This is a genomic window from Roseobacter sp. MH60115 (assembly GCF_015644665.1).
Lineage (GTDB): Bacteria > Pseudomonadota > Alphaproteobacteria > Rhodobacterales > Rhodobacteraceae > Roseobacter.
This window is the reverse complement of sequence record NZ_JADOBQ010000001.1, coordinates 114,843-170,635: the sequence shown is the minus strand read 5'-3', so window position 1 is coordinate 170,635 and position 55,793 is coordinate 114,843. Positions and strand designations below refer to the sequence as shown.

Here is a 55,793-nt window from a genome sequence, read left to right as displayed (position 1 = left end):
TGACCGCGTCGGAGGTACAGGCGCTGGGTGCCCGGAATGGGCGTTTCCGGCCGCAAGACGAAAACAAGTCCGCGAAACTGACAGGACACACCGGATCCTTGGCGCAGGCGTCACCGCATACGGATGTGGAATTGCCCGGCGACGTGCATCACCGGGTCTTGCGCAGCCAGGCGCCCAATGGCGATTTTGTGGTCATCCAGATGAACACGACCGAACTGGTCCGGCAACGGCGCGATGCTGAAGCCCTGAAGGAGCGTTTTCTGGCCGCGATCAGCGCTTATCCCGCCCCGTTCTGCATCTACGATTCAGACTTGAAACTGGTCGCCTGGAATGAAAGCTATGCCGCTGCGCTGACCGATACGCCGCAAGAGATGCACGAAGGCATGTGCCTCGAAGAAGCGATGCGCATCGGCTTGCGAAATAGTCGTTTTATCGATGCCACCGGGCGGGAGGAGGCTTGGTTGCAGGAGACGCTGAAGGCGGCCGAAAATCTGATCCCGGTCGAAGATATTGAAATCGCCGGGGACATGCACCACCGGCTGCTGCGCTCGAAATCTCGCAATGGCGATCTGGTGGTCGTGCGTCTCGACACCACTGAGCTGGTGCGACAGCGGCGGGCTCTCGAAGAATCCCAGGATCGCTTGATCTCCGCCATCAACGCTTTTCCCGACCCTTTTTCCATCTACGACAAGGACCTCAATCTGCTGATCTGGAACCCCGCGTTTACCGCATCCCTGACGACCGACCCCGACGACATCTACGTTGGCATGAACGTTGCAGAGGTCTTGAATGTAGCCGCGCGAAACGGCCATGTCCCTGCGGCCAAGGGACGGGAAAGCGAATGGGTGGATGAATATATCACCTCCGAGACCGTGCATGTCGAAGCGGAAGATTTCGAGTTCTCAGGGGACAAGCACTACCGCATCGTCCGCTCGCGTTCGGAAAACGGCGAGACCCTGGTGCTGCGGCTGAACATGACCGAAACGGTACGCCAGCGCCGCGCGTTGGAAAACTATGCCCACCAGTTGGAAGAAGCCAACCAACAGATCACCTTCAAGGCGTTGCATGACCAGCTGACCGGGTTGGGAAATCGGCGCTACCTATCCGAAAAATTCAGTGAATTGTCGCGGTTGCGGCGCACATCCGGCGGCGAACTTGCTGCACTTCACATCGATCTGGATCGGTTCAAGCAGATCAACGACACGATTGGTCACGCAGCCGGGGATCACGTGTTGATCGACGTGGCCAACCGCATTCGCGGCAATGTCCGGGAGGCAGATGTGGTTGCGCGGATTGGCGGCGATGAATTTGTGATCCTGCTCAGTGTTCCCGAGGACAGTGACCGTCCGGAGCGCCTGGCCGAGGCGCTCCTCGTCGATCTGGTCAAGCCGACGGTGTTCGAAGGTCGCGAGTGTCGTTTTGGCGCGTCCATCGGGATCGCGCGGACACCTTTGGCCGACGAAAAGGACCTGCTGACGAATTCCGATGTGGCCCTTTACAAGGCCAAACGCGCCGGGCGCGGACAGCTTGCGATATTCGACCGGTCAGATATCGAGGAGATGCGCCGGACCAAAAAACTGGCGGATGACATCATGCGCGCGCTGGAAGAACGCGAATTCGTGCCACACTATCAGCCACAAGTAGATGCGCAGTCGGGCCGCATTGTGGGTGTCGAGGCCCTTGCACGATGGCACCACCCCAAAGAGGGTGTGCTGGCGCCTGACAAATTTCTGCCGGTCGCGACGGATTTGAACGTCGTGGCGGATATCGACCAGATGATTTTCGAAAAAGCGATCAGGGAATGCGAGGATGCGTTTCACGGGATGGAACGGCTGCCCAACCTATCCTTCAACGTCAGTGCCAATCGCATCCAATTTGAAGAGATTGCCGAAATTGGACGGCTGGCCAATACATATTCGGGCGAGATTGCCTTTGAATTGCTGGAGACGATTTTCCTTGAGGAGGAAAGCGATGCCTTCCTGATGCAGCTTGACCAGTTGCGGGACATGGGCATCGCGTTGGAGGTGGATGATTTCGGCAGCGGGCGAGCCTCCATCGTGGCCCTGCAACGGATCGCCCCGGATCGCTTGAAAATCGATCGCCGCCTGGTCAGCCCCATGGCGCGGGGAAACAACGCGACACGTCTGGTGCAATCAATCATTGAGATCGGCAATGCACTGGACATCGGTGTGATTGCGGAAGGGGTCGAGACAGAGGAACAGGCACGCATTCTGAGCGAGCTCGGTGCCGGTAAACTGCAAGGTTACTACTTTTCCCAGCCGCTCAGCCTGCCGGATTTGCTGACCTATCTGGAGAGGTATCAAGCCGGAAAGCGATTTGGATCGTGATGATCGCTCTGACGGAAGCGGCTTGACTTCTGACGACTGAGGACGGGTCTGCCCTTTTCCCAAAGGCGCAGTGTGGGTTCACGCCAACCGCAGTCTGCCCTGCGTTTCGCCGATTTCAGCCAGGAAATCACGAACCGCGTCCGCGTCCATTGGCCGGGCCAATCCATATCCCTGTAGGTAACAGCATCCCATGTTCTTCAGGATCGGGACATGCGCCGCAGTCTCCACGCCTTCGGCAACAACGCGGATATCCAGCATGCGACCAATGCCAATAATTGTCTTGACCAACTCCCGCTGGCGTCGGGAGTCGACAATTGGCTGTATCAGTGTCCGGTCGATTTTCAGGCGCCGCGGAGCGACCTGCAGCAGGCTGGCGATCGAGGCGTGACCACTGCCGAAGTCGTCGATTTCGATGTCGATCCCCATCTCGCTGATCTTTTTCAGGTTTCTGTCAACCACGTCATTCCGGGCGTCCAGAAACGCCGATTCCAGCAGTTCAAAGGACAGCATGCCCCGCGGCAGCTCCAACTCGCGCAGCCGATCCCCGAGGCTGGGGTCATTCAGGCGGTTGGCCGAAACATTCACGGATATGGGCGGCACCGCCAAACCCGCGCCCTGCCACTGCTTCATATCATATAGCGCACGCCGCAGGACCAACTCGTCAAACTGTGCAAGTAGCCCCATGTCTTCCGCTGTCTGTAGAAACTCTTCCGGCATGATCAGACCAAACTTGGCGCTCTCCCATCTCACCAACGCCTCCAGGCCGGTCAGTTCCAGCGTGTTGGTGTCGAACTGCGGCTGGTAGTGGCAGGTGATTTCACCCTGGTCGAACCCTGCGAGCAGAGCGTCAAACGAGTTCTTGCGACGCCGTGCCTCCTCCTTCATCGCCCTGTTGTAAAAGCGATATCGTCCGCGACCGGCCTTTTTCGCCTCGTAGAGTGCCAGATCCGCGTCAATGAACAGATTGCACTCCGGGGTCACCTGCCCATCGACGGTCGCGATCCCAATGCTCGTCCCGATGTTGCATTCCTGCGCACCGTAGAAGTAGGGGCGCGACATATCATCGATAATCCGCTCCGCGATCTCTTCGAGCACGACATCCTCCGGCGCATCAAAGAGAAGGGCAACGAATTCGTCGCCCCCGACCCGTGAGACAAGCGCCCCTTCCGGCGCATTCCTGCGCAGAATATCAGCGGCGTGTTTCAGCGTCGCATCCCCCGCATCGTGGCCCAGCGTGTCGTTGATCTGCTTGAAATGGTCGATGTCGAAATGCAGGACGGCAAGACGCACATCCGTGGCGGCCATGTTGCGCATGTATTCCGTATAGACATCGTCAAGACGCCTGCGGTTTGCCAATCCGGTCAGCGCATCGTGGCGGCTTTCATGCTCCAACCGGGCCCGGGCGTCCTCCAGTTCCTGCGCGCGCTGCTGGTCCTGCGTGATATCGAAATTCACCCCGTAGTAGCGCGGGCCTGTTTCACTGTCGTTCACGAACTTCCCGCGTGTCCGGATGTGGCGGAGGGTCCCGTCTCTGGCGACAAGCCGATAGTCGCAGGCGACGTCTTGCTCTTTTTGCAGGCAGTCCTCGGTATAGGCGACGGTGGCCTCTCTGTCGTCGGGATGGATAAAGGTGCTCCAATCCGCGCCCGTCCGCAGGTTCTGGCCATCCTTGATGCCGAACATCTCCAGCAGCCGGTCGTCCCAGAAGGCCTGATCAGAGTTGACGGTGAATTCCCAGCGCGCCATGCCTGCCGCTTCCATCGCGACCCCAAGACGCTCCGCCATTCTCTGGCTTTCGATCTCAACCGTCTTGATGTCGGTGATATCGATATCCGTGCCGATGATACGTGCCGGCAATCCCTCGGCGTCCCGTCTGACAATACGTCCCCGGCTCAGAAACCAGACCCATTGCCCATTGGAATGACGCTGACGAAACTTGTAGTTGATGTCATCTGTCTCCCCGCTGTCGAGACGTTCAAGTTCCGCCTTGATGTGATCAAGATCCTGCGGATGAATGGTTTTCAACCAGTCTTCGGTCGTTTCCGGCACCTGGTCATCGTCATTCAATCCCCGCAATTCGCGCCAGGTCTTGGAGAGGAAATGCCTGTTCTGCTCGAAATCGTGATCCCAAACGCCCTGTTTCGCGCTGAGCACTGCTGTTTTCCAACGCAGTTCGCTCTCGGCGAGCGAGGTATCGCTGCCGTCGCATCGGGAAACATCCGAAATGTCTGTTTCCACCAGGCTGATTTCGGTAGGGAAACCTTCGGCGTCCCGGCGGGTCACGCACCCCTTTGCCAGGATGGAGACATCATATTTATGCCCAACCGTCGCTTGATATGTCAGGCAAATCTCCTCTGTCACGGTGGAGATCAATGCCGCGAGAGCCCACTTTAGCCGGTCCCGGGTATCAGCCGTAACACTTTGCAGATAATCATGCAGATACTCGCCTGAAACTGCGGGCATTCCCCGTCCACTCGGTTGATCTTGCAGGATCTTTCCGCCTTCAACGGCAAAACGCCAATGGCGCTGCACCGGCGTGTCGGGCGCAGCTTCCGCAATCTGACCGTCTTCGGCATGCGACAGCACATCAGCGCTCTGACACAGGAACCCGCCGGGCTCATTTTCGTGAAACCTGAGCAGGGTCGCGGAAAAGAAATGAAGGACGTCGGATACATCGACGGGCAGGGCCACCACATCCAACGCAGCCTTACCCGACCGCGCCAAGTCCAGATGTCTGCAAACAGCCTGCGCGCGATCTGAATGGATAAGCGCAGGAAGGCCCTGACCAGAGAGCGCCTCCCCGTTCCGCCCCGCCAACAGCGTCCTGCAGAGGTCATTTGCGGCAACAATCCGGTAGTCACAGTCCACAAAGAATGCCGGTACCGCCAGCGCATCCACCAGCGGTCCGATTAAAGAAACATCCGTTGCGTTTCCATTCCGGCGCATCACATCTCTTCTGACAACCTCGGGAAACGATAGGCGTTTGCGCTTAAGGTCGCGTTATCACATAAAAATCTAATCGTATTGGCGTTAAAAACTTGATCGTGGCGAAACCTGTCGTAGCACCTAAAGTTCGGCGGCGTGGCGCCCCAAATCCAACATCCTGACGGGACATTGCATGAAGGCGATGAGATAGCCGCCCTTCACCGGGACGACGTGGCCCACTCGAAACCCTATGCGATGGACGCAAGGTTGGGCGCGATCCATGAAATCACCTGCACGACCTGCCCGCCAGACGGAAAAACCATTTGCTTTCAGATGGTCACCCGACCCATCATCCGCCCCGATTCAAGGCGAGGTTGATAAGCGCCGCCCTGACTTCGCCCCATTCGCCGACAAAAAAGCCCCCAGCGCTCTGTGCTGAGGGCCTACTTAGGGTGTCATTTACAATGACCTATTCGCTGCCGCGCGACACCTGCCACCACTTAAAGGCCTGCAGTTCCCGCAGCGCGTCGGTGATCAGACAATCGTGGCTTCTGTTGCGTCGCGCAGCTCCGCTTCGGTCACGCCCTCGGCCGTCTCGACAATCTTCAAACCGCCGTCGACCACGTCCAGCACACCGAGGTTGGTGATGATCCGGTCAACCACGCCCTGACCTGTCAGGGGCAGCGTACATTCCGTCAGAAGCTTGCTGTCGCCGTGCTTGTTGGTGTGATCCATGACCACGATCACCCGGCCCACGCCCGCGACCAGATCCATCGCGCCGCCCATGCCCTTGACCAGCTTGCCCGGGATCATCCAGTTCGCGAGGTCACCATTCTCAGCCACCTCCATGGCCCCCAGAATGGCCGCCGCGATCTTGCCACCGCGGATCATGCCGAAGCTTTGTGCGCTGTCGAAATACGACGTGCGGCGCAACTCGGTGATCGTCTGCTTGCCCGCGTTGATCAGGTCGGCATCTTCCTCGCCCTCAAGCGGGAAGGGCCCCATGCCCAGCATGCCGTTTTCCGACTGCAGGGTAATATCCTTGTCGCCCACGTAATTGGCCACCAGCGTCGGGATGCCGATGCCGAGGTTGACATACATGCCATCTTCGAGCTCTTCCGCCGCCCGCGCGGCCATCTGATTGCGATCCCACGGCATTAGGCGGTCTCCTTCTTGCGCACGGTGCGCTGTTCGATACGTTTCTCATGGGTGCCCTGGATGAGGCGATGCACGTAGATGCCCGGCAAATGGATGCTGTCGGGGTCGAGCGAACCCAGCGGTACGATCTCCTCCACTTCGGCGACGCAGACCTTGCCGCACATCGCCGCCGGTGGGTTGAAATTGCGCGCGGTCTTGCGGAAGACCAGATTGCCTGTCTCATCCGCTTTCCAGGCTTTCACGATGGACAGATCCGCGAAAATACCGCGTTCCAGGATGTAGGTCTCCCCGTCGAAATCCTTGTGCTCCTTGCCCTCGGCGATCACCGTGCCGACACCGGTCTTTGTGTAGAACCCCGGAATGCCGCAGCCGCCTGCACGCATGCGTTCGGCGAGGGTTCCTTGCGGGTTGAACTCCAACTCCAGCTCTCCGCTGAGATACTGACGCATGAATTCGGCATTTTCGCCGACGTAAGAGCTGATCATCTTCTTGACCTGCCGGGTCTGCAGCAAGATGCCGATGCCAAAATCATCCACACCGGCATTGTTGGAGGCAAAGGTCAGATCCTTGGTGCCCGCGTCCTTGATCGCCTGCAAAAGCAACTCTGGGATACCGCAAAGCCCGAAGCCACCGGCGGCAATCAGCATGCCGTCCTGCAACACCCCATCCAGCGCCGAGGACGCCGTATCATAGATTTTTTTCATAAAACCCCCATGCAACCTGGGCGCATCACGCCCAGGGCGGAAAACGCACAATCTATTATCGAATCCTAGGGGCAACTGTTTCGCGCAGCGGCTTGGCTTGCAACCACATTCCGGCGGGAGGCGGCATTTCCACGTCCTTACGCGTAAGGAACCGCCGCAACGGGACAGGTTGCGGCGGCCTCCCGATGGTCGGGATCAGGCCGGGATCGGCTGCAGCTTCTTTTCCAGCGCCTCACGCAAATGCTCGTGCTGGGTGGGCAGCTTCAGGGCTTCTCCCAGATGGGCGGTATCCTCGTCGCGATCGAACCCGGGCTCATTAGTAGCGACCTCGAAAAGAACGCCACCGGGCGTGCGAAAGTAAATCGCCCAGAAGTAATCGCGATCGATCACCGGGGTGACGGCATAGCCCGTGTCGAGCAGTGCCTTGCGCACCTCAAGCTGGGCCGCCCGGTTGTCCACGGAAAAAGCGATGTGGTGCACGGAACCCGCCCCTTCACGCGCGGGTGCAACCTCCGGCAGATTGACCAGATCGATGGTATTGGCGCCGGTACGGCCCGAGACGGCGTAGCGCGTGACATTCCCCTGCCTGTCCACCTTCTGATAGCCCATGAAGGTCAGAAGCTCGGCCATCTGGCCATCATCGCGCAGGCGCATCCCGGCAGAGTGAAAGCCACGAATGGCGTGATCCGCGCTCACGCCATGGCCGGTCCAGGCCGGTCGCGTGTCATCGTCAACCTCCGCCAATGCAAAACCTTCACCGTCGGGATTGTTAAAGCGCAGACGCGCTTCACCAAAGTGATCTTCGCGTGCCAGACCCTGTACGTTCCGCGCAGCCAGACGATCCTGCCAAAACGGCAGCGATCCTGTGGGTACGGAGAACACAGTCTCCCCGATCTCGCCCGTGCCCCGGTTGCCTTTCACCATGTTGGGAAAGGGAAAATAGGTCATCACCGACCCGGGCGTGCCGACTTCGTCCCCGTAGTAGAGGTGGTAGACATCCGGCGCGTCGAAGTTCACCGTTTTCTTGACCCGCCGCAGGCCGAGGACCTGCGTGAAAAAGCTGTTGTTTTCGACCGCATCTCTGGCGAGCGACGTCATGTGATGCAGGCCTTTGATCTGAGTAAGCATGGCATGTTCCTTTGCAACGGTAGGGGCTCCCGCAAGGGGCGCCGGTTGCAACAAAAGATAGTTCCGCCCCACTGTTGCGATAAGAGTATTATTGTGGAAATGATTATCCCGAAATATGGGACAATAGTAAATGACCGGGCACCTAGAACGGATCAAGACTTTTATGGAGGTGGCAAGCGCAGGCAGCTTTACCGCTGCGGCGCGCGCGCAGGGCAGCTCGTCGTCCGCTGTCACCCGCCATGTTGCAGACCTTGAGCAGACCCTTGGTGTCCAGCTCTTCGTCCGCACCACGCGGAAAGTATCGCTGACCCAGGCAGGCGCCGTTTACTTTGAGAAAGTGCACCCCCTGATCTCTGCCCTCACGGCTGCCGATGATGGTGCGCGCGCGCAGCAGAAGGCGTTGAGCGGCACATTGCAGGTCAGCTGCCCCTTGTCCTTCGGCACCCGCTTTCTGCAGGCCCCCCTGACCGAATTTGCGGAATTACACCCGGGTATCGACCTCAGGATCAACCTGACCGACAGCTTTGTGGACATCATCAAGGATGGCTACGATATGGCATTGCGGATTTCTGCAGCGCCCGCAGATAAATCAACGATCTGGCGTAAAATCTGCCCGGTGCCGCGCTGTCTGGTGGCAGCATCAGGCTATCTGAAACAGGCGCCCCCGCTCGCCACGCCTGCTGATCTGCCAAACCACCGCTGCCTGAGCTACACCAATCAATCCGAGGGCGACACCTGGCATCTGGCGCACAATGCGGAGGAGACGATGCGCCCTGTACGGCTCACGCCCGCGTTTGCCTGCAACAATGGTGATTTGCTCGCGCAGATGGCTGCGGCGGGCGGCGGGATCGTTCTACTGCCCCGGTTTATCGTGGCCGACATGCTTGAGGCTGGCACACTTCAAACGGTACTGGAGGATTGGCGCGCGCCTGAGATCTGGCTCACGGCTTTCTATCCGCCTTACCAAAAGCTACCACTTGCGATTGATCGTTTCACGAATGTGTTCGAACAACACGCCGGACAGTTCGGACTGTAGGTGGTGACTAGGCGCGAAGTTCAGTCATCCATCCCAATGTCTCATCCGTTTTCTGTGTGGATTTATATTCGGCCCCCAGCGGGGCGTCGAATCCCAGCCGGGCCACCACGTCAAAGATATGGGCATAGTTGATTTCGCCGCTGTCGGGCGGCCCCCGGTCGGGCACGCTGGCAAACTGGATGTGACCAATCAGCGGCATCAGCTTTTCCAGCCGGTGGCTCAGATCGCCCTCCATCAGCTGCACGTGGTAGCAGTCGAACATCAGGTTCAGATTTGGCCGGTCCACTTCCGCAATGATCTGCTGCGCCTGCGTGGTTGTGCTCAGAAAATACCCCGGCGCATCGTAATGGTTTAACGGTTCAATCAAAATGCTGATGCCCAAGGGCGCGGCCTTGTCGCAGGCATATCGCAGGGCTGAGATGAAACAGGCATGGGCCGCCTCTCCCTGCGCAAATCCGGCCATCACATGCACCTTGCCCGTTCCTGTCTGGCGCGCGTAGTCCAACGCCTCATCAATCGCCTCGCGGGCCTCGTTCTCGCGCCCGACCAGCGCCGAGAGACCGTTTTCGCCCGCGGCGACATCCCCCCGCCGCGTGTTGAGCCCCAACATGCCCAGGCCCGTTTCCGACAGGGCCGCGGCAACCTCAGCGGCGGGGATGTCATAGGGCCAATGGCACTCCACCGCATCAAAACCGGCGGATTTCGCCGCGCGAATGGCGTCCGGCAGGGGCCGATCATTCCACAAGAACCCGAGGTTGGCGGAAAACCGGGTCATGTGTCCCACTCCACATCGAAATGCGTGACCAGATCGGCAACCTGTCCGGGGCTCAGCATATTGGCATCATAGCCGCGCATCATCATGGCCAGGCGCGCGGTGTCTTCCAGCTCTTCGATGGCATTGCAGGCCGCCTCCACGTCTTTGCCCGCCACCACCGGACCATGATTGGCCAGCATCACAGCGGTTCTTTTACCCGCAAGACCGCGCACCGCCGCCCCCATCGCCGGATCGCCCGGGCGGAAAAACGGCAGCAGTTTCACCTTGCCCAGTTTCATGATCGCATAGGGGGTCGTCGGCGGCAGAAAATTATCCGGGTCCACCCCCGGCATCATCGACCAGGCGACCGAATGGCAGGAATGCAGATGCACGACCGCCCCTGCGGTGCTCCGCGTGTCGTAGAAGGCGGCGTGCAGCGGCATTTCCTTGGTCGGCGCGTCGCCGGAGACCAGATTGCCTTGCGCGTCAAAGTGGCTGAGCCGTGCCGGGTCGAGGCGGCCAAAGCTCGTCCCGGTGGGGCTCACCAGCAGGCCGCCCTCCTCGGTCCGCGCAGAGATATTGCCGGTGCTGCCGCCGGTCAGGCCCCGGTCAAACAGGGACTTCGCCAGCAGGCACATCTGTTCACGCAGGGCCGTATCCGCCACTCTTTAATCCCCCAGTTTTGCCAGTGCGGTGCCGAAAAAGCCCTCGGACCCGAAATTACCTGACTTCAGAGCCAGCGCGATCTGGTGACCGCCGCTCTCGCAGAATGTCCACGGCACGCCGGGCGCGATTTCTGCGCCAATGTCGAGACGGGTGACACCAAGCGCCTGTGTCACAGCGCCAGATGTCTCGCCGCCAGCGACGACAAAACGGCGCGTCCCGCGATCCCGCGCTGCGATGGCGAGTTTGGCCAGGGCAGCCTCGACCACCTCCCCGGCTTGCGCGGTGCCCAGCTCCGCCTGCGCGGCGCGCACGTCCTCCGGTTCTGCTGTGGCATAGATGATCGGAGCGGCGTCCGGAGATTGTGTCGCCAACCAGTCAAGTGCCGCCCCGGCCCCGTCGCGGGCCAGAACTAGAGGATCGAGTCGGTAACTTGGCGCGTCCTTGGCATAGTCCGCCACCTGCGCGCGCGTCATGGCCGAACAGCTGCCCGACAGGACAATTGCCCCCGGTTCGATCTGCGGTGGTGCAGCCTTGGCGCCGTCAACGTCCAGTTTGCCATCCTGCGCATAGAGTGACGGCAGAGGCATCGCGAGCGCACTGCCGCCGGTCAGCAGCGGCATATCCCGACAGGCTGTTGCGATCTCCTGCAGATCGGCATCGGCCACCGCATCGACGACCACATGCGCGACCCCATCATCCGCCAATCGGGCCAGTGCCACACCAATCTCCGCCGCCCCCCGCGCCACGGTCAGCCGGTCCACAAGCCCGGTCGACCCGGTAACCTGCGGCGCGAGCAGGCGCATCAGGTTGCTGTCCGTCATCGGTGTCAGCGGGTGATCCTTCATCGGGCTTTCGGCCAGAGGCTGCTGCCCAACGAAGAGGTTGCCCATGAAGATGGAACGCCCGTTTTCGGGAAAGGCAGGGCAATAGATCGTCTGCTGCGCACCCAGATCGGTCATCAGCGCCTCGGCAACCGGGCCGATGTTGCCCTTTTCGGTACTGTCGAAAGTAGAGCAGTACTTCCAGAAAAACCGCTGCGCTCCGGCCTCTCTCAGCCACGCCAATGCCGCACGGCAGTCGGCAACAGCCTCCGCAACAGGTGCTGTTCGGCACTTGAGCGCAATCACCTCGAAAGCAGCGGTTTCCTCTGGCGGCCCTTTCGGCACGCCGATACGCAAGGACACGCGCACGCCGCTGCGGGCCAGCAGACCGGCAAGATCCGTCGCACCGGTGAAATCATCGGCGATGCAGCCAAGCAGTGTGGTCATGAAAACAGGGCCCTCTTGGTCGGTAGGTTCATTCCGCCGCGTCGCCCGGCAGTGTCAGACCGGCGTTGCGGGCATAGACCTTGGCCACTGCGGCGTCGTCTTCGCCGCCCAACCCTTGCCCGGCGGCGGCAACAAACTGCTGCAGGGCGGCGGCGGTCAGCGGCGCGCTGAAGTTGTCGCCCTTGGCAATGTCCAGCACGATCCCGAGGTCTTTCAGCCAAATGTTGACGGCGCTGTGCGGCGTGTAATCCCCCGCAACGATATGCGGCGCGCGGTTTTCCAGCATCCAACTGGTGCCTGCACATTTGCTGATGACTTCAACGAATTTCTCCGGCGGCACGCCCTGGGTCATGCCAAAGGTCAGCGCTTCGGCCATCGTGGCGATATGAACGCCTGCCAGCAGCTGGTTGACCGCTTTCATGGCGGACCCGGCGCCCACGTCACCCAGTTCGAACACGGTTTCTGCAATGGCTTCCAGCACCGGTGCTGCGGCGGCAAAGGCCTCCGCGCTGCCCCCCGCCATAACACTCAACTGCCCGGACGCCGCCTTGCCAGCGCCCCCTGAGATCGGCGCATCAAGATAGTGGACCTGATGCGCGGCCGCCCGCGCCGCCAGATCGCGCGCCACTTCGGGCGGGACCGTGGCGCAGGACAGGACCACCGCACCGGACCTGAGCTTCGGCACGATCCCATCCGCCCCAAAGAGGACATCTTCGGTCTGCTGTGCGTTCAGAACCACGACAATCACCGCATCCAGATCACCGGCCACGGCGGCCAGATCCCCTGGGTTGCCCCCTTCCGCGACAAAGGCATCGCAGCGGGCGGGGTTCACATCGCAGCCCAGGGTATCAAGCCCGGCCCGCAGTGCTGATTGCGCGATCCCGTACCCCATGGAGCCCAGACCGATGACAGCTACCTTTTGCGACATGTTTCCAACTCCCTCGTCCCGGACCGTGCGCCGCCCGTCGGGCCACTATGAGGCATATCCCGCGCCAAGAAAATGGCCATTCCGGCAAATGCAGATCGACGCAGCGCCCGGCCTCGTCTAGGTTCGGGGGCTCGTGCCCACATCCGGGGAGGGGATAGCATGCATCTTGCGATTATCGGGTATGGCAATATTGCGCAGGCGGTCCTCGAATGGCTCGGGACCAAACCGGTTGCGCGTCTCACCGTGCTGGTACGCTCTACGTCCCTGACAACAGCGCTCAAGGATGAAGCGCTCGCGCAGGCGGGGGCTTCGGTGACGATCACCGATGACATCACGACACTCATCGAGGCCGCCCCTGATCTGGTGGTGGAATGCGCGGGGCAGACCGCCGTCGCGGCGTTCGGCGCAGCCGTTCTGTCGGCTGGCCTCGACATGGTGATTGTCTCCACCGGCGCGTTGGCGGATGAGGCTTTGTTCGACACTCTGCAACGGGCAACCCAATCGGGACGGTCCCGCGTGATCCTGCCACCGGGCGCCATTGGCGGCATAGACCTTCTGAGCGCGCTGACGCTGGCCGGAGAGGTGACAGTAACCTATCGCGGCACCAAACCACCCGATGCCTGGCGCGGCACCCCGGCAGAGGATTGCTGTAACCTCGCCGCCTTGACGGAGCCATGCGTGTTTTTCTCGGGCTCCGCGCGGGAGGCAGCGCAGACCTATCCGAAAAACGCCAATGTCGCGGCCACGCTGGCCTTGGCCGGGGCCGGTTTTGAAGCAACCAGGGTTGAATTGATCGCCGACCCCGCAGCACCGGGCAATGCCCACGCCTATGAGGTGGACAGCCCCGTGGGTCGTTTTGCCATGCAGATTGACAACGCCGCATCATCGGGGAACGCAAAGACATCGATGGCAACGGCATTCAGCGTGATCCGCGAGATCGACCAGATCCGCGACAGCCTCGGATCTTAACCGGCACGCCCGGTCAGGGGAGTGCAATCTTCTGCCCCGTCTCAGCGGATCTGTAGACCGCATCCTTGATCCTTATGACCTGCAGATAGTCGTGGGCCTCGTTCTCCAGCGCGTCCCCATCGAGCACCGCGCGCACCACATGGTTTTGCAGGTGGTAGACGCAGTCCCCGCCAAAACCCTCCCAGGTGTCGGGCGGGAGAACCGGCTCGACCTCGAGGTGACCATGTGCCCGAAAGTCGACGCGACCATCCCCCATCAGGGTCAGCACACCCGCCGTTCCTTCGAAAAAGGCCTCGCCCATCGTGCGCCGCTGGTTATCCGCCGCATGGTCGCAATGGCGGTTGCCATCAAAGAGGGTCCGCACGCCCTCCGGGTGGTCAAAGATCACAAAGCCTGCGTCTTCGCCCTGGATGACCGGGTTGATCTGGCGCAGATCGGCATAGACGGCACTTGGGTTGCCAAACAGAAAACGAAAGGTGTCGATCCAATGCACGCCGGTCTCATGCACCAGAAACTGCGGCATCTGCTGGAAATAGGGCTGACGGTCCAGATAGGCGTCGGGTCCCTGCCCGTCACCGGGCCGCAGACGAAATTGCGCCTGCAGGGGCGTCCCGATTCGCCCTGCGGAAATCTCTTTCCTGATCGCACGGTACCACGGCATAAACCGGAAGTTTTCGTGAACAATCAGACGGGCGCCCGCCTGTTCGGCCAGCAAACTCACCCCCTCAGCCTCTTTCAGGTCACGGCAAAAGGGCTTCTGGCAGATGATGGTTTTCACCCCGGCATCCAGCGCGGTCAGAATGGCTGCGCGATGGGCCACCGGCGGCAGGATGATGTCGAGAATGTCAGGGTTGGTGGCGGCCAGCATCGGTTTCAAACGGTTGAAAGCGGGAAACCCAGTTGCCCGCGCGGCCTCGATGTCACGGTCTGCCGCACCGACACAAGTAACGTCAGGAATCCGCGCCCAGGCGCCATAGTGGAACTGGCTGAAGTATCCCGCGCCGAGACAGGCAACTTTGAGAGCCGCCGCCATTACGCGTCCCCAAGCGCTGCTGTCACCGCCCCGGCCGCCTCGGCGGTTGTCGCCCGCCCGCCAAGATCACCGGTCAACACGCTGCCGTCGGCGATGACGCCCTCCGTTGCAGCCCGCAGCCGCGCACCATCGGCAACCATCGCAGGGTGGTCGTGACGCAACCCCAGCCATTCCAGCATCATCGCCGCCGACAGGATCATCGCCAGCGGGTTGGCCACCCCCTGCCCTGCAATATCCGGCGCCGAGCCGTGGCAAGGCTGGAACACGGCATGGTCCAGCCCGATATCCGCAGAAGGCGCCACGCCCAGACCGCCCATCAGGCCCGCGCCGAGATCGGACAGGATATCCCCAAACATGTTTTCGGTGACCAACACGTCGAACTCCCACGGCTTTTGCACAAACCACAGCGCCATCGCATCGACATAAGCGTGATCGCTGGCCAGATCGGGATGGTTTGCCGCCTCAGCATCAAACAACGCGCGGAAAAAGGCAAAGGCACGGAATACATTCGCCTTGTCGACACAGGTCACCCGCCCCGGACCGCGCCCGGCTTCCTTGCGTTCGCGCGCGAGACTGAAGGCGAATTTGAACAGCAGCTCCGAGGTTTTCCGGGTGATCAGCAGCGTCTCGCGCGCCTCATCCGGCGTCACCTCGCCCCGCCCCTGCGTGTGAAACAACCCTTCGGTGCTTTCCCGGATCAGGACAAAATCAACCTCTTTCCCCGCCGGCATGTTCAGCGGCGTTTTCTGGCCCGGAAAGATCCGTACCGGGCGCACCCCGGCGAACAGGTTCAGAGCCTTGCGCAGGTCGATCTGTGGCGAAATCTCGGTGCCATCCGGGTAACGTACAGACGGAAGCCCCATAGCAGAGAGCAGAATGGCATCCGCGGCGCGGGCCGCCTGCATCGAGGCCTCCGGCAGCGATTGGCCGGTTTGCGCGTAATGCGCCGCCCCGGCAGGACAGTCCTTGAACGATAGTGTGTAGCCGCCCTGCGACGCGAGGGCGCTCAAAATCTCCAGCGTCGGATCGGTGATCTCCGGCCCGATGCCATCGCCGCGAAAAACCGCGATGTCGAAACTCTCTTTCATTTATTCTTGCGCCCCTTACAGTTTGCTGGCGGTCACATGCCGGTCGATATTTGGATAATGACAAAGGTTGTCACATTAATGTATGCATTAATGCATGCGTAGTTGACAAATAGAGTAGTTGCAAGGATGGACATGTTCGCGGTTGTTGTCACATTTCAGATCAAACCGAACCACGTGGCAGATTTCCTGCCTCTCATGACGCGCAACGCCGCGACCTCTCTGGCGGAGGAACCTGGGTGTCACCAGTTCGATGTCGCAACAGACCCGGCACGGCCCGAAGAGGTGTTCCTCTATGAGCTTTATAAAGATGCCGCCGCGTTCGAGGCGCATCTGGCCTCCGAACACTTCAAATCCTTCGACGCTGCCGTCACCGACATGATTGCCGCGAAATCCGTGAAAACCTATGCGAAGGTGAGCCAATGAGCGCCTGGGAGGTCTTTGCCGTAAAATACGCCGACCGCAATGCGCGGACCCGGCGCGACAGTTTCATCTTTGATGACAACCACGATGCGCCCCACCCAATGGACTACTTTATGTGGGTGTTGCGCCGGGGGACGGAGGTTATTCTGGTCGACACCGGCTATGATACGGACGAAGCCCGTCTGCGCGACCGCCCCATTCGCATGGACCCTGCCGCCTCGTTGGCGCCCCTGGGCTTGACACCCGAGGACATCACATCGGTGATCGTCACGCATCTGCACTATGATCACGCAGGTGGCCTGCATCTTTTCCCCAACGCGACACTGCATATGCAGGCGGCAGAAATGGCCTATGCCACGGGCCCCTGCATGTGTCATGACACGCTGCGCATGCCCTTCACCGCCGGTCATATCTGTGAGGCGGTCAAACGGCTCTACGCCGGTCAGCTGGTCTTTCACGACGGGGACGCCGAAATTGCCGAAGGGGTCACGGTACATTGCATCGGCGGGCACAGCCGTGGGCTTCAGGCAGTACGCGTGCGCACCGCGGCGGGGTGGCTGGTGCTGGCCTCGGATGCCGCGCATTACTATGAGAACATCTTTGCCCGCAAACCCTTCCCCATTGTGGTCGATTTGCAGAACATGCTGGACGGTTTCGACAGGCTGGAGGCCCTGGCTTCTCAAAAAACCTTGATCGTGCCGGGGCATGATCCGCTGGTCACGCAGGCCTTTCCGCGTGCCATGGCAGACCACATCTGGCGGCTGGATCAGGGGCCCAAGACCCCCGGTCTGATCACGGGCGACTAGCCCGGCACTGGCAACAGAAGGCCTTGCACGCCCATCCCTGCCAGCATCTGCACAAAAAAGAGGCACTGCCGCCTGCAAATGCGCCAAGCAGCGGGCCAACTCTGGCAACTGGCCCGGACCCATGTGAGATTGCTGCCCGGAGAAATCACCAACCGAAGGCCGTTTGACTTGTTGATGCAGCCCGCAACCTTGCTGGACCAACCCCGTGCGATCGGGTCGGCGATGGTGTCGAGCAAACTGCGCGACGGGCGTTCCTGTATTGATGGGTTGCGGCAATCGGGGGCGTTGAAGCTGCTGTTCCCGCGCAACAATGATCTGCTGGAAACCACGTTGATCAACACCGCTGGCGGCATCACAGGTGGGGACCGATTTGAAGTTGCGGCGACAGCGCAAGCAGGCTCCAGGCTGACGCTTACCACCCAGGCAGCAGAGCGCGCCTATCGCGCGCAGGCGGGCCAGGTTGGCCGGGTCCGGACGCGCCTGACCGTCGAAGGCGACGCCCGGATGCACTGGCTGCCGCAGGAGACCATTCTTTACGACGCCTGCGCCCTGTCACGTCGGTTGGAGGTTACATTGTCCGATCAGGGGCGATTTCTGATGGTGGAGTCGGTGCTTTTTGGTCGGCAGGCCATGGGTGAGGAGCCCCGCAGTATTCTGTTCCGGGATCGCGTCAGCATCCGCCAGGCAGGCAGCCTGATCTACCGCGATGGTGTCACATTTGACGGAGACGCCGTCGCAGCCCTTGACCGCTCGGCCATCGGCGGCGGCGCGCGCGCAATGGCCAACCTCGTTCTCGTCGCGCCGGAGGCGGAAGGGCTGCTTCCCATGGTACGTGAGACCTTCGGCGCGACCGGCGGCGCGAGCCTTCTGGCGAACGGGTTGCTGGTGGCACGGCTGCTGGCATCTGACGGTTTCGAATTGCGGCAACGCCTGATCCCGGTGCTGGAGCAACTGACGCACCACAAACTACCTGCGAATTGGAGGCTTTGACCCATGCAGCTCACTCCCCGTGAAAAAGACAAACTGCTGGTGGCCATGGCTGCCGAGGTGGCGCGCAGAAGGCTGGACCGTGGGGTGAAGCTCAATCACCCTGAAGCCATTGCGCTGATCACCGATGCGGTGGTCGAAGGGGCACGCGATGGGCGTTCCGTTGCGGATATGATGCAGGCGGGAGCCGAGGTGATCTCGCGTGACCAGTGTATGGAGGGCGTGCCCGAGATGATCCACGACGTGCAGGTCGAAGCGACGTTTCCGGATGGGACAAAACTGGTGACCGTGCATAATCCGATCCGGTAGCAGAGGCATATTTTTGGAACAATGAAGCAGAGGATGCGCATATGATCCCAGGGGAAGTCATAACTGCAAGCGGTGAGATCGTTCTGAACGCGGGTGCGGAGGCGATCACGCTGATGGTGGCCAACACTGGCGACCGACCTGTGCAGGTGGGCAGCCACTACCATTTTGCCGAAAGCAATCCGGCACTGGAGTTTGACAGGGAGGCTGCGCGCGGCCGCCGGTTGGACATTGCTGCCGGAACCGCCGTGCGGTTTGAGCCGGGACAGCGGCGCGAGGTGCAGTTGATCCCGCTGCTTGGGGCGCGGCGGGTCTTTGGGTTCAATCAACAGGTTATGGGCGATCTGTGATTGTCTGACTTTGGGAGGAAAAAAGCCATGTGTGATATCTGTGTGATCAATGCGGTGAAGGATCGGATGCTGTCGCGGCGCGAGTTCTTCAAGACATCTGCCGCTGTGGGAGCTGCAGCGACTGTCGGCGCCATGGCGGCAGCGCCTGCTGCATTGGCGGCAGGGCATGGTGGGATCATCGACATGACCCACAAGCTCAGCCCGGAGTTTCCGACCTTCTTCGGGGTGCCCGGCATCTCGATGGAGCAGCTGTTCAACTTCGCCGAACACGGCTTCAACCTCATGAACCTGAGCATCAATGAGCATACCGCGACTCACATCGACGCACCGCTGCATTTCTCGGCGGATGGGGCCTCGGTGGATGAAATCCCGGTGGGCAACCTTGTGGTGCCGCTCTGCGTGATCGATATTGCCGAGCGGGCCGCCGAGAACCCGGATGCGCAGGTGACGCCGGATGATCTGACCGCTTGGATTTCCGAGCATGGCGACATTCCTGACCGGGCCTGTGTGGCGATGCATTCGGGCTGGGCGGCGAAGACGGATGGGCCGGAGTATGTCGGCAATGACGACGAGGGTGTGAAACACTTCCCCGGCTTCCATGTCGAGGCAACTCAGATGTTGTTGGAGCAAACGACAGCAGCGGCCATGGCCGTGGATACGCTCTCGCTCGACCACGGCCCGTCGCCGGATTTCGCCACCCACTACGCGTGGCTGCCCACCGGACGCTACGGGATCGAGAACCTTGCCGGTCTCGACCAAGTGCCAGCCGCAGGGGCAACGCTGGTTGTGGGGGCGCCGAACCACGTGGGCGGCACAGGCGGGCCTGCCCGCATCTTTGCGATGGTGTAATCATGCCTTCCGTCTTCTCCCCCTTGCGTGCCGGGTTGCACTGCGCCTTGGGCCTCGCCCTGCTGGGCCTGTGCTCGGCCGTGCAAGCACAGAATCTCAATTGCGAGGATCCGGTGACGCAAGTGGAGATGACGGGCTGTGCAGGTCTCGCGGCAGATGTGGCGGACAAGGAATTGAATGCCGTCTGGGCGCAGGCCATCGCTGTGGCCCGAACGCGGGATGCGTCAGATCTGAGCGGTGCGCCGCCGAGCGAAGACATCCTGCGCGACGCGCAACGCAGTTGGATCACCTTTCGCGATCAGGCCTGCAGTGCCGAGGCCACCATTGCACGGGGCGGCACTATGGCCAGCCAGCTGTTTCTCATCTGTCTCGAACGGCTTACGCGCCACCGCACCGATGACCTTCGCCTTTTTGCAATGACCAACTGACCAGGACGACACCCATGCCAGCCACAATTTCCCGCTCCTCCTACGCTGCGATGTTCGGCCCGACTACGGGCGACAAGGTGCGGCTGGCCGACACCGACCTGATCATAGAGGTGGAGCGCGACCACACGATCTATGGCGAGGAGGTCAAATTCGGCGGCGGTAAGGTGATCCGCGATGGCATGGGACAGTCTCAGGTCACACGCGCAGGCGGTGCTGTCGATACGGTGATTACCAATGCGTTGATTGTGGATCACACTGGTATCTACAAGGCGGACGTGGGGCTGAAAGACGGGCGAATTCACAAGATCGGCAAGGCGGGCAACCCCGATACGCAGCCAGGCGTGGATATCATTGTGGGCCCCGGCACCGAAGCCATTGCGGGGGAAGGTAAAATCCTGACGGCAGGCGGGTTCGACAGCCACATCCATTTCATCTGTCCGCAACAGATCGACGACGCGCTGCATTCCGGCGTAACCACCATGCTGGGCGGCGGCACCGGGCCTGCGCACGGCACGCTGGCCACCACCTGCACGCCCGGGCCGTGGCACATAGGGCGGATGCTGCAGAGCGTGGATCACTTTGCTATGAACATCGGTGTGTCGGGTAAGGGCAATGCGAGCCAGCCCGAGGCGCTGGTTGAGATGGTCGAAGGCGGGGCTTGCGCGCTCAAACTGCATGAGGATTGGGGCACAACGCCCGGTGCCATCGACTGCTGTCTCTCTGTCGCCGACGACATGGACGTGCAGGTGATGATCCATACCGATACGCTGAACGAGAGCGGTTTTGTGGAGAACACCGTGGCGGCTCTGAAAGGCCGGACAATCCATGCCTTTCACACCGAAGGCGCGGGCGGCGGGCATGCACCGGACATTATCAAGATTTGCGGCGACGCGAATGTGATCCCCTCCTCCACCAACCCGACGCGGCCTTTCACCGTGAACACGCTGGAGGAGCATCTGGACATGCTTATGGTCTGTCACCACCTCGACAAGTCGATCCCCGAGGATGTGGCCTTTGCCGAAAGCCGCATCCGGCGCGAGACCATCGCCGCAGAGGATATCCTGCACGACATGGGCGCTTTTTCGATCATCGCCTCGGACAGCCAGGCAATGGGACGCGTGGGCGAGGTGCTGATCCGCACCTGGCAGACAGCGGACAAGATGAAAAAGCAGCGTGGGCGGCTTGCGGAAGAGACCGGCGAGAACGACAACATGCGCGTGCGCCGCTACATCGCGAAATACACGGTCAACCCGGCGATTGCGCACGGGATCAGCCACGAGATCGGCTCCATCGAAGAAGGCAAGCGCGCGGATCTCGTGTTGTGGAACACCGCGTTCTTCGGTGTGAAGCCCGAGATCGTGCTGATGGCGGGCACCATTGTCTGCGCACAGATGGGTGACCCCAATGCCTCGATCCCCACGCCACAGCCCGTTTACACCCGGCCCATGTTCGGCAGCTTTGGCCGCTCGGTCGAGCACTCTGCGGTGACCTTCGTGAGTGCAGCGGCACAGGCGGCAGGACTGCGCGGCCAGCTAGGGCTGCGCAAGGAAACGGTGGCGGTTGAGAAAACCCGGGGCATTGGTAAGCGTGACCTCGTCCTGAACGATGCCTTGCCGCAGATCGAGGTGAACCCGGAGACCTATGAGGTGCGCGCCGATGGTGAATTGCTGACCTGTCAACCGGCGGAGGTCCTGCCGATGGCGCAGCGGTACTTTATGTTTTGAGGAAACAGACTGAGGCGACACTCCATTTGCGGGAGGCTAGAGCGTACCTCGCGAGTGCAAAAATTCTTCATACGGAGGCGCTTGGTGTTTCGGAAGACCCGTTGAAGTGGACAAACCGCAATCCGATGTTTTTCCTACTGCTACATGCAACTGAACTCGCTTCAAAGGCATGTATTCTAGCGCGCGCTCAAAACCCCGGACGCACACACGACGTTGTCGAATTGATCCGCCTCGTCGGCCAAGGTCGACAACGAAGCTGCGCGAGGGAGGCATATCGCAACGTGCGGGCGCTCCGCCGCCAAGCCCTCAAACGCAAATGGGAGGGGCTTGACTCTGAAGTTGCGAAGGCATCGATGCAGATTGAGATTGAAGCGATAGACAAGCGACCTGTGGGGCTGATGACGACACTTAGAGTATTAGGAGCATTGGGGCAGTCCAAGATGACAAAGCTGGAATTTGGCAAGAAGGTTGAGAATTGGTGGCACGCTTTACGCTATCCAAGGCTGGGTGGTACTACGTCTTACCCCGATTTCCAGGAATGCGTGATTATCTGCGAAGCCCTTATCAAACGAGCTGAAGCGGAGATCGAAAAGGATAACAGATTGAACGGAACGGCCTAGTTCAGAAGCAACACCTCGCCCGGCGGCACGCCGGGCAGCCCCCGACCGCCCCCCATGGGCGGGGGCTTTGCCCCCACCCGCGGCCGGGGACCGCCCTTGGGACATACCTCGATGCTGACAGCCCAACACCTCATTCATACACACGACGCTGATGACCACGTTACGCTGGACTACGACGCCCGCTTTCTGCGCCGCAAGGTGCTGACGACCGACAAGGGCGCGCAGGTTCTGGTGGATCTTCCCAAAACCACGTCGCTTGCACATGGGGATGCCCTGGAAACAAACGATGGTGTCCGTATCGGCATTCGGGCGGCTGCCGAACCGCTGCTTGAAATCAAGGGCGAGGATCTGCACCGCATCGCGTGGCACATTGGCAACCGCCACACCCCCTGCCAGATCGAGGCAGACCGCCTGTTGATCCAACGCGACCATGTCATGGCGCAGATGCTGAAAACCTTGGGTGCCCATGTGCACGAGGTCGTGGAACCCTTCACCCCTGAGGGTGGCGCCTACGGGCACGGCCGCACCCACGGGCATGATCACGGTGCACAACATGGCCCTGAGCACGGTCACGCCCATGACCACTGATGCCGTTCTGACATTGACGCAATGGATGTCGCCTGGCTTTCCGGTGGGAGCCTTCGCCTATTCGCATGGACTGGAGACGGCCATCGCCCATGGCGAGATCGACGACAGGGACAGTCTGGAGGAATGGTTGCGCGACATCATCGCCTTTGGCAGCGGGCAGGCCGATGTGGTGATCCTCTCGGCGGCCTACCACGCGACCGAGAACGACGTTGCCGACATCGACGCGACCGCGCGCGCCTTTTCTGCAAGTGCAGGTCGCCTGATGGAAACGGACCAGCAAGGCGGGGCTTTTGCACGCACGGTGGATGAGGTGTGGGGTACCGGCCTGGGCGCGCTGACCTACCCTGTGGCCGTTGGACGCGCCGCATCAGCCAAAGGTTTTGCGCTGGATCTGACCGCGCACCTCTATCTGCAGGCATTTACTGCCAATCTGATTTCCGCGGCTGTGCGGCTGGTGCCCCTTGGGCAGACCGAGGGTCAGTCCCTGCTCGCAAGCCTTGCCGCTCTGATCCGTGAGACGGTGGAGCAAGCCACGCAAACCCCCTTGTCGCGCCTGTCCGCCAACTGTTTTGCCGCCGATATCGCGTCGATGCAGCATGAAACTCTCTATTCAAAGGTATTTCGCACATGACAGATCTGAATGGACCGCTGCGCATCGGGATTGGCGGCCCCGTCGGTGCCGGGAAAACGACGCTGACGGCGTGCCTTGCGCGCGCGCTCAGCCCGCAGCACTCCATCGGGGTGATCACCAACGACATCTATACGCAGGAAGATGCGGATGCGCTCATGCGGATGCAGGTCTTGCCACAAGACCGCATCATCGGCGTGGAAACCGGTGGCTGTCCACATACAGCCATCCGCGAGGACGCCTCGATCAACCTGGCTGCCGTTGCGGAAATGCAGACCCGCCATCCTGACATCGAGGCCATTCTGATCGAAAGCGGCGGCGATAATCTCAGCGCGACGTTTTCGCCGGAACTTGCCGACGTGACGCTCTACGTGATCGATGTGGCGGCGGGTGAAGAGATACCGCGCAAAGGGGGGCCAGCCATCACGCGCTCGGATATCTTGATTATCAACAAGACGGATCTCGCGCCCCATGTCGGTGCCTCTCTCGAAGTGATGAAGCGGGACGCGACACAGATGCGGGCCGGACGCCCCTTTGTGTTCACCGCGCTGCGGCACCGGGAGGGGCTGGACGAGGTGATCACCGCTTTACGCGAAATCTCCGGGCTGGGATTGGTCCGCGCCTGAGATCAGTCAAAGGCGCAGGGCTGACCGGCTGCGCCCCAGAGGCGCAGATCCGCGATATGGCTTTCGAGATCATAGGGGGCAGATTCCCGGGTGCCGCCGGGTTCCCAGGCCCAATGCAAGATCACGTCGTGATCCAGATGCGCGGCAAGCTCTACGATGGTGCGCCCGCCGTTACGGTCCGGATCGCGCAGCTGAGCACAGATAAAGTCACTGGAGCGTCCAAACCAGTCAGCTTCCACCGGGGCCAGTCGCCACGCATCGGCAACCTGCGGTGCCGCGTGCGGGGTATCCTGTCCGCCGGTCTCATTGGTCACATGGCAGGTGCGACAGGGGATCGTTTCCGCGCCAATGCGGCTTTCCCCCGCGCGGATCATCATGCCATGCGGTCGCGGATCTCCATAGCTCGGGCCGGACCACATGGGGCGATCGCTAGGCCCGACGTGACAGTTTGCGCAGCGTGGATGGGAAACAACCTCGTAGATACGATCCCAGGCGGCCAGGCCTTCTCCATGGCTGGCATTCACTTCACCTTTCACATGAGAAGGAGCCGTGAAAGATATGAAAAATATTAGAAAATACTTCATTCGCTCTTCAGCGAAGATGCCGCTGTTTTGATTGCCGATCGAATGCGCGGATAGGTTCCGCATCGACACAGATTACCGCTCATCGCCGCATCGATATCCTCGTCGGTAGGGTCCGGCACAAGATCCAGAAAAGAGGCCGCCTGCATGATTTGACCGGACTGACAGTAGCCGCACTGCGCCACCTGATGCTCGATCCATGCGGCCTGCACTGCATGCAACGCGCCGGGCGCACCCAGACCCTGGATGGTCGTGACATCTCCGTCGACATCCGCAACCGCCAATTGGCATGACCGAACCGCAATGCCATCCACATGCACAGTGCACGCACCGCATTGCGCGATCCCGCAGCCATATTTTACATCCGTTATGCCAAGCGTATCCCGCAGAACCCAAAGCAACGGCATGTCCTCCGCCACGTTGACAGTATGTTCGGTGCCATTCACTATGAGCTTCATCTGACGCGCCTTTCGGGGTGCTCTTATCTTAACCTGCGCCGCTATCTGCAGCAATGACGGCGTCGCGTCAGCTTGGAGGCTGGCATATGACGGTTGCCGTCAGCGCGATTGGCGAACAACGGTCGCGCCTGTGGAAAAGCGCTTCGTCTCATCGCAAATCATCACTTCAGCCAAGTTTCAGCTGTGGGCAATCTTGTTGTTGGGATCGGCTATTTGCTAGTCGCAAAGCAGCTCAAGCGGCGGCGTTCGTACCCCGGCAAAAGCAGGACGCGCGGATGGGAACAGTCGCGCGAGCCAGAGCCGGGTCGAGTTGAAGTTTGATGTGCCGAGCCTCTATCAACGCGCCGCGCTGCATGAGGCATTCGTGCAAGCCGTGCAAAGACCAGACGTTACGCGGGTGCTGGCAGGCGCGGGCCAGCGTTTCATCCAGCCCGAGGTCTGCGCGGTAAACCGCTTCGGCCTCGTCAAACTGCCGCAGTTCCATCAATAATGCCCCCAGCGCGTGGCGCGTAGGCTGCATCCACCCCCAGGGCTCGTCGTAGAGCAACGCATCATCCAGCGTCACGGAGCGGCGCAGATGCGCGATACCCGCTTCGGGATCGCCCGATTTAAAGGCAAGTTCACCCTCCATCATCGCCTCACCCACTGCAAGAACATCGAACCCGAAGTTGTTGAAAACCATACGTGTTTCTTGCACGGTGGTCAGCGCTTGATCAGCCAGCTTACGCTCCACCTTCGCCGCATCGATCTGACCGAGATTGGCAAACGCAATGACCCGAGCCTGGCGCATGGCCGCCGTTGTGTAACTATAGAGCTCCGCGTCGTCGGGAAGCGCCATGTCGATAATCTGCTGCCACATCCCAAAGCGGACCATGACGTGAATTTTCTTGCCCCAGAAGCTTTCAAACAAATCCGGCATGTAGCGCACAACCGGATCGGGCAGCATTTCGATCAATCGGTCAGAGGCCGCCAACGCGCGTTCGGGTTGCCCCAGAAACATCGCCCCATAGGCTTCGAAATGCACGTTGTGAATGCGGTAGACGGTGTAAAAATTCTTGGCGCCCATCAAGGCTTCGTACTTGCGATCCACCTCTGCTGCACGCGCATTGCGGGCCACGACATTCTGATATTCACCACACAGCACATCAATATGTGTCGCCATATGCACCAAATGCCCGGAATCAGGTACGAGATCGACCAGCCGGTCCCCATGACGCAGGGCCTTTTCTGGAAAAGGCGACATCTCCATCAGGTGAATGTACATGTGCAGAAGACCGGGGTGATCCCAGGCGCCCGGCAGGGTGTTGAAGGCCGTCTCCAACGCAGCCTGCGCCTCAAGCGTTGACGCGCCTTCGCGCGGCTCACCGCTGGGCAAGTCCCACAACAGCCACGGCGTACGATTCATCAGGGCCTCAGCAAAAAGGCAGATCACATCAAGATCACGCGGGTGCGCGGCATAGACACGGCGCATGGCCTCGGAAAAAGCGTCGTTCCATGGCGCGAAGTCCTCAATCTCCGGATCGTCGGGAAAGCGCTCACAAAGCGCCTCGATCAACGCGGCCTCAACCGGCGAGAGCCTGTGTTTGACACGCTGTGCCTCGGCCAACATCTCGTGGGCCTCTTGCAATGTCGCGACGCGCTCCTCTGCGGTGAAGAATTCCCACGGCTTATTGTAGTTGGGGCCGACCGCGTAGGCCACGCCCCAATATGCGAACCCGCACGCGGGATCCGCGTCAATCGCCTTCTGGAAACAGCGCGCCGCGGCCTCGTGGTTGTACCCGAAGAGCCAGACCATCCCAGCGTTGACCTGGGCCTGCGCGGCCTCCGAACTGGTCGTCACCGCGCGGGCATAGGTGCCAAGGTCAAAGCCGTCCATGCTGCGTCCCCCTAGAACTCCACGACGGCTCTAATGGATTTGCCTTGGTGCATGAGGTCGAACCCGTGGTTGATCTCGTCGAGGGTGAGCTTGTGGGTGATCATCGGGTCGATCTCGATCTTGCCGTCCATGTACCAGTCCACGATCTTCGGCACATCCGTGCGCCCCTTCGCGCCACCAAAGGCCGTGCCACGCCAGACCCGGCCCGTGACCAGCTGGAAGGGCCGCGTCGCGATCTCCGCCCCCGCGGGCGCCACCCCGATGATGATGCTCTCCCCCCAGCCCTTGTGGGCGCATTCCAAAGCGGTCCGCATCACGTTCACATTGCCCGTGGCGTCGAATGTGTAATCCGCCCCACCCTTCGTAATCTCAACCAGATGGGCCACGATATCCCCATCCACCTTCGACGGATTGACAAAATCGGTCATCCCGAACTGTTGTCCCATGGTGGCCTTGTCGTCGTTCAGATCGACCCCCACGATCTGGTCACAGCCCGCCATGCGCAGTCCCTGGATCACGTTCAGACCGATGCCGCCCAGCCCAAAGACCACGCAGCGCGAGCCGATCTCGACCTTCGCGGTGTTGATCACAGCACCGATGCCCGTGGTCACACCACAACCGATGTAGCAGATCTTGTCGAAAGGTGCGTCTTTTCGGACCTTTGCGAGCGCTATTTCAGGGACCACCGTGTGATTGGCGAAGGTCGAGCAGCCCATGTAGTGGTGGATCGGCGTGCCATCCAGCATCGAAAACCGCGTCGACCCATCGGGCAGCAGGCCCGCCCCTTGCGTGGCGCGCACCTTCTGGCAGAGGTTGGTCTTGGGGTTCAGGCAATATTCGCATTCGCGGCATTCGGGCGTGTAGAGCGGGATCACATGGTCGCCCACCTCCAGGCTGGTGACGCCTTCACCGACCTCGATCACAACGCCCGCGCCCTCATGGCCCAGAATCGCCGGAAAGATGCCTTCGGGATCATCGCCCGAGCGCGTGAATTCATCCGTGTGGCACAGCCCCGTCGCCTTGATCTCCACCAGAACCTCGCCCGCCCGCGGACCCTCAAGGTTCACCTCCATGATCTCAAGCGGCTGACCAGCAGCAACCGCAACAGCAGCACGCGTCCGTAGCACAGGGTTTTCTCCTCATTGAATTCCGACACTGCCAGAGAAAGCCGCATGGCCATGATGTCAAGAGCAGGATGGTCGGAGGGAAACATACGGATTTGAAAAACTATTCCTACAAACCCGGGAAAATCGGAAAATTACCTTCACCAAACCGGCAACCTGTGAATTTACGGCAAGTCTTTTCGACCACTTTTTATAAGATTGCATGCAGGCATAGAATTCAGGACCCTGACATGACCCAACACCCATGCGACATCAGTGGCTACGCGCTGGAAGATCGTTACACCAAGGCGAAGGGTCGTGTGTTCATGACTGGCACGCAAGCGCTCGTGCGGATCATGCTGGACCAGGCACGCCGCGACCGGCTCGCCGGACTTAACACCGCGGGATTTGTCTCCGGCTACCGCGGCTCGCCTTTGGGCGGTGTGGATCAGGTAATGTGGCGCTCCGACGCTTTGCTCAAGGCGGCAGCGATCAAATTCATGCCTGCGGTGAATGAGGATCTTGGCGCGACGGCAGTTTTGGGAGCACAGCAAGCCAGCCTGGATCCGCAGTGTGCTGTCGAGGGCGTGTTTTCGATGTGGTACGGGAAGGGCCCGGGCGTGGATCGATCCGGCGACGCGCTGAAGCACGGCAACGCTTATGGATCTGCTCCGAAAGGCGGCGTGCTGGTGATTGCAGGCGACGACCATGGCTGTGTCAGCTCATCGATGCCACATCAATCGGACGTCGCCTTCATGTCGTGGTTCATGCCCACCCTGAACCCCGCAAGTGTCGCCGAATACCAGGCCTTTGGCGAATATGGTTTTGCGCTTTCACGGTTTTCGGGCACTTGGGTCGGGTTCAAGGCCATCTCTGAGACCGTGGAGAGCGGGCAATCTGTAGAGATCGTGCCGGACCGGGTATTCCGCCAGCCGGACTACACCGGTCCACCCGGCGGGCTGCATGTGCGGGTTGCGGATCTGCCCAGCCCGGACATCGAAGCGCGCATCCGCCACAAGCTCGATGCGGTGCAGGCTTTTGTCGAGGCAAACCCGATTGATCACGCGATTTACGGGATCCAGAAAGCGAGTTTTGGATTTGTGACCACGGGCAAGGCGCATCTGGATCTGATGGAGGCACTGCGCCTTCTGGGACTGGACGCGGCGCGATGCCGGGCGCTTGGGATCGACATCTACAAGGTCGGGATGGTCTGGCCCCTCGCCCATCACGCAGCGTTGGATTTCGTGACTGGCAAGCGCGAGGTGCTGGTGATCGAGGAAAAGCGCGGGATCATTGAATCGCAGTTCAAGGAGCATTTTTACGACTGGCCTGGTCGGAAACCGGCGCGGATGGTGGGCAAATACGACGAAAAGATGGAACCGCTGGTGCCCTGGACGGGGGAGTTGAGCCCCAGAGTGCTGCTACCCATCATCGCGGACAGGCTGAACCGGTTCTTTCCGGACGAAGGGTTTGTGGAAACAGCGCGTGCGCTGACACAGGTTGAGCCTCCTGTCATCCGGGTCGAAGGCGCAACACGCACGCCTTACTTCTGCTCCGGCTGCCCACACAACAGTTCCACCAAAGTGCCCGAGGGATCGAAAGCCGCCAGTGGCATCGGCTGCCATGTCATGGCCTCGTGGATGGATCGCGAGACGGTCGGGTATGCGCAGATGGGCGGCGAAGGGGTTCCGTGGGTCGCCACCTCGCTCTTCAATGGTGGCAAACACATCTTTCAAAACCTTGGTGAAGGCACCTGGTATCATTCGGGATCTTTGGCCATCCGCCAGGCGGTCGCGGCGGGCACGAACATCACTTATAAAATCCTTTACAACGATGCGGTGGCAATGACCGGGGGCCAACCGGTGGACGGACCTGTTTCCGTGACGGGGATCGCACAGACCTGCCGCGCAGAAGGCGTTACACGCATTGCACTTGTCTCCGACGATATCGGTAAGTTTAAAGCGTTGGACTGTCCAACCGGGACAACTTTCCATGACCGTGGCGAAATGGACAAGCTGCAGCGAGAGCTGCGCGAGGTCTCAGGCGTTTCAATCCTGATTTATGAACAGATGTGCGCCACAGAGAAACGTCGCAAACGCAAGCGTGGTCAGATGCCGGAGCCTGAGCAGGTTGTGGTGATCAACGATCTTGTCTGTGAAGGCTGTGGTGACTGCTCCACGGAGAGCAATTGCCTGAGCGTGGAGCCGCTGAAGACTGAATTTGGCACCAAGCGGCGGATCAATCAGTCGAGTTGCAACAAGGACCTCTCCTGCCTGAACGGGTTTTGCCCAAGCTTTGTGACGCTCGAAGGGGCCACGCGCCGACGCACACCCCTGCGCGACGTGGATGCGATCGCTTTGAGCGCGACGCTGCCTTTGCCGACGTTACCAGACCTGGCTAGGCCCTATAATCTGTTGGTCACCGGCGTGGGGGGCACAGGCGTCATTACCGTCGGCGCGCTCATTTCCATGGCCGCACATCTGGAGGGCAAGGGCGCCAGCGTGCTCGATTTCACCGGGTTTGCGCAGAAATTCGGCACCGTGTTGGGATACGTCAGGATCGGAGCCAGACCGGATCACCTGCACCAAGTGCGAATCGACGCCACGGCCGCGGACGCCGTCATCGGCTGCGACGTGGTTGTGTGTTCGTCGCCCAAGGCCTCAGCGCACTACCGCAAAGGTACGAAAGTCGTGTTGAACCGGGCGGAAATGCCGACCGGCGATCTGGTTTTGAACCGGGATGCGGATCTGCGGATCGACGACCGTGAGGCCGCGATTGCAGCGGTTGTGGGCCAGGACGCGCTGGATGCCATAGATGCGGGTCAGCTCGCCGATGACCTGATGGGCGATGCGGTCTATGCCAATGTCATCATGTTGGGATTTGCCTGGCAGCGGGGGCTGGTACCGGTGGGGTTTGAGGCGCTGATGCGGGCGATAAAGCTCAATGGCGTGGCACCCGAACAGAATACACGCGCGTTTGCCTTTGGGCGGGTGATGGCGGCAACACCGGGCAAATTGCAGGCCCCCGTGCAGGCCGCAGACGAAACACTAACCGATGTGATGGCGCGGCGTGGGACGTTTTTGAAGGCGTATCAAAACGCCGCATATGCCCGACGTTTCGAAGACAAACTGGCGCCGCTGAAGCAGTTGCCGGAGGATATCCAGATTTCAGCGGCGAAATCGCTCTTCAAACTGATGGCCTACAAAGACGAGTATGAAGTGGCGCGTTTGCACCGGGATCCGGGCTTTCAGGCGCGGCTGCAAAAGGATTTCGACGGGGATTTTCAGCTGCGCTATCACTTGGCGCCGCCTTTGTTGTCGCGCAGGAAGGACGGCCGCGGCAGACCTTTAAAGCGCAAATTCGGGCCATGGCTCGGCCCCCTCTTTGGCGTTCTGACGCACCTGAAATGGCTGCGGGGCGGTTGGGCAGATCCGTTTGGATACCATCCCGATCGCAGGCTGGAGCGTCGATTGATCGTCTGGTTCGAAGATATCCTGACGCAGGTGCCAGCGCTGTGGCGGGAAGGTCATTACGAAAGCGTTCGCAAGCTGGTCGAGGCCCCGCAGGACATACGCGGTTATGGTCCGGTCAAGGAAGACGCGGCAACCGAAGTTCGGGACCGGGTGAAACAACTGCTTGACGAGGCGCGTCAATCCGGCGGGGCTGCCAGCGACCCACGGTGAATGAATTCTGTGGGCAGCGGTGCAGGCGCCTCAACCGGGCCTCCGCTCAGTTTTGCAAGCAGCATTCTGGCTGCTGCACGTCCCATTTCGATCTGCGGCACGCGCACGGTCGCCAGAGGCGGATTGGACACCGACGCCAGCCCGATGTCGTCAAACCCCACAAGTGAGACGCGATCCGGCACATCAATCCCCATCTGCCGCGCGCGCATCAAAGCCCCTGCCGCCAGAACGTCATTGCCGCACATGATGACCGTCGGCGTATCAGGACGTTCCATAATCCATGCAAAGGCCTCGCCCCCGAATTCCAGCCGATACTTTGCTTCTTTGACATGCAGCAACGCGGCCCCCTGCCCGAAATCGGCAATGGCAGTTTCGATGCCGATGTGCCGGTCGCGCGCCCTGTCATTCCCATCCCGCACACCGCTAATCAGGGCAAAGCGGCGATGCCCCAGGGCCAACACGCGGCTTGTCGCGTCATAGGCGGCCCGGCAATTGTCAAACCCGACGTAGGTCTGCGCGGAATGCGGCTTGAAACACCAGGAGATCACGTGTTCAACGCGCCGTTTGGCCAGAAAGTCACGTGTGGCCTGCGGGCGTTCGTCCCCGATCAGCAGCAATCCATCCGCACCATGGGCGATCAACGCCTTGATCTGGCGAAGCTCCTGCTCCGGATCATAGCCGGTGCTGGCCAGCAGTAGGTTGACGCCCGCTTCAGAAAGCACCTCCTGAAACGCCTGCACCCCGCTGGCGAACATGGCATTCGCCATGCTGGGGATAATCGCCCCCACCGTGTTGGTCCGGTTCGACGCCAGCGCACGACCGCCGAAGTTGGGCGTGTAGCCCAAAACCTCAATCGCTTTCTCGATCTTGTCGCGCGTTTGCTTGGCGACTTTATCGGGATCATTCAGCGCCCGCGAGATACTGGCGGTCGATACACCAGCCATCCGGGCGACATCTTCAAGAGTGGGGGCAGAGTTTCGGGCCATCCGTGGATCGTATCGTCCTTTGCAGTCAAAGGCTTGCAGTTTCTTGCGCAGACACCGCCGGGCCTTGCCCGGACATTAGAAGGAAAGGCTTGCAAGAATCAATGTAAGCGCTTACACAAACATTCCAAGAGGAGCCGTTCACTTACCGTTCAGGCTCCACCCTTGGGGGTTGTCATGTACATTTCGTCGCGCACAGTTGTGGTCGGTACAGCGCAGTGGGCATCGAAGTTGCACATGCTTTCCCGCCCAGAAATTAGATCCGGATCATCAGACAGGAACCCCTTAAATGGCTCGTGAGTACCTCAAGAAAGCTGCAAAAACCGCAATGACGGATGCCGGTGACGTGCGCGAAACTGTTCAGAACATCCTCAATGATATTGAGGCGGGCGGCGATGCGGCGGCGCTGAAGTATGCCGAGAAGTTCGACAACTATCAGGGCAGCATCATTCTGAACGAGGAAGAAATCGCTGCCGCGTCGGTTCTTGTGTCGCAAAAGCTGAAGGATGACATCGCGTTTGCCCACGACAATGTCCGCCGTTTCGCCGAGACCCAGAAATCGACCATGCAGGATGTCGAACTGGAAGTTGTGCCGGGGCTGATTGCGGGGCAAAAGGCCATCCCCTGCCGGGCTGCGGGATGCTATGTCCCGGGCGGTCGGTACAGCCACATCGCCAGCGCCATCATGACCGTAACCACGGCGAAAGTGGCAGGCTGCCAGCACATCACCGCCTGTTCCCCACCGCGTCCGGGCATTGGGATCAACCCGGCCATCATTTACGCCGCCAACCTCTGCGGAGCGGACAGCATCCTGTCGATGGGCGGGGTGCAGGGTGTGGCCGCCATGACCTTCGGTCTTTTCGGCCTGCCCAAATCGGACATCCTTGTGGGGCCGGGCAACCAGTTCGTGGCGGAGGCCAAGCGCATTCTCTTTGGTCGCGTGGGCATCGACATGATCGCCGGACCGACCGACAGTCTTATCCTCGCAGACAAGGACGCTGATCCGTTCATTGTCGCAACAGACCTCGTCGGTCAGGCAGAGCACGGGTACAACTCGCCGGTCTGGCTGGTCACCGACGACCATCCGCTTGCGGAAAAGGTTATGGAAATCGTGCCCGGGCTGATTGCCGATCTGCCGGAATTGAACCGCGCAAATGCCGAAGCGGCGTGGCGCGATTATGCCGAAGTGATTGTCTGCGCCGACCGCGAGGAAATGGCGGCCTGTTCGGACGACTATGCCCCGGAACACCTGACTGTGCAGGCAGCGGATTTGCCATGGTGGCTTGATCGCCTGCAGTGTTACGGCTCACTTTTCCTCGGCGAGGAGACCACCGTGGCTTTCGGAGACAAGGCATCGGGCACCAACCACGTGCTGCCGACCTCGCAGTCTGCAAAATACACCGGTGGCCTGTCGGTCCATAAATACATGAAGATCGTCACCTGGCAGCGCGCAACCCGGGAAGGGTCCAGACCGGTGGCCGAAGCAACAGCGCGGATTTCCCGCCTTGAGGGGATGGAAGGGCATGCGCGCACTGCGGACGCGCGGCTGCACAAATACTTCCCCGAAGAAAACTTCGATCTGTCTGCGATCGACTGATCCTGATGAGCACACTCTTCGATGTTTCCGGCAAAGTAGCCTGCGTCACCGGCGCCAGCAGTGGCCTCGGACGTCAGGCAGCCAGCCTGTTGGCCCGTGCGGGCTGCCGGGTCGTCGGGGTGGCCAGACGGCCGGATCAGCTGGCCGCCTGGGCTGAGGAAACATCGGGAGAAACTGCCACCATCAGCGCCGACCTTGCGGATCGCGCGGCGCTGCGCGGGACCGCGACGGACGCGGCAAAACCGTTTGGACCCATTGATATCCTGATCAACGCGGCAGGCATCAACACTCGTCAAACCGCAGAGGAAGTCACAGACGAAGGCTGGGACGCGACATTGAACCTCAACCTGGCTGCTCCGTTTTTTCTGGCCCAGCATCTGGTGCCGGCCATGAAGGAAAAGGGCTGGGGTCGGATCGTCAATTTTGCATCCTTGCAATCGCGCAGGGCCTTTCCGGGCGGTATCAGCTACGGCGCATCGAAAGGCGGCGTAGAGCAGATGACCCGCGCCATGGCCGAGGCGTGGTCCGGCCACGGCATTACCGCCAATGCGCTGGCGCCGGGTTTTTTCCGCACCGAACTGACCGGACCGGTGTTCGCTGATCCGGAACTGGCACAACGCAACGCCGACCAGACCTGTATCGGGCGCAATGGCGAACCTGCCGATCTCGATGGGCCGCTGATGTTCTTTTGCTCGGAGGCGTCCGCCTATGTGACCGGACAGACCCTATTCGTAGACGGAGGTTTCACCGCCAAATGAAAGCGCTTGTTTACACGGACGTCGAAGAACTCTCCTACATGGACCGGCCCATGCCCGAGGCGCGCGATGGCGAGGCCCTTGTGCGGATCATGGCCTCCGGCATCTGCGGCTCGGACATGCATGCCTTCCTCGGCCACGACCCCCGGCGCCCCGCCCCGCTGACCCTGGGACATGAGGCTGCGGGCATCGTGGTTGGCGGGCCCGAGGACGGTCGGCGCGTCACCATCAATCCTCTGGTTGCCTGCGGTAACTGCCGCGATTGTAAGGCAGGCCGTGAAAATCTTTGTGCACGGCGGGAGATTATTTCCATGCCGCCACGCCAGGGGGCCTTCGCGGAATATGTCTCCATGCCGTTTGGGAACCTCGTGACGGTGCCGGATCACGTTCCGCTTGCGCATGCTGCCCTTGCCGAGCCGATTGCCTGTGGCTGGCATGGCGTCCGGCTGGGCCGGGCCCTGCTCGGGGGCGATCTCTCCGGTCTGCGCTGCGCCGTGATCGGGGGTGGCGCCATCGGTGTCGGGGCGGCGCTATCTCTTTCCGCACAGGGCGCGCGGGACATCACGGTGATCGAGCCCAATGAAGTGCGCCGCGCGCGTCTCGCCGACGTCGCCGGGTTCGAGGTTTGCGCCCCGGATGAGCCCGCCATGCCCCCCGATGGATCGGTGGATTTTGTCATTGATGGCGTGGGGTATGCAGCGACCCGCGAAACCGCGAGCCGTATGGCGCGCGCTGGTGGGGCGATTGTCCATATTGGCCTGGGCGAGGCAACCGGCGGCCTTGATATCCGCCGGATGACCCTGCAGGAGATCACCTTCATCGGAACATATACCTATACCGCCAGGGATTTCGTGGATACCGCGACCGCGATTTGTGACGGACGCCTGGGCCCGCTGGACTGGCTGGAAGAGCGCCCGTTGTCGGAGGGGCAAACCGCGTTTCGCGACATTCGCGCCGGCACCGTGGCCGCGCCGAAAATCATATTGACCCCGGAACATCGCACGTCGGACAGTTGAGGCCCGATCAATCGGCCTAAGGCCGTCGCATATGAGGACATGACATGCACAAGAAAATCATCGTTTCGCTGGCTCTCGATCACGGTATCAGTGAAGAGGCGCTGGCCATGGCGCGTCATCTGAAAGGAGACGACGGCGAGATCCTGGCCGTTCACGTCCATGAAACGCCCAACAGCACCGTGAATGCCTATGTCTCGGAGGACGTGATGAAGCGCGCCGTCGATGGCGCCAAGCAAAAGCTAGAGGATCGGGTGGCAGATACACCCGATGTCGATCCGGTTTTGCTGCACGGCAACCCCGGCCAGTCGCTCACAAGCTATGCCCAGAAAATCGGCGCAGACTGCATCATCGTCGGATCGCACAAGCCCGGGTTGAGCGATTTCTTCCTTGGCTCAACAGCATCTCGGGTGGTGCGTCACGCGCCCTGCTCTGTTTATGTAATACGTTAGAATACCCTCACAATACGCTGATTATACAGCGTTTCACCACAAGGAGTACGTAGGTGTCCATCAATACCAAAATCGTGGATGACTTCGTTGCCAACGGCATCGAGTTCGTCACCACAGTCCCGTGCAAACAGCTTGCCGGCGTCATTGACGAAGTTGAGGCGCGCGAGGAGATCTACCACATCCCCTCCAATAAGGAAGACGAAGGCATGGGCCTCTGCGCAGGTGCATTCATGGGCGGCAAGCGCCCTGCGATCATCATGCAGAACACTGCCATCGGTGTGACGGTCAATACGCTGGTGACGCTGACGCAATACTACCGGATGCCGCTGCCGATGCTGATCTCCTACCGGGGCGAACTGCGTGAGCCGGTGGCCTGCCAGGTGGAAATGGCCGTGCACACAAAGGCTCTGCTCAATCAGCTCAACATTCCCACCTATCACTTTCACAAGGAAAGCGATGCGGATGAACTCGACACGATCCTGAAATACACTTTCATGTGCAACAAACCTGTGGCGATCCTGACGGATGCGTCCTTCTGGGGAGGCTACGGCGACCAATGATCCGTTCCGAAGTTTTACGCGAAATCGCTCCGATCCTGCGGGATCATCTTGTGGTCTGCAACATCGGTCTTCCCAGCCAGGAGCTGCATATGATCGACGATCAACCGTCCAACTTTTACATGCTGGGCACGATGGGGCTGTCGTCGTCCATTGGCCTCGGCGTGGCGCTTGCGCAGGACAAGACCGTCATCTCCATTGATGGGGATGGGTCCGTTCTGACCAACTTTGGCACGCTGCCAACCATCGCCAACAACGTAGCCGATAACTTCATTCTGCTGATCGTCGACAACGGGTCATATGGCTCAACCGGGGACCAGCCGACCTATGCCGGCAAAAAGACGTCGCTCGCGGCGGTTGCCAAGGCCTGCGGTTGCGAAAACGTCATCGAGTGTCAGGACAAGGACACGGGCGGGGTGCTGCAACAGGCCATCGACAGCAAGAAGATGACCGTGATCGTGTGCAAATGCGACAGTGGAAACATCAAACTGCCCGTCATCACCATGGACCCGGTGGTCATCCGTGACCGCTTTATGAAGTCGGTGCAGGCCTGATCCCTTGGGAGGGGCAAACGCCATCCACGACTACGCGGATGCCCGCCGCCTTGCGCGCAGGCGCCTGCCGTGGATGGTGTTTGACTATATCGACGGGGCGGCAGGGAACGGCGTGGCGGAAGCGCGCAACCTTGCTGCCCTGCGCGACATCGAATTGCAGCCGCGCGTTCTGGTCAACGTAAGGGACCGCGATCTTTCGGTGCCGGTTTTCGATCATGCGGGGCTGGTTCCCTTCGGCATCAGCCCGATGGGGATGTGCAACCTGTCCGCGCCGGGCGCCGATCTGATGCTGGCGCGGATGGCAGCGCGGCATCAAGTGCCTCTCGGTGTGTCCACGGTCGCCTCGACCTCGATGGAGACGCTGATCAGTGCCGCCGAGGGTCATGCGTGGTTCCAACTCTACTTCAGCGGTGACGGCAGCGGGACGGCCCGGCTGGTCGACCGGGCCAAGGCCGCGGGGTACCGGACGCTGGTCATGACCCTGGACGTGCCGGAGGTCGGTCGCCGCCCACGTGAATTGCGACGCGGGTTTAAGATGCCGTTCCGGATCGGACCGATGCAGTTCATCGACTTCGCCCTGCATCCGCGCTGGTCTTTGACAACCTTGGCTGCAGGCGCTCCGAGTTTGGCAAATTTTACCGAGCCCGGTTTCGAGTTTGATCGCACGGAAAGTCGGGCCGCTGCGGATTGGGACTTCCTGAAACGTCTGCGGGATCAATGGGACGGCAACCTGGTGGCCAAGGGTGTGACCCATGTGGATGATGCGACACGGCTGAAAGCCGAAGGGGTGGATGCAATCCAAGTGTCCAGCCATGGTGGTCGCCAATTGGATGCCGCCCCGCCTCCGATCCTGTCTTTGCGGGCGATCCGCGAGGCCGTCGGCTCGGAATTTCCGCTTTTCTATGACACCGGACTCAGATCCGGCGAAGATGTGGTTAAAGCCTACATGATGGGGGCCAGCTTCGTTTTCTTTGGGCGCGCCATGCAGTTTGCGATTGCCGGTGGTGGTGAGGCGGGGCTCACGCGCTTCTCTGAATTGATCACGGAGGAAGTGGGGCTGACGCTGGCGCAGATGGGGCGCACCAGCCTGCCCTGCACCCTTGGCTAGCGGTCGATGATCCGCGCAATGCGTTCGGCAATCGCCCTGCTGGCTTTTTTGGACGGATGGATACGGTCCCCCGAATGAAAAGACCTGTCACCGTGCGGCACAAGATCCTTCAAGGAGACGAAGTGCACGCCCCGATCCGCTTGTGCCATGCGTGAGATGCGACGTTCGAGTTCATTGCCCTCATTCCGGCAGTGCTCGATAATCGAGCCAAACCCCGGGCTTCTCAGATACCCAACATAGATCACCTGTGCACCGGACTGCCGCATCATGCTCACCATGCGCGCAATCTCACCCTTTTTACCATTCGGGCCGATCATGCGTTCCATCTTATTGTCACACCGGCTGCACCCGCAGCCCAGCCAGAGGTCGTTGCCGCCGCCATTGACGATAATCCAGTCCCAATCGCCCCGGGCATACTGCTTGGAAATATTCAATCCCATCGCGCCTGTCACCGGCAGATGATAGAGGACCCGTGCGCCAACGACCGAGCGATCAATGACGGGTTCATTCAGTATCTGCTCGACCCCGTCGGCAATGCCCTGATCATGCCCGGCATGCCAGGCCATCATCGAATCCCCCATCGCCAGAATGCGCGGGGATTCGTCATGCGGAACGGTCTCTCCACATCCGGCAAGGATTAAAACAAAAACACTCAATTGAGCCCAAAGAAACTTCATCTGCACCACCACCGATCTGTCACCGCTCCCTCGCCTCATGGGCGCATTCACAGCATCTTTTGTACTTTGAGATCTCTGAAAACCCGTTAACACGGGGTGGAAAAGCCTGATCTGAAATGCAGACAGTTTTCACTAAATGCCTCTTAAAGAAAAACCGCCGAAGAGCCGCGACCTTCAAAAATATTGTTTATTTTCAACATTATAAAAGAAGACACTTGACCGAAACACCCAGTGTCAAATGAGAAACGAAGCAACAATTCATCCATTCTCAAAGCATTGGAGCCCTTACAGGCATAATCATGTCGCTCAAGACGTCGTTAACATCCAAAGAAATAAAACGAGCGTTCGCCAATCGGTTTTAGTCCGTTTAGCCCGGTGCAGAACACTCCGTTGTTTCCCGGGCGCTACGGTTCCTACACCGCCAGCAGATGCGCGCGCCCATAAACCTTGACAAATCACCATTCTTCTCTGATATTTCCGTCATGACAGAAATATCTGATAATTCTAACAAAGCCGATGCAAGATCGCAGTTTATCCTCTATTGGGGGGACATGGGCAGCCAATGGGGCGTCAACCGCTCTGTTGCGCAAATACAGGCACTGCTCTTTTTGAGTGTCTCGCCTTTGAATGCCGAACAGATTTCGGAAGAACTGGGCATTGCGCGATCAAACGTATCCAACTCTCTCAAAGAGTTGGTGAGTTGGAAATTGATCCGCCGCGTTCCTGTACCCGGAGATCGCCGCGAGCACTTTGAAGCAGAAACAGACGTTTGGGAAATCGCGCGCTGCGTAGCACAGGGCCGTAAGGAGCGCGAAATTGACCCGGCCATGCGGCTGATTTCCGATTGCGTCACTACAGCGGAGAACGAGGGCCACCTCAACCCCGTCATCCTGAAGCGCATGAAGGACATGCAGGAGTTTTTGACAACAGCGGACAGTTGGTATGCGCAGATGCTGAGTGTCCCCAAGGCGAAACTGAACCTGCTGTTGAAAATGGGTAACAAGGTGCTGTCAGTACTCACGCTGACGGGGAAAAAATCCGGCTGACGCAAAAAATTTACAAAATTATTTCTGTCAATACAGAAATTTCAGATCAAGTGAACAGGTAACCAATATGCAGATGACATCTCGATTTGACCCGCATAACCCGCAAAAAGACACCCGCTTCAGCACCCTGCTGGGGCCCGAAATGTGGCACCAGCTGCCGCAAGCCATCCGACAGCGTTTCGGCAAAAGGGTCCGGGGTGGTGCCAGCGTTGCCTATCAGGGGGTTGTGACCGATATGCAGATGAATTGGGCCGGGTGGCTGCTGTCGCAGGCGGCACGTCTGGTCGGCGGCCCCCTGCCCTATGACATGTCCTGCGTCGGTCAGCCCGCCATCGTGGTTGTCACCGAAGATATCGCGGGAGACGGGCAATTCTGGATACGGCAATATGGTCGTCAATCCGGATTTCCGCAAATGGTACACAGCTCCAAAAGATTTGCGGGCCCAACCGGGTTGGAAGAATACATCGGCTACGGCATCGGTATGGCATTGAGGACCGAAGCACTGGATGACGCGCTCTTCTTCAAAAGCGACCACTACTTCCTGTCGTTTCGCGGTTTGCGCATGCGCCTGCCCAGATGGATGAGCCCCGGCGCGCTGACCATTGGACACCACGATCTGGGTGGCGGCCGTTTCAGGTTTTCGCTGCGCCTCACCAATCGTCTCTTTGGGATGCTGATCGGTCAGGATGCAATCTTTCAGGACGCGGGAGGATCAAGCTGATGTCCAACCAGTCGACCTGGGTCTTCGACAGCCTGTGTGTGCTTTGTGATGGCGGCGTGCAGTACACACTGAAGCACGAAAAAACCGACAGCATTCGATTTGTCGCTATCCAATCGCAGGAGGGCCGCGATCTGGCAGTGACACATGGTATCGATCCCGATGATCCGGTCACATTCCTGTTCATCGAGAACGGCGCGGCCCTTGAAAAATCTGACGCCATCCTTGCGCTTGCCCGGCATTTGAATGGCCCGGCGCGATTGATCCTCTTGACGCAATGTCTGCCAAGGCGCTTCCGCGACATCGGCTACGACCTGCTGGCCCGCAACCGATACCGGCTGTTTGGAAAGAGAGACGACTGCATTCTTCCAACCGCTGCAAACCGGCACAGGTTCGGCTTATGAAACGGTCCCGCATTCTGATCATCGGGGGCACCGGCGTCTTTGGCAAACGCCTGGCCCATCACCTGATGACTTTTGAAGATATTGAGCTCTTCATCACGTCCAGATCTGCAGTCAAGGCAGAGCGTTTTGCCAAGGTCCTGCGTATGGGGAATGGAGCCACCCCGGTGCACGGCGTCGCGCTCGATTGTCGCGAAAATCTGGACGCAAGGCTGGACGACATCAGACCCTTCGCGGTCATCGATTGTTCGGGGCCCTTCCAGCACGCCGATTTCGAAGTTGCGCGCAGTGTTGTCGCCTCCGGTTCGCATCTGATCGATTTGGCCGATGCACGCAGCTATCTCGCAGGTTTTGTCGAAAGCTTGGAGGGTCTTGCCCGCGCGAAGGGTGTCGCAGCGCTGACCGGCGCAAGCTCGACCCCGACCCTGTCCGCCTGTGTGGTGGATCATCTGGCCCGGGATTGGCAACGCCTGGACACGATCGACATCTGCATTGCCCCCGGCGGTCAAAGCGAAGTCGGTCGTTCCGTCATTGAGGCGATCCTGAGCTACGCGGGCAAAGACACCCCAATCTGGCAGGACGGCCAATTATCCAAAACCTCCGGATGGTCCGAACCGAGAGTGGTTGACATCGCCGGTCTGGGCCGCCGTCGCGTCGCCGCCGTAGAGACCTATGACGCCGAGTATCTTGGTCCACGTCACAAGGTCCAATCCCGCGTTTCTTTCTCCGCAGGCCTGGAATCCACTATTGAGCAACGTGGTATTGAAACACTTGCGGCCTTGCGCAAATGGCATCTGCTGCCCGACCCAGGCTTCCTGATCCCGGTGCTCCTGAAAGCCAGGCAAGTGACGCGCCTTCCGACCTCGGATCGGGGCGGCATGCAGGTGTCAGTCTGCGGTCTGGATGCAAAAGGCGCGTTTACACAAGCCAATTGGACCCTCGTTGCCAAAGACGACCACGGGCCCAACGTGCCCATCCTGCCTGCTGCCGCCGCGCTCAAGAAACTCTTGGCAGGTGAGGGTGCAGTCGGCGCGCGTCTTGCACATGACGCCCTGACACTGCCTGACATCCTCGTAGAGACAGGTTCCTACGCGATCAAAACGAAAACGGATGTGATGTCGCGAGATCATGGATTGTTCGAAGCACACCTTGGGACGGATCGGTTTCGAAAGTTGCCCCAAGCCTTGCAGTATTTTCACGGACAAACAGCGCCTCCCATCTGGTCCGGAGAAGCGGATATCGATGCGGGAGGCTGGTTCCTGCCCAAACTTGCCGCATGGGTTTTCGGCTTCCCAAAGGCCGGGCGAAACGTACCCGTTTCTGTCTGCATTGATCGAAAGCTCTCCAGGCGCAGGTGCCTTGTTGAGCATTGGACAAGAAGCTTTGACGGCAAAATCCTGAGCTCGCGTCTGGCCCGTCAAAAAGAGGGTCGCCTGACGGAAGCATTCTGGCCTTTCACCTTTGTCCTCCCGGTGCAGGCAAGCACCGACAGGATCAAGATGCCTGTTGCATCCTGGACCATTGGCAGAATGCCCTTGCCCAAGGTCCTCGCACCACGGTCGGAAACCTCCGAATTTCAGGATTGCGAGGGTCGTTTTTGCTTTGATGTACGCCTCAGCCTGCCCGTGATCGGTCTGCTGGCCCACTATCGTGGGTGGCTGCGCCCGAAGGGCAACAGCGCCGTCGGGATAAACGATGCACAGAACAAGCTCCTGATATCTGGGTAAGCGCGACAAAACCGGCGTCGTTGGTGATTTGCGCGGGGCGGGTCTGAAACACCGGAAACCTTATCCGACCGCTCTGAGGCGTGCCCGAATAAACCTCACTGCGGATCGAAAGTGGCTCGGCCCCGCGGCCTCAGCCCAGCGCCCGGTTGTCCAGTTGTTCTTCGCCCCCTTCATGGGACCTCCGTAGAGCTCTGTCTCGGAGCGCTCTTCCAGGAAACGCGTCAACGCTTCGTATCTGTCCTGCAAAAGCCTGTGCGCATCCTCCCAGCTCATATGCGCCTGCTTTTGTCGTAATTCGGCGTTGTACCGCGACAACTCGTTCCATTTGTATCCTTCAGCAGGGAAAAACACCGGCTTGCCAGCAAGCCCGTCATGATACCACCCCAAGAACAGATCGATCCAATGCGCACGATGTGCGATCACATCCCTGACGGATGTATCCTCATCGTCTTTCAGCTGGGCAAAGGGTTCCTCAATCTGCATGACAAGCTTTTGCAGCTTGGCATACTCTTTCCGGGTGAGGTCCAGCAGTTCTGTCTTGCTTTGTGCGGCCATGACTGTTCTCGCGATACGATCCTAGTCTGGCATCTCTCATGATCTTGCGCATTGAGCCATGTCAACGGCGCCCGAGCGGGCGAAAAGCTCTATCCTTAGTGCCTGCCTGACAATGATCTGCAGGGTGGCACTCTTTTTACAATTGCCAAGCGTGTATTGGTGGTGCCCCGCGGGAAACTATGCCTAAATCCTCCAGACCGCCCCCGAACGCTGCTGATCGCATGCTCAACCCGAAAGACCCCGCATGAAACGTTCCCGCATCAACGACACGCTGACACAGGCGGATGAAATGATCCGCTCTCACGGTTTTACCCTGCCGCCTTTTGCCTATTGGTCGCCCGAAGAATTCAAGGCACGCAAAACCGAGGCACGCGCCCTGATCGACGCACGGTGCGGATGGGACATCACCGATTACGGCGCGGGTCGCTTCGATGAAATGGGGCTCTTCCTTTTCACCCTGCGCAATGGCTTGCTGTCGGATCTGAAACGCGGTGGCGGCATGTGCTACGCAGAGAAACTGCTGATCTCACGACAGGATCAACTGTCCCCGATGCACACGCATATCATCAAGGCCGAGGACATCATCAATCGCGGCGGCGCGACGCTTGTGATCGAGCTCTTCGGCTCGGATGATGCCGGTGATTTCGCCGAGGATCGCGGCGGCACCGTCTGGTGTGACGGTATCCGCCGGGACTTCGCGCCGGGGGAAAAGCTGCTCCTGGCACCGGGGGAGAGCGTGACACTGCGGCCGGGTGACTGGCATGCCTTCTGGGGAGAGGGCGGCGATGTGCTGGTCGGTGAGGTTTCCACCGTGAACGATGATGAAACCGATAACATCTTCCGCGAACGCATTGGCCGTTTCGCAACCGTCGAAGAGGACACAGATCCGGTGCATCTGCTGGTCAGCGACTACCAGACCTGGCTGCGGTGAACGCCACCAGCCAAGGCGGATATCGCCCGTTCTGACCGGACACCGGCGCTCAAAGCTGCCTTAGCAATCGGTGCCGCACCTGTGCGACAGGTCCGCCCGCCATGGCCGCAGAGAGATCGACGGAATAGTCCCAACCCGGGAAAAACCGCAACTTCGTCGCCTCCTCGATATCGAGAATATCAACCAGAAACCGATCCAGCGGTGTGCCGCGCGGCGCATCCTGCGGAAAGAGAAAACAGGCAATATCCACGTTCCCCTCCGCATCCCAGGGATAGGAGAACGGATCGACCGAGATGTAGTAATAGGCCACGGGGATTGGCACCTCGACGCCGTCGCGGGCGATCATCTCAGGATCCTCGCTGAAGACGGGACCGGCGATGGCCCAGACATGATCCTTGTCGGACGTGTCATCGATGTTCCGGATCTTGTTTTCGAGATCAAGCCAGACACCGGTGTTCAGGCTGCCGCGCTGCGGGCTCATGTTGGTCATGAAAAAGGTTTCGAGTTGCGCCAGACGCCCGAATTGCCGGTTGATAGCTTCATTGGGCACCATGTGACCCACATGATATTGAATGCCGTCTTTCCGACCGAAGGTCCTTGAACTCAGCCTAATGTCTTGCGCGATACGTTCATCCGCGTAGTAAAGATGCGGTCGGTCATAACCGACATCGCGACTGGCACGCGCGACCCGATACGCGGACCAGAGCGGTTGAAACCGGGTCGGACAGTACCCGGCCACATAGCCATGGTTGATGAGGATGGACACCTCATGGTCCTCATCTTCGTTGACCGGCGCGCCCTTGAATAGAAAGAGGTCAATCAAATGCGCAAAGTGATGACTGCTCGGGTGCACCCTGGTGTTATCGACCATTGGATAATCCCCTGTGAGTGAATGTTTTCTTGCTGCCCGGCGGGTGGCTCAGCTCTTGATCCGCCACGCGGCGGCCAATTCATCGCCGTCAAATCCCTGCAGATAGAGGGTGTCGAACGCATCGACATCTTCGATGGTCAGCTCCGTATCACCGTCCTCGACGTCCAGCGCGCCGATCGGCCGGTTGTCCAGATAAACATCGACCCGCGCGAGGTTCTCAGTCTTGATCGAGAGGGCAAGATCACCAGCGCTCTGGCTGACGATCTCTCCGCGCAAAACCCGTGTCGGCAGCTCGGCAAGCTTGCTGGCTGCGAATTCAATCAGATCGACATTGCCGTCCAGCAAATCGGCGCGTGTCGGATTGTGCAGGAAATCCGGTTGCACACCCAGATCCTCGACCGGCGTGCCGGACCGCTCCTTGACCCGCAGCGTGCGCCGGATGGCGACACGCATGTTCGCACCGCCCGGCAACCCTGCATAGGGACCACCCCGCCCTGCCAGACGACGCAACAGAGAATGCGTCCAGACATTCGCACCGCCGGCGCCGGTGTTGCCATCGACCCCGATGATCGGGCCGATATCATGATCCTGAAATCCGGCGGCAAAAATGTCCGTGGTGGAATAACACTTGGCATCCGTGATCAGCACGACAGGCCCCTGATACCGCTGCCCGATGCCGTTCGCCGTCTCGACTTCCGTGATCGGATAGCTTCTGGAATAAACAGCCCCCGTCGAAATGGATTCCTCCATCGACGCCCGCCACGGCGCCAGATCAAGCCCGATCACCGACGAGGAAGGCGCGTTCTTGCGGACGATATCGAGGTTCAGCGCCGTGTTGATGAATTGCGTGCGCTCCGTCTCGATCGGCTGGGGTGTCAGCACCTGCAACAGCCGCTCGCCTGCGTAGATCAGGCCACCGCCGTTGCCGCGAACATCGATGACCAGACCGTTTTGCGGCAGCAGCGCGGCAAGGCGCACAAACTCGGCCACAAAGGCGTCGGCATCATCGACACTGAACGTGTGAATGCGGATGTGTCCGATTTCCCCCGCTGCAGTCTCCACCGTCTTGGCATGCAGGACCGAAGGCATCGATGACGGCACTGCGCCACCAGCACTGACGTTGCGCCGACGCGACGGCTTCGCGGCGCGCACAGCGGCTTCGGCGGCCACAACTGACGGTGCAAACAGCATCTTCTTGGCAATTCCGGCAAGCTGGCCGTCAATGTCCACGCCCATCGCAAAAGCGTTCCCGCTGACCTCTTCCATCTGGGCGACCAGAGCGCCGGAAGCATCCGGGGTGAAAACCAGCCAGTTCAACCTGATTTCATGCTCAGCGCCATCCGCCGTCCGGTATCCGACCAGCACAAAATCTTCATCCGGCGGCAGCGACTGGATGAGCGGCCGGATGGTCATACGTTCCAATCCGCGTGCCCGCCGCGCCTCCGCATTTGAGCCTGCAAACCGGGTGGCGTTGGTGGCCACGGCCAGATCGATGGGTGCCCCGTTCCAGGACGTGACCTCCACACCCGGGCCAAAGGGGGGCTGGTCCAGACCAGCGACCAGATGGGACACCAGATAGCGTCGCGCGCCTCCCTCGAAAAAGCTTTCCAGCAGGAACGGCACATAGGCGGTTTTTGCGTTGTAGGGCGCGGGCAGAAAGTAGTTGGTGTGCAGGTCGCGCACCGAGGTGAAGATGCGCAGCATTTCCGCGTGGAATTCCAGATCCGACATGTCGTCTTCGGAGGATTCCAGTTTCTGCAGCAGCAGGCTCAGCGCCTGAACCGGACGCACCGCGTGCATGTTTTCCTTGAGCGGCAGATGCACATAGTTGTCCCGCATCAGCACCATGCCCTGTCGCACCAGTTGGATTTTCTCATCCGTTTCAAGTTCGCTTGGCGTTTTGCGAAAGTCCGGCAGCGTCTCCGTCGCGGCCATCATCGTCTTCACCGCAGCATGCGTATGCATCAAAAACGGAGCAGCGAGGTCCTTGCGGCGATTGCGGGGCGATGTCTTTGGTTTGTTCAATGAACGTTGGAGCGTTTTCTGGGCCATATCCTTCTCCAAAAATGTATTTGAGCTAAAAAAATCGACTGAATTGGGCATCACGATCAAAATTCTCGGAGCCGTTGTGCCTGTCACAATAACCCGAAGTTGCAGAATCTCAAAATCGAGCCGTGACCGGACAGGAAGTTTCGCGCTGCGTCCGAGCGCACCCGAGCCGTAGAAAAGGGTCGGTTTGCGGTATCTGCCCGCGTCCGCACAACCGATTTGGGAGGCGCCATCAAAAGGTTCTGCGCCGAGTCCGGTGGCCCGTTCCAGTGCACCGGGCGTCCAAGCGCATCCCGGCAATTGTCGGATATTCGGGCTAGGCGAGTGTACTCGCGTTCAACCCGCCCGGGGATCGATGCCTTGCACTCCAGACATTCAGCAGCGCGACCGCAGCGTCCTCGCGTGCATCCGCGTAGAGCGCGATGGCCAGAGGTTCATGCCCCAGCGTGTTCGCCAGAGAGACAAGCTCGCCGGTTTCGATCTCTCTATGGGCCATGCTGAACGGGATCCAGCCAACCCCAAGCCCCTTGAGCGCCATCTCCTTGATGCCGCTGGAAAACGCGGATTCGCAGACCGGGTTGTGCGTGAACCTTTGCGTCCCGAACGACCGTTCCGCCTTGCCAAGCACCTCTCCGAAATAGCTGTCCTCAGGGTAGACAATGGCGGGCGTGTCGCTGGCGACCGAAGCATCGCTTGTCACACCGTAGCGCAGGCTACCGCCGACGACCGGGATCAGCTGATCACTGCCCCAGGTGGCACGTCGCACCGTCTCCCCAAACGGAAGCGGCTCTGCACACTCAGTTTCGTAGCATAGCAACATGCTGGTGTCGCCACGCAGGAAAAGAGACACGCAGTCATGATGGTTTCCGGCACGAAGCCTGAACTTCAGCGATGGATAGAATTGTTTGGCATGCAAGGCCATCTCCGGAAATGTCGAGAAGATCGGCGCGTGTTGGGCCGCGATAGCGACCGTGGTGCTTTCGGGATCGAAATTCGCGATCCGACCCCGCAAGGCGCGGATACGTGCGATCAGCGCCCGGATTTCGTCTTCATTCGCGCTGAGCGCGGCATGGATGTCGATCCGGTTGGTACCGCGGGTGAGAATTGGCGCGCCGATCCAGTTTTCCAGCCCCCTGATCCGCCGCGAGAACGCCGGTTGCGTGATGTTTCGCCGCGATGCCGCGCGGGTCATGTTGCCCTCCTCCAGCAACACCAGAACGTCTTCAAGCCATTGTGTGTCCATACCCGCCCCTCCTTTGCCCATACAATAAGTATGAGCAGGCAGAGAAAGAAGCATTATTCTTCGCTTTCGCATTCAGCTTAGTTTGGGCGCAGCAGTTTGAAGGACCCAAACCCTATGTCAGTGAGCGACGAGACAACGACGCCGGAAGCGGCGGGCGCACCGGAGATGATGGCAAGCCGGTGCAAGGCTCTGTCGATCACGCTGGCCCGCTTTCCACGGGTACGTCTGGGACATTTACCCACCCCGCTGGAGCCCATGGACCGCCTGAGCGACCATCTGGGCGGGCCGCGCCTCTGGGTCAAACGGGACGATTGCACCGGGCTGTCGTCGGGCGGTAACAAGACGCGCAAGCTGGAATACCTCATGGCCGACGCACAGGCTCAGGGGGCTGATTGCATTGTGACCCAAGGGGCGACCCAATCCAATCACGCGCGCCAAACGGCCGCTGCCGCTGCCAAACTGGGAATGCGCTGCCACATCCTGCTGGAAGATCGCACAGGATCGAACAATCCGAATTACACTTTGAACGGCAACGTTCTGCTGGACCGTTTGCATGACGCCACCGTGTCGAAACGCGCTGGTGGCACCGACATGAATGCCGAGATGGAAGCCCTGGCCGAAACGCTGCGCGATGATGGTCAGACGCCCTACATCATCCCCGGCGGTGGCTCGAACCCGACCGGCGCGCTCGGTTACGTAAACTGCGCACGTGAGTTGGTGGAACAGGCAGCGGGAATCGGTCTGAACATCGACGCTTTCGTGCATGCCACCGGCAGTTCCGGCACGCAGGCCGGGCTGGTCACCGGGTTGGCAGCAATCCAGAGCGATATGCATCTGCTGGGCATCGGCGTACGCGCACCGCAGGAAAAACAGGAAGGGATGGTGTTCGATCTGGCACAGCGCACCGCTGATCACCTTTCCACCGGGCTGCAGATCGACCGCGCGCAGGTGCGGGCTAATTGCGACTACGTCGGGCCGGGTTATGGCCTGCCAACCGAAGGCATGATCAAGGCGGTCAAACTTCTGGCGCGGACCGAGGGGCTTTTGTTCGACCCGGTCTATTCCGGCAAGGGGCTGGATGGCCTGATTGACCTGATCCGCAAAGGATACTTCGACGGGATGGACAATATTGTCTTTCTGCATACGGGCGGCAGCGCTGCCCTCTTCGGCTATCCCGACACTTTCGATCTGCATGGATATGCGGACTAAACAATTAATAAAATCAACAAGGAGATGAACGATGTCGTTCAAGAAATCACTGATCACTGCTCTATGCGCTTTGGGGCTGTCCGCCCCCGCCGCCCTCGCCGACGGCCAGGGCGGCACATTGGATAAAATCGCTGCAAGCGGCGAAATTGTCATCGGGCACCGCGAAAGCTCTGTCCCCTTTTCGTACCTCGACGACAGTCAAAACCCGGTTGGGTACTCGATCGATCTTTGCCTCAAGGTGGTCGAGGCGGTTGCTGCCGAATTGGGCAAGGAACTGACCGTGAAATATGTGCCGGTCAATCCCAAGACCCGGATCGCGCTGATGGCCAATGGCACCATCGATCTGGAATGCGGATCGACCACCAACAACCTCACGCGCCAGCAGCAGGTGGAATACCTGCCGGTGACCTTCGTGACTGGCACAAAGATCCTGACCCGCAAGGATTCCGGGATCGGCTCCGTCGCTGATCTGGATGGGAAGGCCGTGGCCCTGGCGCAAGGTACGACGAACGAGCGTGCCGTTCTGGCCGCTGTCGAAGCCGCCGGTCTCGACGTCAAGGTCTTGCCGGTGCGGGACCATGCCGAGGGGATGCTGTCGCTGGAGACGGACCGTGTGGATGCCTACGCCACCGACCACATCCTGCTCTTTGGTCTCATCTCCAAATCCAAAACGCCCGACGAATTCGCAGTTGTCGGCGATTTCCTCTCCTTTGACCCCTATGCGCTGATGGTGCGGCGAGATGACAGCGCCTTTGAGCTCATCGGCAAGAAGGCCCTGGCCGAAGTGTTCCGGTCCGGCGAAATCAACGCGATCTATGCCAAATGGTTCGACCCGCTGGGCGTCCCGGCTGATCCGCTCTTGCAGGCGGCATTCAAGCTGGGCGCTTTGCCGAACTGAGGCGGTTCCGGGCCGGGCACGCATGATGTGACCCGGCCCCGGATCAACAGGGGCAGCGGGGCAAACGAGCATGAACTACAATTGGAATTGGGGTGTTCTCTTTGAAGAGCAATACCTCAGCTGGCTGATCTCCGGTTTTGGCTGGACCATCTCCGTCGCTCTCTCCGCCTGGTGCATCGCGATTGTCATCGGCTCTCTGGTGGGGGTCGGCAAGACGGTCCCCAACAAAATCGTGCGCGGCATCTGCGCCACCTATGTCGAGATCTTCCGCAATGTCCCGCTGCTGGTTCAGATGTTCATCTGGTACTTTGCGGTGCCGGAAATGCTGCCCGAGGACTGGGGGCACTGGATGAAGCGGGACCTGCCAAACCCGGAGTTCGTGACCGCCGTGGTCGCCCTTGGGCTCTACACCGCCTCCCGCATTGCCGAGCAGGTCCGCGCGGGCATTGAGACGGTCCCGCCGGGCCTCTCCGCTGCAGCAACGGCGCATGGTCTCAGCACGGCACAAACCTACCGTTATGTCCTCCTGCCGATCTCTTTTCGCATCATCGTGCCGCCGCTGACGTCGGAATTCCTGACTGTTTTCAAGAATTCCTCCCTCGCGCTGACGATTGGCCTGCTGGAATTAACGGCGCAGAGCCAGCAGATCGCGGAATACACTTTTCAGGGGTTCGAAGCCTTCACCGCCGCCACCGTGATCTACGTTTGCATCGCACTGGTCGCGACCATCCTGATGCAGGTGCTGGAGAAATACACACGCATCCCGGGCTATGTCGGCAAGGAGGCCTGAGCGATGACGGATTTCGATTTCAACGTCATATGGTCGTCCCTGCCCTTCCTGTGGCAGGGGCTTCAGCTTAGCTTGTTGCTGACCTTTCTATCCATCATCGGCGGCATCGTTCTGGGCACCCTATTGGCACTGGCACGCCTCTCCGGGATTGGCCCGCTGGCGATTGTGGCAGCCACCTATGTCAACCTGATCCGCTCCGTACCGCTGATCCTGGTGATCTTCTGGTTCTACTTTCTGGTGCCCTTGGCTCTTGGCCGGCCCATCGGCGGTTTCTATTCCGCGCTGATTGCCTTCGTGCTGTTCGAAGCGGCCTACTACTCAGAAATCATGCGCGCCGGCATCCAGAGCGTGAAACGCGGGCAAGTACATGCCGGGCAATCCACCGGTCTGAGCTACTGGCAGATCCAGCGCTATGTCGTCCTGCCACAAGCGTTCCGCAACATGGTGCCGATCCTCGTCACCCAAGGCATCATCCTCTTTCAGGACACCTCGCTGGTTTTCGTGGTCAGCCTGCGGGATTTCATGACCGCCTCCTCCATCGTGGCGCGCACCGAGGGCAGGCTGGTCGAGATGTATCTCTTTGCAGCCCTTGTCTATTTCGTAATCTGCTTCTCCGGTTCAATGCTGGTCCGAAGCCTCAAATCCCGGATGGCCACATGATCGACATTGAAAACATATCCAAGTGGTACGGTGATTTTCAGGTGCTGACAGACTGCACGACGCAGGTCGCCAAGGGGGAGGTTGTTGTCGTCTGCGGACCATCCGGTTCCGGCAAATCAACCCTGATCAAATGCGTGAACGGTCTGGAGCCTGTCCAGCAGGGTCGGATTTCCGTGGATGGGGATGACGTAACCGCCAAGGGCGCCAATCTGACAGCCTTGCGGTCGCGGATCGGCATGGTGTTTCAGCATTTCGAGCTCTACCCGCATATGAGCGTGCTGGAAAACCTCTGCCTGGCGCAGGAAAAGGTCCTCAAACGCCCACGGGCGGAGGCCGTGGCTCGGGCGGAGAAACTGCTCGCCCGCGTCGGCATGGCCGATCATGCGGCCAAGTTTCCCAGCCAGCTGTCAGGCGGTCAGCAGCAACGCATTGCCATCGCCCGCTCCCTGGCAATGGATCCGATTGCGATGCTCTTTGACGAGCCAACCTCGGCGCTGGATCCCGAGATGATCAAGGAGGTGCTGGACGTCATGGTGGAACTTGCGCAGGAAGGCATGACCATGATGGTGGTGACCCATGAGATGGGCTTTGCCCGAAAGGTCGCCGACCGGGTGATTTTCATGGACAATGGCGCCATCGTCGAGGACAGGCAAACCGCGGCCTTCTTTGACAATCCCGAAAGTGAGCGTGCGCAGGATTTCCTGTCCAAAATTCTCGATCACTGATCAACACTTAGCCCATTGAGGGTCTCCGACAGACGTTTTTGAGATGCGTGCCAAAGGCCCTGGGCCGTGGTTACAGGATCAGGTCTCCTGTCCGATCAGAGAGCGGAGCCAGATGCCGAGCTCCTTTGCCGATCGCACTGTTTCGGGGTGGTCATTCATGATGACGCTGTTTGGCATCCCTGCGTGTTGCGCATCCTTGGGGTCCTGCACAATGGTCTGCCCGCCCATGTCATAGATCACCTGAGCCCCGCGCATCCCGTCTTTCATTGTCCCTGAAAGAACCACGGCAATCGCCCGGCTGCCGTATTCAGCCGCAAGCGTCATAAACAACGCGTCGATAGAGGGGCGAAATCCGGAATCTCGTACGAGGCTGGAAAGGTGAATTCTCTCGTTCCGGAAAAATGCATGGGTCGCGCCGGGCACAGTGTAAATCCAGCCTTTCCGCAGTTTTTCACCGTCTTCAGCGCGTTTGATCGGCAGATCACTCACAAGCTTCAAAACATCCGCCAACCTGGACGAGGGTTCGCTGTGCACGGCAATCACAATAGGCGCGTCAAGATCGGCAGGAAGCTCCGCAATCAGATCCTTGATCGCCGCCAGCCCGCCAGCCGATGCCCCAATCGCAACGACGAACTCAAGCTCATCTGCAGATGCCATATTCTATCCATTTCCCCTGATCCGGGAAGCCTAGAGAATACTCCGGCGGCCCGCAAGACGTGGCAGCGCTCCCGAGGCGACATTGCAACAGGGCGGTGCTTCGGGAGTGCGAGGCTCGGCGACCGATCCGCGCGCAATGACACGCATTGAGACCGCTGTCCTGCTGTGGTAGCGCAGATATGTGAGAGTATTGCGACGAACAGCTACGCCGCGCAGGGTGCGTCAAACCGGAGATGACAGCCCCGCGTCCTCCTTGCTGGGGTACGTGTGGCGCATGAGCGAAGGGCATCAAGTTGCTGTTTGCCTGCTGGCGGTCTGTGTCGCCGTCCTGAACCTTGCCCCCCTGGAACTGCAGCGCCGCATCGTGAACGAAGTGGTGGAAAGCCGGGACGTCTCCATGCTGGTGCAGTTTGGCACCGCCTACGTGGTGCTTATCCTTCTGCATCAGGCGGTCAAATTCGCGCTTTGGATTTATCAGTCCTGGATCACGGAAAGCGCCAGCCTCTACACGCGCCGCCATCTCCTGACCCTTCACGAGGAGCGCAACGGCGACGCGGCGGACGGCAACGGGCGCGCCGTGTCGATTGTGGGGTCGGAGGTGGAAAAACTCGGCGGCTTCGTGGGCGAGGCGCTGTCCGGGGCCTGCGCAAACGGGGCGATGCTGTTGGGTGTAGCGGTTTACATGTTTGTCGTGGAACCCCAAATTGCCATCTTCGCCCTGGGGTTTCTGGTGCCGCAGGTGGTGCTGACCCCGCTTTTACAGCGGCGCCTCAATCGACTGATCGAAGAGCGTGTCGGCCTATTGCGCGACCTTGGCGACGAGATTTCGGACCACAGCGTCGAAACGCGGGACCAGTGCAAAAGCCTTCTGACCGATATCTACAAGAACCGTATGCGCTTTTTCATCCTGAAATTCGCCATGAAATCAGCGCTCAATCTGTTGAACGCGATGGGTCCGTTGACCGTCCTGCTGTTCGGCGGATATCTCGCCATGCAGGGCGAGGTTCAGCTGGGTGTGATCGTTGCCTTCATCTCCGGGTTTGAGCGGATTTCGTCGCCGCTGCGCGAGCTCATCGGCTTTTACCGGGTGGCCGCGCAGGCCAATGTGCAACACCGGCTGATCGCGGACTGGATGTCCAAGTAGACGCCGCCTTGGACTATTCCCCACGCGACAGCAGGTCTTCTTCTCCCTCCTCGACACGTGTGGTCGCCTGTTGCTGCAAATCCTCCGCCTCATTTGCCAGGTCGGCATCGAGGCTGGAGTGAGCGGGTTCATGAGGCAGCTGCGCGGGGGCCTCTGTCTGAATAGGCGTCGCACCCGCAGCGTCCTCGCCGTCAGACGCTTTCTTGATCGGTATGCCCTGCGGGAAGATAACCTCACGGGCTTCATCCGGCATGGAAACACCGCCTTCGGTCAGTGCCTTCTTGGCCTGCCGCAACAGGGCTGACTTGAGTTTCAGAGGCGAGAGCTTGGAAAAATCATACCAGTAATAGACCTTGACGTTGACGGTCGAGGCCCCCAGCGAGTCCACCAGCACCATCGGGTGCGGATCATCGTAAATCATATTGTTTTCATTCA

At 60.0% G+C, this 55,793-nt stretch carries 56 protein-coding genes and 1 pseudogene (2 of these 57 cut by a window edge); 35 read left to right on the top strand and 22 right to left on the bottom strand.

The genetic code is table 11. The features are described 5' to 3' along the window. Positions 1-2,348 carry the 3' portion of an EAL domain-containing protein gene (locus ISX84_RS00735; protein ID WP_195818410.1) on the top strand. 988 nt of this gene lie to the left of the window's left edge, so 2,348 of the gene's 3,336 nt are visible here — the last part of the coding sequence; its start codon lies beyond the left edge, outside the window; the stop codon is at positions 2,346-2,348. Positions 2,349-2,426: 78 nt separating this feature from the next. Here the strand turns inward: ISX84_RS00735 and ISX84_RS00730 are convergent, their stop codons facing one another. The 4 genes from ISX84_RS00730 to ISX84_RS00715 form a co-directional block, all read right to left on the bottom strand. After that, positions 2,427-5,294: an EAL domain-containing protein gene (locus ISX84_RS00730; RefSeq protein ID WP_195818409.1), complete on the bottom strand. Its 2,868-nt coding sequence runs from the start codon at positions 5,292-5,294 to the stop codon at positions 2,427-2,429. A gap of 513 nt (positions 5,295-5,807) precedes the next feature. Beyond that, positions 5,808-6,431, bottom strand: a complete 624-nt coding sequence (locus ISX84_RS00725) for a 3-oxoacid CoA-transferase subunit B (RefSeq protein WP_195818408.1) — start codon at positions 6,429-6,431, stop codon at positions 5,808-5,810. Further along, positions 6,431-7,135: a CoA transferase subunit A gene (locus ISX84_RS00720; protein WP_195818407.1), complete on the bottom strand. Its 705-nt coding sequence runs from the start codon at positions 7,133-7,135 to the stop codon at positions 6,431-6,433. Before ISX84_RS00720 ends, ISX84_RS00725 begins: the two co-directional genes overlap by 1 nt. Positions 7,136-7,330: 195 nt before the next feature. After that, positions 7,331-8,263, bottom strand: coding sequence for a VOC family protein (locus tag ISX84_RS00715; protein WP_195818406.1), 933 nt, complete (start codon positions 8,261-8,263; stop codon positions 7,331-7,333). Between the two features lie 130 nt (positions 8,264-8,393). On the opposite strand from ISX84_RS00715, the gene ISX84_RS00710 reads away from it, so the two are divergent. Then, positions 8,394-9,299 carry a LysR family transcriptional regulator gene (locus ISX84_RS00710; protein ID WP_195818405.1) on the top strand — a complete coding sequence of 302 codons (906 nt, stop codon included), beginning with the start codon at positions 8,394-8,396 and terminating at the stop codon, positions 9,297-9,299. A 7-nt stretch (positions 9,300-9,306) separates the two neighbouring features. Here ISX84_RS00710 and ISX84_RS00705 read toward each other — a convergent pair whose 3' ends face one another. The 4 genes from ISX84_RS00705 to ltnD are packed head-to-tail and all read right to left on the bottom strand — an operon-like array spanning position 9,307 to position 12,915. Further along, complete coding sequence (locus tag ISX84_RS00705) at positions 9,307-10,074, bottom strand: hydroxypyruvate isomerase family protein (protein ID WP_195818404.1); 768 nt, start codon at positions 10,072-10,074, stop codon at positions 9,307-9,309. Continuing rightward, positions 10,071-10,718: a 3-oxo-tetronate 4-phosphate decarboxylase gene (otnC, locus tag ISX84_RS00700; protein ID WP_195818403.1), complete on the bottom strand. Its 648-nt coding sequence runs from the start codon at positions 10,716-10,718 to the stop codon at positions 10,071-10,073. Before otnC ends, ISX84_RS00705 begins: the two co-directional genes overlap by 4 nt. 3 nt (positions 10,719-10,721) lie before the next feature. Continuing rightward, on the bottom strand, positions 10,722-11,987 hold the full coding sequence (otnK, locus tag ISX84_RS00695) for a 3-oxo-tetronate kinase (RefSeq protein WP_195818402.1): 1,266 nt from the start codon (positions 11,985-11,987) through the stop codon (positions 10,722-10,724). Positions 11,988-12,015: 28 nt separating this feature from the next. Further along, on the bottom strand, positions 12,016-12,915 hold the full coding sequence (ltnD, locus tag ISX84_RS00690; protein WP_195818401.1) for an L-threonate dehydrogenase: 900 nt from the start codon (positions 12,913-12,915) through the stop codon (positions 12,016-12,018). Between the two features lie 159 nt (positions 12,916-13,074). Here ltnD and ISX84_RS00685 point away from each other — a divergent pair, with 159 nt between their 5' ends. Then, a complete protein-coding gene (locus tag ISX84_RS00685; RefSeq protein ID WP_195818400.1) occupies positions 13,075-13,884 on the top strand; it encodes an aspartate dehydrogenase in 810 nt (269 codons plus the stop codon). Positions 13,885-13,897: 13 nt separating this feature from the next. On the opposite strand, the gene ISX84_RS00680 is transcribed toward ISX84_RS00685, so the two are convergent. After that, positions 13,898-14,917 (bottom strand): Gfo/Idh/MocA family protein, encoded by a 1,020-nt coding sequence (locus ISX84_RS00680; RefSeq protein WP_195818399.1) that lies wholly within the window; start codon positions 14,915-14,917, stop codon positions 13,898-13,900. Beyond that, positions 14,917-16,005, bottom strand: coding sequence for an isocitrate/isopropylmalate dehydrogenase family protein (locus tag ISX84_RS00675; protein ID WP_195818398.1), 1,089 nt, complete (start codon positions 16,003-16,005; stop codon positions 14,917-14,919). The genes ISX84_RS00680 and ISX84_RS00675 overlap by 1 nt, the downstream gene beginning before the upstream one ends. 132 nt (positions 16,006-16,137) lie before the next feature. On the opposite strand from ISX84_RS00675, the gene ISX84_RS00670 reads away from it, so the two are divergent. The 13 genes and pseudogenes from ISX84_RS00670 to ureG all read left to right on the top strand — a co-directional run bounded on the left by ISX84_RS00670 (position 16,138) and on the right by ureG (position 24,337). Next, positions 16,138-16,428: a putative quinol monooxygenase gene (locus tag ISX84_RS00670; RefSeq protein ID WP_195818397.1), complete on the top strand. Its 291-nt coding sequence runs from the start codon at positions 16,138-16,140 to the stop codon at positions 16,426-16,428. After that, positions 16,425-17,231, top strand: a complete 807-nt coding sequence (locus ISX84_RS00665; protein WP_195818396.1) for an N-acyl homoserine lactonase family protein — start codon at positions 16,425-16,427, stop codon at positions 17,229-17,231. The genes ISX84_RS00670 and ISX84_RS00665 overlap by 4 nt, the downstream gene beginning before the upstream one ends. 174 nt (positions 17,232-17,405) lie before the next feature. Beyond that, positions 17,406-18,221, top strand: coding sequence for an urease accessory protein UreD (locus ISX84_RS00660; RefSeq protein ID WP_195818395.1), 816 nt, complete (start codon positions 17,406-17,408; stop codon positions 18,219-18,221). A 3-nt stretch (positions 18,222-18,224) separates the two neighbouring features. Then, the gene (locus tag ISX84_RS00655) at positions 18,225-18,527 is read left to right on the top strand and encodes an urease subunit gamma (RefSeq protein WP_195818394.1); all 303 of its coding nucleotides are present in this window, start codon (positions 18,225-18,227) and stop codon (positions 18,525-18,527) included. Between the two features lie 41 nt (positions 18,528-18,568). Next, positions 18,569-18,874, top strand: a complete 306-nt coding sequence (locus ISX84_RS00650) for an urease subunit beta (protein WP_195818393.1) — start codon at positions 18,569-18,571, stop codon at positions 18,872-18,874. Positions 18,875-18,901: 27 nt separating this feature from the next. Next, a complete protein-coding gene (locus ISX84_RS00645; RefSeq protein ID WP_195818392.1) occupies positions 18,902-19,723 on the top strand; it encodes a cyclase family protein in 822 nt (273 codons plus the stop codon). Between the two features lie 2 nt (positions 19,724-19,725). Further along, complete coding sequence (locus tag ISX84_RS00640) at positions 19,726-20,151, top strand: lysozyme inhibitor LprI family protein (RefSeq protein WP_195818391.1); 426 nt, start codon at positions 19,726-19,728, stop codon at positions 20,149-20,151. A 14-nt stretch (positions 20,152-20,165) separates the two neighbouring features. Further along, entirely contained in the window at positions 20,166-21,875 is a 1,710-nt protein-coding gene (gene ureC / locus ISX84_RS00635; RefSeq protein ID WP_195818390.1) for an urease subunit alpha, read from the top strand. A 125-nt stretch (positions 21,876-22,000) separates the two neighbouring features. Beyond that, positions 22,001-22,159 (top strand): annotated as a pseudogene (locus ISX84_RS23520) (HEPN domain-containing protein); the annotation flags it as partial. Between the two features lie 69 nt (positions 22,160-22,228). Next, positions 22,229-22,495 (top strand): hypothetical protein, encoded by a 267-nt coding sequence (locus ISX84_RS23085; protein ID WP_229884029.1) that lies wholly within the window; start codon positions 22,229-22,231, stop codon positions 22,493-22,495. A gap of 111 nt (positions 22,496-22,606) precedes the next feature. Further along, positions 22,607-23,083, top strand: coding sequence for an urease accessory protein UreE (gene ureE, locus ISX84_RS00625; protein ID WP_195818388.1), 477 nt, complete (start codon positions 22,607-22,609; stop codon positions 23,081-23,083). Continuing rightward, positions 23,049-23,714 carry an urease accessory protein UreF gene (locus tag ISX84_RS00620; RefSeq protein ID WP_229884028.1) on the top strand — a complete coding sequence of 222 codons (666 nt, stop codon included), beginning with the start codon at positions 23,049-23,051 and terminating at the stop codon, positions 23,712-23,714. Before ureE ends, ISX84_RS00620 begins: the two co-directional genes overlap by 35 nt. Next, positions 23,711-24,337, top strand: coding sequence for an urease accessory protein UreG (ureG, locus tag ISX84_RS00615; protein WP_195818387.1), 627 nt, complete (start codon positions 23,711-23,713; stop codon positions 24,335-24,337). The genes ISX84_RS00620 and ureG overlap by 4 nt, the downstream gene beginning before the upstream one ends. Positions 24,338-24,339: 2 nt before the next feature. Here the strand turns inward: ureG and ISX84_RS00610 are convergent, their stop codons facing one another. From ISX84_RS00610 to ISX84_RS00595, 4 genes are all read right to left on the bottom strand, one after another. Beyond that, positions 24,340-24,756: a hypothetical protein gene (locus tag ISX84_RS00610; RefSeq protein ID WP_195818386.1), complete on the bottom strand. Its 417-nt coding sequence runs from the start codon at positions 24,754-24,756 to the stop codon at positions 24,340-24,342. Between the two features lie 161 nt (positions 24,757-24,917). Continuing rightward, positions 24,918-25,376, bottom strand: coding sequence for a (2Fe-2S)-binding protein (locus ISX84_RS00605; protein WP_195818385.1), 459 nt, complete (start codon positions 25,374-25,376; stop codon positions 24,918-24,920). A gap of 232 nt (positions 25,377-25,608) precedes the next feature. Next, entirely contained in the window at positions 25,609-27,252 is a 1,644-nt protein-coding gene (locus ISX84_RS00600; protein ID WP_195818384.1) for a hypothetical protein, read from the bottom strand. Positions 27,253-27,263: 11 nt separating this feature from the next. Continuing rightward, positions 27,264-28,379, bottom strand: coding sequence for an S-(hydroxymethyl)glutathione dehydrogenase/class III alcohol dehydrogenase (locus ISX84_RS00595; RefSeq protein ID WP_195818383.1), 1,116 nt, complete (start codon positions 28,377-28,379; stop codon positions 27,264-27,266). Between the two features lie 227 nt (positions 28,380-28,606). Between ISX84_RS00595 and ISX84_RS00590 the strand changes: the two genes are divergently transcribed. Beyond that, positions 28,607-32,038 carry an indolepyruvate ferredoxin oxidoreductase family protein gene (locus ISX84_RS00590; RefSeq protein WP_195818382.1) on the top strand — a complete coding sequence of 1,144 codons (3,432 nt, stop codon included), beginning with the start codon at positions 28,607-28,609 and terminating at the stop codon, positions 32,036-32,038. Here the strand turns inward: ISX84_RS00590 and ISX84_RS00585 are convergent. Further along, positions 32,005-33,024: a LacI family DNA-binding transcriptional regulator gene (locus ISX84_RS00585; RefSeq protein WP_195818381.1), complete on the bottom strand. Its 1,020-nt coding sequence runs from the start codon at positions 33,022-33,024 to the stop codon at positions 32,005-32,007. The two genes, ISX84_RS00590 and ISX84_RS00585, sit on opposite strands and share 34 nt — an antisense overlap. Positions 33,025-33,310: 286 nt before the next feature. On the opposite strand from ISX84_RS00585, the gene hisD reads away from it, so the two are divergent. From hisD to ISX84_RS00550, 7 genes are read left to right on the top strand one after another with little or no spacing between them, the layout of a single operon-like run. Further along, positions 33,311-34,618 carry a histidinol dehydrogenase gene (gene hisD / locus ISX84_RS00580; RefSeq protein ID WP_195818380.1) on the top strand — a complete coding sequence of 436 codons (1,308 nt, stop codon included), beginning with the start codon at positions 33,311-33,313 and terminating at the stop codon, positions 34,616-34,618. Positions 34,619-34,623: 5 nt separating this feature from the next. Then, positions 34,624-35,376, top strand: a complete 753-nt coding sequence (locus tag ISX84_RS00575; RefSeq protein ID WP_195818379.1) for an SDR family NAD(P)-dependent oxidoreductase — start codon at positions 34,624-34,626, stop codon at positions 35,374-35,376. Next, positions 35,373-36,389, top strand: coding sequence for an alcohol dehydrogenase catalytic domain-containing protein (locus ISX84_RS00570; protein ID WP_195818378.1), 1,017 nt, complete (start codon positions 35,373-35,375; stop codon positions 36,387-36,389). The genes ISX84_RS00575 and ISX84_RS00570 overlap by 4 nt, the downstream gene beginning before the upstream one ends. A 44-nt stretch (positions 36,390-36,433) precedes the next feature. Then, a complete protein-coding gene (locus ISX84_RS00565; RefSeq protein ID WP_195818377.1) occupies positions 36,434-36,838 on the top strand; it encodes a universal stress protein in 405 nt (134 codons plus the stop codon). Positions 36,839-36,891: 53 nt separating this feature from the next. Further along, positions 36,892-37,398, top strand: coding sequence for a sulfopyruvate decarboxylase subunit alpha (gene comD / locus ISX84_RS00560; protein WP_195818376.1), 507 nt, complete (start codon positions 36,892-36,894; stop codon positions 37,396-37,398). Beyond that, complete coding sequence (comE, locus tag ISX84_RS00555; RefSeq protein ID WP_195818375.1) at positions 37,395-37,949, top strand: sulfopyruvate decarboxylase subunit beta; 555 nt, start codon at positions 37,395-37,397, stop codon at positions 37,947-37,949. Before comD ends, comE begins: the two co-directional genes overlap by 4 nt. Before the next feature lie 4 nt (positions 37,950-37,953). Next, positions 37,954-39,057 (top strand): alpha-hydroxy acid oxidase, encoded by a 1,104-nt coding sequence (locus tag ISX84_RS00550; RefSeq protein WP_195818374.1) that lies wholly within the window; start codon positions 37,954-37,956, stop codon positions 39,055-39,057. Here ISX84_RS00550 and ISX84_RS00545 read toward each other — a convergent pair. Continuing rightward, positions 39,054-39,734 (bottom strand): SGNH/GDSL hydrolase family protein, encoded by a 681-nt coding sequence (locus tag ISX84_RS00545; protein ID WP_229884026.1) that lies wholly within the window; start codon positions 39,732-39,734, stop codon positions 39,054-39,056. The two genes, ISX84_RS00550 and ISX84_RS00545, sit on opposite strands and share 4 nt — an antisense overlap. 482 nt (positions 39,735-40,216) lie before the next feature. Here ISX84_RS00545 and ISX84_RS00540 point away from each other — a divergent pair, with 482 nt between their 5' ends. From ISX84_RS00540 to ISX84_RS00525, 4 genes are all read left to right on the top strand, one after another. After that, positions 40,217-40,780 (top strand): GbsR/MarR family transcriptional regulator, encoded by a 564-nt coding sequence (locus ISX84_RS00540; protein WP_195818373.1) that lies wholly within the window; start codon positions 40,217-40,219, stop codon positions 40,778-40,780. A gap of 67 nt (positions 40,781-40,847) precedes the next feature. After that, the gene (locus ISX84_RS00535; protein WP_229884025.1) at positions 40,848-41,501 is read left to right on the top strand and encodes a DUF4166 domain-containing protein; all 654 of its coding nucleotides are present in this window, start codon (positions 40,848-40,850) and stop codon (positions 41,499-41,501) included. Then, entirely contained in the window at positions 41,501-41,902 is a 402-nt protein-coding gene (locus tag ISX84_RS00530) for a thiol-disulfide oxidoreductase DCC family protein (protein WP_195818372.1), read from the top strand. Before ISX84_RS00535 ends, ISX84_RS00530 begins: the two co-directional genes overlap by 1 nt. Next, entirely contained in the window at positions 41,899-43,626 is a 1,728-nt protein-coding gene (locus tag ISX84_RS00525; RefSeq protein WP_195818371.1) for an SDR family oxidoreductase, read from the top strand. Before ISX84_RS00530 ends, ISX84_RS00525 begins: the two co-directional genes overlap by 4 nt. Before the next feature lie 60 nt (positions 43,627-43,686). Here the strand turns inward: ISX84_RS00525 and ISX84_RS00520 are convergent, their stop codons facing one another. Beyond that, entirely contained in the window at positions 43,687-44,181 is a 495-nt protein-coding gene (locus ISX84_RS00520; protein WP_195818370.1) for a ClbS/DfsB family four-helix bundle protein, read from the bottom strand. Positions 44,182-44,425: 244 nt separating this feature from the next. Between ISX84_RS00520 and ISX84_RS00515 the strand changes: the two genes are divergently transcribed. Continuing rightward, positions 44,426-45,112, top strand: a complete 687-nt coding sequence (locus ISX84_RS00515) for a D-lyxose/D-mannose family sugar isomerase (protein WP_195818369.1) — start codon at positions 44,426-44,428, stop codon at positions 45,110-45,112. A gap of 49 nt (positions 45,113-45,161) precedes the next feature. Here ISX84_RS00515 and ISX84_RS00510 read toward each other — a convergent pair whose 3' ends face one another. The 3 genes from ISX84_RS00510 to ISX84_RS00500 form a co-directional block, all read right to left on the bottom strand. Continuing rightward, positions 45,162-45,983, bottom strand: coding sequence for a DNA/RNA non-specific endonuclease (locus tag ISX84_RS00510; RefSeq protein WP_195818368.1), 822 nt, complete (start codon positions 45,981-45,983; stop codon positions 45,162-45,164). Between the two features lie 48 nt (positions 45,984-46,031). Beyond that, positions 46,032-48,035 carry a S41 family peptidase gene (locus tag ISX84_RS00505; protein WP_195818367.1) on the bottom strand — a complete coding sequence of 668 codons (2,004 nt, stop codon included), beginning with the start codon at positions 48,033-48,035 and terminating at the stop codon, positions 46,032-46,034. 313 nt (positions 48,036-48,348) lie between these two features. Continuing rightward, positions 48,349-49,275: a LysR family transcriptional regulator gene (locus ISX84_RS00500; protein ID WP_195818366.1), complete on the bottom strand. Its 927-nt coding sequence runs from the start codon at positions 49,273-49,275 to the stop codon at positions 48,349-48,351. Between the two features lie 165 nt (positions 49,276-49,440). Between ISX84_RS00500 and ISX84_RS00495 the strand changes: the two genes are divergently transcribed. The 5 genes from ISX84_RS00495 (at position 49,441) to ISX84_RS00475 (ending at position 53,557) form a co-directional block, all read left to right on the top strand. Beyond that, positions 49,441-50,484 (top strand): D-cysteine desulfhydrase, encoded by a 1,044-nt coding sequence (locus tag ISX84_RS00495; protein WP_229884086.1) that lies wholly within the window; start codon positions 49,441-49,443, stop codon positions 50,482-50,484. 31 nt (positions 50,485-50,515) lie between these two features. Next, positions 50,516-51,382 (top strand): amino acid ABC transporter substrate-binding protein, encoded by an 867-nt coding sequence (locus tag ISX84_RS00490; protein WP_195818364.1) that lies wholly within the window; start codon positions 50,516-50,518, stop codon positions 51,380-51,382. Between the two features lie 70 nt (positions 51,383-51,452). Then, on the top strand, positions 51,453-52,172 hold the full coding sequence (locus ISX84_RS00485) for an amino acid ABC transporter permease (RefSeq protein WP_195818363.1): 720 nt from the start codon (positions 51,453-51,455) through the stop codon (positions 52,170-52,172). Between the two features lie 3 nt (positions 52,173-52,175). Then, the gene (locus ISX84_RS00480) at positions 52,176-52,832 is read left to right on the top strand and encodes an amino acid ABC transporter permease (protein ID WP_195818362.1); all 657 of its coding nucleotides are present in this window, start codon (positions 52,176-52,178) and stop codon (positions 52,830-52,832) included. After that, positions 52,829-53,557 (top strand): amino acid ABC transporter ATP-binding protein, encoded by a 729-nt coding sequence (locus tag ISX84_RS00475; RefSeq protein WP_195818361.1) that lies wholly within the window; start codon positions 52,829-52,831, stop codon positions 53,555-53,557. Before ISX84_RS00480 ends, ISX84_RS00475 begins: the two co-directional genes overlap by 4 nt. Positions 53,558-53,635: 78 nt before the next feature. Here the strand turns inward: ISX84_RS00475 and ISX84_RS00470 are convergent, their stop codons facing one another. Then, positions 53,636-54,214 carry a chemotaxis protein CheB gene (locus tag ISX84_RS00470; protein ID WP_195818360.1) on the bottom strand — a complete coding sequence of 193 codons (579 nt, stop codon included), beginning with the start codon at positions 54,212-54,214 and terminating at the stop codon, positions 53,636-53,638. Positions 54,215-54,488: 274 nt separating this feature from the next. Between ISX84_RS00470 and ISX84_RS00465 the strand changes: the two genes are divergently transcribed. Beyond that, positions 54,489-55,358 (top strand): ABC transporter transmembrane domain-containing protein, encoded by an 870-nt coding sequence (locus ISX84_RS00465; protein WP_195818359.1) that lies wholly within the window; start codon positions 54,489-54,491, stop codon positions 55,356-55,358. Between the two features lie 13 nt (positions 55,359-55,371). On the opposite strand, the gene ISX84_RS00460 is transcribed toward ISX84_RS00465, so the two are convergent. After that, on the bottom strand, positions 55,372-55,793 hold the end of the coding sequence (locus ISX84_RS00460) for a mechanosensitive ion channel family protein (RefSeq protein WP_195818358.1). 970 nt of this gene lie beyond the right edge of the window; only the last 422 of its 1,392 coding nucleotides appear in the window; its start codon lies off the right edge, out of view; its stop codon occupies positions 55,372-55,374.

What these genes read in the sequence shown, in the direction of transcription:
- ISX84_RS00730 (WP_195818409.1), bottom strand. Translation starts at nt 5,294, where the DNA reads ATGCGCCGGAATGGAAACGCAACGGATGTTTCTTTAATCGGACCGCTG.
- ISX84_RS00725 (WP_195818408.1), bottom strand. Translation starts at nt 6,431, where the DNA reads ATGCCGTGGGATCGCAATCAGATGGCCGCGCGGGCGGCGGAAGAGCTC.
- ISX84_RS00720 (WP_195818407.1), bottom strand. Translation starts at nt 7,135, where the DNA reads ATGAAAAAAATCTATGATACGGCGTCCTCGGCGCTGGATGGGGTGTTG.
- ISX84_RS00715 (WP_195818406.1), bottom strand. Translation starts at nt 8,263, where the DNA reads ATGCTTACTCAGATCAAAGGCCTGCATCACATGACGTCGCTCGCCAGA.
- ISX84_RS00710 (WP_195818405.1), top strand. Translation starts at nt 8,394, where the DNA reads ATGACCGGGCACCTAGAACGGATCAAGACTTTTATGGAGGTGGCAAGC.
- ISX84_RS00705 (WP_195818404.1), bottom strand. Translation starts at nt 10,074, where the DNA reads ATGACCCGGTTTTCCGCCAACCTCGGGTTCTTGTGGAATGATCGGCCC.
- otnK (WP_195818402.1), bottom strand. Translation starts at nt 11,987, where the DNA reads ATGACCACACTGCTTGGCTGCATCGCCGATGATTTCACCGGTGCGACG.
- ltnD (WP_195818401.1), bottom strand. Translation starts at nt 12,915, where the DNA reads ATGTCGCAAAAGGTAGCTGTCATCGGTCTGGGCTCCATGGGGTACGGG.
- ISX84_RS00685 (WP_195818400.1), top strand. Translation starts at nt 13,075, where the DNA reads ATGCATCTTGCGATTATCGGGTATGGCAATATTGCGCAGGCGGTCCTC.
- ISX84_RS00680 (WP_195818399.1), bottom strand. Translation starts at nt 14,917, where the DNA reads ATGGCGGCGGCTCTCAAAGTTGCCTGTCTCGGCGCGGGATACTTCAGC.
- ISX84_RS00675 (WP_195818398.1), bottom strand. Translation starts at nt 16,005, where the DNA reads ATGAAAGAGAGTTTCGACATCGCGGTTTTTCGCGGCGATGGCATCGGG.
- ISX84_RS00670 (WP_195818397.1), top strand. Translation starts at nt 16,138, where the DNA reads ATGTTCGCGGTTGTTGTCACATTTCAGATCAAACCGAACCACGTGGCA.
- ISX84_RS00665 (WP_195818396.1), top strand. Translation starts at nt 16,425, where the DNA reads ATGAGCGCCTGGGAGGTCTTTGCCGTAAAATACGCCGACCGCAATGCG.
- ISX84_RS00660 (WP_195818395.1), top strand. Translation starts at nt 17,406, where the DNA reads ATGCAGCCCGCAACCTTGCTGGACCAACCCCGTGCGATCGGGTCGGCG.
- ISX84_RS00655 (WP_195818394.1), top strand. Translation starts at nt 18,225, where the DNA reads ATGCAGCTCACTCCCCGTGAAAAAGACAAACTGCTGGTGGCCATGGCT.
- ISX84_RS00650 (WP_195818393.1), top strand. Translation starts at nt 18,569, where the DNA reads ATGATCCCAGGGGAAGTCATAACTGCAAGCGGTGAGATCGTTCTGAAC.
- ISX84_RS00645 (WP_195818392.1), top strand. Translation starts at nt 18,902, where the DNA reads ATGTGTGATATCTGTGTGATCAATGCGGTGAAGGATCGGATGCTGTCG.
- ISX84_RS00640 (WP_195818391.1), top strand. Translation starts at nt 19,726, where the DNA reads ATGCCTTCCGTCTTCTCCCCCTTGCGTGCCGGGTTGCACTGCGCCTTG.
- ureC (WP_195818390.1), top strand. Translation starts at nt 20,166, where the DNA reads ATGCCAGCCACAATTTCCCGCTCCTCCTACGCTGCGATGTTCGGCCCG.
- ISX84_RS23085 (WP_229884029.1), top strand. Translation starts at nt 22,229, where the DNA reads ATGCAGATTGAGATTGAAGCGATAGACAAGCGACCTGTGGGGCTGATG.
- ureE (WP_195818388.1), top strand. Translation starts at nt 22,607, where the DNA reads ATGCTGACAGCCCAACACCTCATTCATACACACGACGCTGATGACCAC.
- ISX84_RS00620 (WP_229884028.1), top strand. Translation starts at nt 23,049, where the DNA reads ATGGCCCTGAGCACGGTCACGCCCATGACCACTGATGCCGTTCTGACA.
- ureG (WP_195818387.1), top strand. Translation starts at nt 23,711, where the DNA reads ATGACAGATCTGAATGGACCGCTGCGCATCGGGATTGGCGGCCCCGTC.
- ISX84_RS00610 (WP_195818386.1), bottom strand. Translation starts at nt 24,756, where the DNA reads ATGTGGTCCGGCCCGAGCTATGGAGATCCGCGACCGCATGGCATGATG.
- ISX84_RS00605 (WP_195818385.1), bottom strand. Translation starts at nt 25,376, where the DNA reads ATGAAGCTCATAGTGAATGGCACCGAACATACTGTCAACGTGGCGGAG.
- ISX84_RS00600 (WP_195818384.1), bottom strand. Translation starts at nt 27,252, where the DNA reads ATGGACGGCTTTGACCTTGGCACCTATGCCCGCGCGGTGACGACCAGT.
- ISX84_RS00590 (WP_195818382.1), top strand. Translation starts at nt 28,607, where the DNA reads ATGACCCAACACCCATGCGACATCAGTGGCTACGCGCTGGAAGATCGT.
- ISX84_RS00585 (WP_195818381.1), bottom strand. Translation starts at nt 33,024, where the DNA reads ATGGCCCGAAACTCTGCCCCCACTCTTGAAGATGTCGCCCGGATGGCT.
- hisD (WP_195818380.1), top strand. Translation starts at nt 33,311, where the DNA reads ATGGCTCGTGAGTACCTCAAGAAAGCTGCAAAAACCGCAATGACGGAT.
- ISX84_RS00575 (WP_195818379.1), top strand. Translation starts at nt 34,624, where the DNA reads ATGAGCACACTCTTCGATGTTTCCGGCAAAGTAGCCTGCGTCACCGGC.
- ISX84_RS00570 (WP_195818378.1), top strand. Translation starts at nt 35,373, where the DNA reads ATGAAAGCGCTTGTTTACACGGACGTCGAAGAACTCTCCTACATGGAC.
- ISX84_RS00565 (WP_195818377.1), top strand. Translation starts at nt 36,434, where the DNA reads ATGCACAAGAAAATCATCGTTTCGCTGGCTCTCGATCACGGTATCAGT.
- comE (WP_195818375.1), top strand. Translation starts at nt 37,395, where the DNA reads ATGATCCGTTCCGAAGTTTTACGCGAAATCGCTCCGATCCTGCGGGAT.
- ISX84_RS00545 (WP_229884026.1), bottom strand. Translation starts at nt 39,734, where the DNA reads ATGAAGTTTCTTTGGGCTCAATTGAGTGTTTTTGTTTTAATCCTTGCC.
- ISX84_RS00540 (WP_195818373.1), top strand. Translation starts at nt 40,217, where the DNA reads ATGACAGAAATATCTGATAATTCTAACAAAGCCGATGCAAGATCGCAG.
- ISX84_RS00535 (WP_229884025.1), top strand. Translation starts at nt 40,848, where the DNA reads ATGCAGATGACATCTCGATTTGACCCGCATAACCCGCAAAAAGACACC.
- ISX84_RS00530 (WP_195818372.1), top strand. Translation starts at nt 41,501, where the DNA reads ATGTCCAACCAGTCGACCTGGGTCTTCGACAGCCTGTGTGTGCTTTGT.
- ISX84_RS00525 (WP_195818371.1), top strand. Translation starts at nt 41,899, where the DNA reads ATGAAACGGTCCCGCATTCTGATCATCGGGGGCACCGGCGTCTTTGGC.
- ISX84_RS00520 (WP_195818370.1), bottom strand. Translation starts at nt 44,181, where the DNA reads ATGGCCGCACAAAGCAAGACAGAACTGCTGGACCTCACCCGGAAAGAG.
- ISX84_RS00515 (WP_195818369.1), top strand. Translation starts at nt 44,426, where the DNA reads ATGAAACGTTCCCGCATCAACGACACGCTGACACAGGCGGATGAAATG.
- ISX84_RS00510 (WP_195818368.1), bottom strand. Translation starts at nt 45,983, where the DNA reads ATGGTCGATAACACCAGGGTGCACCCGAGCAGTCATCACTTTGCGCAT.
- ISX84_RS00505 (WP_195818367.1), bottom strand. Translation starts at nt 48,035, where the DNA reads ATGGCCCAGAAAACGCTCCAACGTTCATTGAACAAACCAAAGACATCG.
- ISX84_RS00500 (WP_195818366.1), bottom strand. Translation starts at nt 49,275, where the DNA reads ATGGACACACAATGGCTTGAAGACGTTCTGGTGTTGCTGGAGGAGGGC.
- ISX84_RS00495 (WP_229884086.1), top strand. Translation starts at nt 49,441, where the DNA reads ATGATGGCAAGCCGGTGCAAGGCTCTGTCGATCACGCTGGCCCGCTTT.
- ISX84_RS00490 (WP_195818364.1), top strand. Translation starts at nt 50,516, where the DNA reads ATGTCGTTCAAGAAATCACTGATCACTGCTCTATGCGCTTTGGGGCTG.
- ISX84_RS00485 (WP_195818363.1), top strand. Translation starts at nt 51,453, where the DNA reads ATGAACTACAATTGGAATTGGGGTGTTCTCTTTGAAGAGCAATACCTC.
- ISX84_RS00480 (WP_195818362.1), top strand. Translation starts at nt 52,176, where the DNA reads ATGACGGATTTCGATTTCAACGTCATATGGTCGTCCCTGCCCTTCCTG.
- ISX84_RS00475 (WP_195818361.1), top strand. Translation starts at nt 52,829, where the DNA reads ATGATCGACATTGAAAACATATCCAAGTGGTACGGTGATTTTCAGGTG.
- ISX84_RS00470 (WP_195818360.1), bottom strand. Translation starts at nt 54,214, where the DNA reads ATGGCATCTGCAGATGAGCTTGAGTTCGTCGTTGCGATTGGGGCATCG.
- ISX84_RS00465 (WP_195818359.1), top strand. Translation starts at nt 54,489, where the DNA reads ATGAGCGAAGGGCATCAAGTTGCTGTTTGCCTGCTGGCGGTCTGTGTC.